Annotated in this window: 50 protein-coding genes and 1 pseudogene; 27 read left to right on the top strand and 24 right to left on the bottom strand. The window is 72.5% G+C overall.

Features of this window, described 5'->3' with window-relative positions:
- Positions 1-191: 191 nt before the first annotated feature.
- Both ppdK and CW362_RS22600 read right to left on the bottom strand, forming a co-directional pair.
- Positions 192-2933: a pyruvate, phosphate dikinase gene (ppdK, locus tag CW362_RS22605; protein ID WP_103551342.1), complete on the bottom strand. Its 2742-nt coding sequence runs from the start codon at positions 2931-2933 to the stop codon at positions 192-194.
- Between the two features lie 473 nt (positions 2934-3406).
- Positions 3407-4609 carry an ROK family transcriptional regulator gene (locus tag CW362_RS22600; protein WP_206301021.1) on the bottom strand — a complete coding sequence of 401 codons (1203 nt, stop codon included), beginning with the start codon at positions 4607-4609 and terminating at the stop codon, positions 3407-3409.
- Between the two features lie 143 nt (positions 4610-4752).
- Here CW362_RS22600 and CW362_RS22595 point away from each other — a divergent pair, with 143 nt between their 5' ends.
- Positions 4753-6414: an MGH1-like glycoside hydrolase domain-containing protein gene (locus CW362_RS22595; RefSeq protein ID WP_240657973.1), complete on the top strand. Its 1662-nt coding sequence runs from the start codon at positions 4753-4755 to the stop codon at positions 6412-6414.
- Positions 6411-8348 (top strand): amylo-alpha-1,6-glucosidase, encoded by a 1938-nt coding sequence (locus CW362_RS22590; protein ID WP_103551340.1) that lies wholly within the window; start codon positions 6411-6413, stop codon positions 8346-8348. The genes CW362_RS22595 and CW362_RS22590 overlap by 4 nt, the downstream gene beginning before the upstream one ends.
- 149 nt (positions 8349-8497) lie before the next feature.
- Here the strand turns inward: CW362_RS22590 and dusB are convergent, their stop codons facing one another.
- Positions 8498-9652, bottom strand: a complete 1155-nt coding sequence (gene dusB / locus CW362_RS22585) for a tRNA dihydrouridine synthase DusB (RefSeq protein ID WP_103551339.1) — start codon at positions 9650-9652, stop codon at positions 8498-8500.
- A 97-nt stretch (positions 9653-9749) separates the two neighbouring features.
- On the opposite strand from dusB, the gene CW362_RS22580 reads away from it, so the two are divergent.
- Positions 9750-11213 carry an MFS transporter gene (locus tag CW362_RS22580; protein ID WP_103551338.1) on the top strand — a complete coding sequence of 488 codons (1464 nt, stop codon included), beginning with the start codon at positions 9750-9752 and terminating at the stop codon, positions 11211-11213.
- Between the two features lie 81 nt (positions 11214-11294).
- Here the strand turns inward: CW362_RS22580 and CW362_RS22575 are convergent, their stop codons facing one another.
- Positions 11295-12287, bottom strand: coding sequence for a helix-turn-helix transcriptional regulator (locus CW362_RS22575; protein WP_103551337.1), 993 nt, complete (start codon positions 12285-12287; stop codon positions 11295-11297).
- Positions 12288-12387: 100 nt separating this feature from the next.
- Between CW362_RS22575 and CW362_RS22570 the strand changes: the two genes are divergently transcribed.
- The 4 genes from CW362_RS22570 (at position 12388) to CW362_RS44095 (ending at position 15904) form a co-directional block, all read left to right on the top strand.
- The gene (locus CW362_RS22570; RefSeq protein WP_103551336.1) at positions 12388-13818 is read left to right on the top strand and encodes an MFS transporter; all 1431 of its coding nucleotides are present in this window, start codon (positions 12388-12390) and stop codon (positions 13816-13818) included.
- A gap of 403 nt (positions 13819-14221) precedes the next feature.
- Entirely contained in the window at positions 14222-14428 is a 207-nt protein-coding gene (locus CW362_RS22565) for a hypothetical protein (protein ID WP_103551335.1), read from the top strand.
- 41 nt (positions 14429-14469) lie between these two features.
- Positions 14470-15288: a hypothetical protein gene (locus CW362_RS22560; protein WP_240657972.1), complete on the top strand. Its 819-nt coding sequence runs from the start codon at positions 14470-14472 to the stop codon at positions 15286-15288.
- Positions 15272-15904, top strand: a complete 633-nt coding sequence (locus CW362_RS44095) for a Fic family protein (RefSeq protein WP_206301020.1) — start codon at positions 15272-15274, stop codon at positions 15902-15904. The genes CW362_RS22560 and CW362_RS44095 overlap by 17 nt, the downstream gene beginning before the upstream one ends.
- Before the next feature lie 100 nt (positions 15905-16004).
- Here the strand turns inward: CW362_RS44095 and CW362_RS22550 are convergent, their stop codons facing one another.
- Positions 16005-17387 carry a glycine--tRNA ligase gene (locus CW362_RS22550; protein ID WP_103551334.1) on the bottom strand — a complete coding sequence of 461 codons (1383 nt, stop codon included), beginning with the start codon at positions 17385-17387 and terminating at the stop codon, positions 16005-16007.
- A 198-nt stretch (positions 17388-17585) separates the two neighbouring features.
- Between CW362_RS22550 and CW362_RS22545 the strand changes: the two genes are divergently transcribed.
- Genes CW362_RS22545 through CW362_RS22530 form a run of 4 tightly spaced genes read left to right on the top strand, consistent with a single transcriptional unit; the run spans position 17586 to position 20710 of the window.
- Entirely contained in the window at positions 17586-18548 is a 963-nt protein-coding gene (locus CW362_RS22545; protein WP_103551333.1) for a metal ABC transporter substrate-binding protein, read from the top strand.
- Positions 18548-19333 carry a metal ABC transporter ATP-binding protein gene (locus CW362_RS22540; protein ID WP_162684183.1) on the top strand — a complete coding sequence of 262 codons (786 nt, stop codon included), beginning with the start codon at positions 18548-18550 and terminating at the stop codon, positions 19331-19333. Before CW362_RS22545 ends, CW362_RS22540 begins: the two co-directional genes overlap by 1 nt.
- Entirely contained in the window at positions 19333-20235 is a 903-nt protein-coding gene (locus CW362_RS22535) for a metal ABC transporter permease (protein WP_103551331.1), read from the top strand. Before CW362_RS22540 ends, CW362_RS22535 begins: the two co-directional genes overlap by 1 nt.
- A 58-nt stretch (positions 20236-20293) precedes the next feature.
- Positions 20294-20710, top strand: coding sequence for a Fur family transcriptional regulator (locus tag CW362_RS22530; protein ID WP_103551330.1), 417 nt, complete (start codon positions 20294-20296; stop codon positions 20708-20710).
- 22 nt (positions 20711-20732) lie between these two features.
- On the opposite strand, the gene CW362_RS22525 is transcribed toward CW362_RS22530, so the two are convergent.
- From CW362_RS22525 to CW362_RS43815, 5 genes are all read right to left on the bottom strand, one after another.
- Entirely contained in the window at positions 20733-21302 is a 570-nt protein-coding gene (locus CW362_RS22525) for a YcxB family protein (protein WP_103551329.1), read from the bottom strand.
- A 74-nt stretch (positions 21303-21376) separates the two neighbouring features.
- The gene (locus CW362_RS22520; RefSeq protein ID WP_103551328.1) at positions 21377-22222 is read right to left on the bottom strand and encodes an isoprenyl transferase; all 846 of its coding nucleotides are present in this window, start codon (positions 22220-22222) and stop codon (positions 21377-21379) included.
- A 134-nt stretch (positions 22223-22356) separates the two neighbouring features.
- A complete protein-coding gene (recO, locus tag CW362_RS22515) occupies positions 22357-23103 on the bottom strand; it encodes a DNA repair protein RecO (protein ID WP_103551327.1) in 747 nt (248 codons plus the stop codon).
- 114 nt (positions 23104-23217) lie between these two features.
- Positions 23218-23442, bottom strand: coding sequence for a hypothetical protein (locus CW362_RS22510; protein ID WP_103551326.1), 225 nt, complete (start codon positions 23440-23442; stop codon positions 23218-23220).
- On the bottom strand, positions 23439-23597 hold the full coding sequence (locus tag CW362_RS43815; RefSeq protein ID WP_167455632.1) for a hypothetical protein: 159 nt from the start codon (positions 23595-23597) through the stop codon (positions 23439-23441). The genes CW362_RS22510 and CW362_RS43815 overlap by 4 nt, the downstream gene beginning before the upstream one ends.
- Positions 23598-23826: 229 nt before the next feature.
- Here CW362_RS43815 and CW362_RS22505 point away from each other — a divergent pair, with 229 nt between their 5' ends.
- Entirely contained in the window at positions 23827-24660 is an 834-nt protein-coding gene (locus CW362_RS22505) for a helix-turn-helix domain-containing protein (protein ID WP_103551325.1), read from the top strand.
- Positions 24642-24836: a DUF397 domain-containing protein gene (locus tag CW362_RS22500; RefSeq protein ID WP_103551324.1), complete on the top strand. Its 195-nt coding sequence runs from the start codon at positions 24642-24644 to the stop codon at positions 24834-24836. Before CW362_RS22505 ends, CW362_RS22500 begins: the two co-directional genes overlap by 19 nt.
- A gap of 9 nt (positions 24837-24845) precedes the next feature.
- On the opposite strand, the gene CW362_RS22495 is transcribed toward CW362_RS22500, so the two are convergent.
- From CW362_RS22495 to CW362_RS22485, 3 genes are all read right to left on the bottom strand, one after another.
- Positions 24846-25544: a response regulator transcription factor gene (locus CW362_RS22495; RefSeq protein WP_103551323.1), complete on the bottom strand. Its 699-nt coding sequence runs from the start codon at positions 25542-25544 to the stop codon at positions 24846-24848.
- Complete coding sequence (locus CW362_RS22490) at positions 25541-26887, bottom strand: sensor histidine kinase (protein WP_103551322.1); 1347 nt, start codon at positions 26885-26887, stop codon at positions 25541-25543. Before CW362_RS22490 ends, CW362_RS22495 begins: the two co-directional genes overlap by 4 nt.
- 125 nt (positions 26888-27012) lie before the next feature.
- Positions 27013-27771, bottom strand: a complete 759-nt coding sequence (locus tag CW362_RS22485) for an AraC family transcriptional regulator (protein ID WP_103551321.1) — start codon at positions 27769-27771, stop codon at positions 27013-27015.
- A gap of 56 nt (positions 27772-27827) precedes the next feature.
- Here CW362_RS22485 and CW362_RS22480 point away from each other — a divergent pair, with 56 nt between their 5' ends.
- A complete protein-coding gene (locus CW362_RS22480) occupies positions 27828-28400 on the top strand; it encodes a class I SAM-dependent methyltransferase (protein ID WP_103551320.1) in 573 nt (190 codons plus the stop codon).
- A 16-nt stretch (positions 28401-28416) separates the two neighbouring features.
- Here CW362_RS22480 and CW362_RS22475 read toward each other — a convergent pair whose 3' ends face one another.
- Both CW362_RS22475 and CW362_RS22470 read right to left on the bottom strand, forming a co-directional pair.
- On the bottom strand, positions 28417-28902 hold the full coding sequence (locus tag CW362_RS22475; protein WP_103551319.1) for a protein-tyrosine phosphatase family protein: 486 nt from the start codon (positions 28900-28902) through the stop codon (positions 28417-28419).
- 62 nt (positions 28903-28964) lie between these two features.
- Positions 28965-29705, bottom strand: a complete 741-nt coding sequence (locus CW362_RS22470; RefSeq protein ID WP_206301022.1) for a FadR/GntR family transcriptional regulator — start codon at positions 29703-29705, stop codon at positions 28965-28967.
- 270 nt (positions 29706-29975) lie between these two features.
- Here CW362_RS22470 and CW362_RS22465 point away from each other — a divergent pair, with 270 nt between their 5' ends.
- The 5 genes from CW362_RS22465 to CW362_RS22445 are packed head-to-tail and all read left to right on the top strand — an operon-like array spanning position 29976 to position 36582.
- Complete coding sequence (locus CW362_RS22465) at positions 29976-31604, top strand: ABC transporter substrate-binding protein (protein ID WP_103551318.1); 1629 nt, start codon at positions 29976-29978, stop codon at positions 31602-31604.
- A 19-nt stretch (positions 31605-31623) separates the two neighbouring features.
- Positions 31624-32586, top strand: a complete 963-nt coding sequence (locus tag CW362_RS22460) for an ABC transporter permease (protein ID WP_103551317.1) — start codon at positions 31624-31626, stop codon at positions 32584-32586.
- The gene (locus tag CW362_RS22455; RefSeq protein WP_103551316.1) at positions 32583-34559 is read left to right on the top strand and encodes a dipeptide/oligopeptide/nickel ABC transporter permease/ATP-binding protein; all 1977 of its coding nucleotides are present in this window, start codon (positions 32583-32585) and stop codon (positions 34557-34559) included. Before CW362_RS22460 ends, CW362_RS22455 begins: the two co-directional genes overlap by 4 nt.
- Positions 34556-35650, top strand: a complete 1095-nt coding sequence (locus CW362_RS22450) for an oligopeptide/dipeptide ABC transporter ATP-binding protein (protein WP_103551315.1) — start codon at positions 34556-34558, stop codon at positions 35648-35650. The genes CW362_RS22455 and CW362_RS22450 overlap by 4 nt, the downstream gene beginning before the upstream one ends.
- Positions 35647-36582: a dihydrodipicolinate synthase family protein gene (locus CW362_RS22445; RefSeq protein ID WP_103551314.1), complete on the top strand. Its 936-nt coding sequence runs from the start codon at positions 35647-35649 to the stop codon at positions 36580-36582. The genes CW362_RS22450 and CW362_RS22445 overlap by 4 nt, the downstream gene beginning before the upstream one ends.
- Before the next feature lies 1 nt (position 36583).
- On the opposite strand, the gene CW362_RS22440 is transcribed toward CW362_RS22445, so the two are convergent.
- The 6 genes and pseudogenes from CW362_RS22440 to leuA all read right to left on the bottom strand — a co-directional run bounded on the left by CW362_RS22440 (position 36584) and on the right by leuA (position 45166).
- On the bottom strand, positions 36584-37795 hold the full coding sequence (locus tag CW362_RS22440) for a sialidase family protein (protein ID WP_103551313.1): 1212 nt from the start codon (positions 37793-37795) through the stop codon (positions 36584-36586).
- Positions 37796-37982: 187 nt separating this feature from the next.
- Positions 37983-38660: a response regulator transcription factor gene (locus CW362_RS22435; RefSeq protein ID WP_103551312.1), complete on the bottom strand. Its 678-nt coding sequence runs from the start codon at positions 38658-38660 to the stop codon at positions 37983-37985.
- Between the two features lie 311 nt (positions 38661-38971).
- Positions 38972-40156: pseudogene (locus CW362_RS22430) on the bottom strand (sensor histidine kinase); the annotation flags it as partial.
- Positions 40157-40250: 94 nt separating this feature from the next.
- Entirely contained in the window at positions 40251-42332 is a 2082-nt protein-coding gene (locus CW362_RS22425) for an MMPL family transporter (protein ID WP_103551311.1), read from the bottom strand.
- Positions 42333-42501: 169 nt separating this feature from the next.
- Entirely contained in the window at positions 42502-43197 is a 696-nt protein-coding gene (locus tag CW362_RS22420; RefSeq protein ID WP_103551351.1) for a tellurite resistance TerB family protein, read from the bottom strand.
- Positions 43198-43414: 217 nt separating this feature from the next.
- Positions 43415-45166, bottom strand: coding sequence for a 2-isopropylmalate synthase (gene leuA, locus CW362_RS22415; protein ID WP_103551310.1), 1752 nt, complete (start codon positions 45164-45166; stop codon positions 43415-43417).
- Between the two features lie 319 nt (positions 45167-45485).
- On the opposite strand from leuA, the gene CW362_RS22405 reads away from it, so the two are divergent.
- The 4 genes from CW362_RS22405 to CW362_RS22390 all read left to right on the top strand — a co-directional run bounded on the left by CW362_RS22405 (position 45486) and on the right by CW362_RS22390 (position 49524).
- Positions 45486-46556, top strand: coding sequence for a M4 family metallopeptidase (locus CW362_RS22405; RefSeq protein WP_103551309.1), 1071 nt, complete (start codon positions 45486-45488; stop codon positions 46554-46556).
- Positions 46557-46588: 32 nt separating this feature from the next.
- On the top strand, positions 46589-46855 hold the full coding sequence (locus CW362_RS22400; RefSeq protein WP_103551308.1) for a protealysin inhibitor emfourin: 267 nt from the start codon (positions 46589-46591) through the stop codon (positions 46853-46855).
- Positions 46856-46954: 99 nt separating this feature from the next.
- Positions 46955-48259, top strand: coding sequence for a GH1 family beta-glucosidase (locus CW362_RS22395; RefSeq protein ID WP_103551307.1), 1305 nt, complete (start codon positions 46955-46957; stop codon positions 48257-48259).
- Entirely contained in the window at positions 48256-49524 is a 1269-nt protein-coding gene (locus CW362_RS22390) for an MFS transporter (protein ID WP_103551306.1), read from the top strand. The genes CW362_RS22395 and CW362_RS22390 overlap by 4 nt, the downstream gene beginning before the upstream one ends.
- Before the next feature lie 60 nt (positions 49525-49584).
- Here CW362_RS22390 and CW362_RS22385 read toward each other — a convergent pair whose 3' ends face one another.
- Entirely contained in the window at positions 49585-50463 is an 879-nt protein-coding gene (locus CW362_RS22385) for an NAD-dependent epimerase/dehydratase family protein (RefSeq protein ID WP_103551305.1), read from the bottom strand.
- A 119-nt stretch (positions 50464-50582) separates the two neighbouring features.
- Here CW362_RS22385 and CW362_RS22380 point away from each other — a divergent pair, with 119 nt between their 5' ends.
- The 4 genes from CW362_RS22380 (at position 50583) to CW362_RS22365 (ending at position 54962) form a co-directional block, all read left to right on the top strand.
- On the top strand, positions 50583-51425 hold the full coding sequence (locus tag CW362_RS22380) for a helix-turn-helix transcriptional regulator (protein WP_103551304.1): 843 nt from the start codon (positions 50583-50585) through the stop codon (positions 51423-51425).
- 324 nt (positions 51426-51749) lie between these two features.
- Positions 51750-52226, top strand: coding sequence for a hypothetical protein (locus CW362_RS22375; RefSeq protein WP_103551303.1), 477 nt, complete (start codon positions 51750-51752; stop codon positions 52224-52226).
- 261 nt (positions 52227-52487) lie between these two features.
- Complete coding sequence (locus CW362_RS22370) at positions 52488-53813, top strand: beta-xylosidase (RefSeq protein WP_103551302.1); 1326 nt, start codon at positions 52488-52490, stop codon at positions 53811-53813.
- A gap of 123 nt (positions 53814-53936) precedes the next feature.
- Positions 53937-54962 carry a WxL protein peptidoglycan domain-containing protein gene (locus CW362_RS22365; RefSeq protein WP_103551301.1) on the top strand — a complete coding sequence of 342 codons (1026 nt, stop codon included), beginning with the start codon at positions 53937-53939 and terminating at the stop codon, positions 54960-54962.
- Here CW362_RS22365 and CW362_RS22360 read toward each other — a convergent pair.
- Both CW362_RS22360 and CW362_RS22355 read right to left on the bottom strand, forming a co-directional pair.
- Positions 54856-55194, bottom strand: coding sequence for a P-II family nitrogen regulator (locus CW362_RS22360; RefSeq protein ID WP_103551300.1), 339 nt, complete (start codon positions 55192-55194; stop codon positions 54856-54858). The genes CW362_RS22365 and CW362_RS22360 overlap by 107 nt on opposite strands.
- Positions 55191-56498 (bottom strand): ammonium transporter, encoded by a 1308-nt coding sequence (locus CW362_RS22355; protein WP_103551299.1) that lies wholly within the window; start codon positions 56496-56498, stop codon positions 55191-55193. Before CW362_RS22355 ends, CW362_RS22360 begins: the two co-directional genes overlap by 4 nt.
- Positions 56499-56683 lie beyond the last annotated feature (185 nt).

Raw genomic sequence — 56683 nt, 5'->3', positions numbered from 1 at the left:
CACGCGGGCTCAACGTCAGCAAACGCCATTCGACCTGCTCGGCGCCGTACCTCGACAGTCGCCGCGGAGAACGCACGAAGGGGCGGCACCCCCGCACAGGGTGCCGCCCCTTCTCGTGGACCGGAGCCGCCGCCCATCGGTGTTGAGGGTCGGGGACGGACGGCGGCTCCGGGGTCTTGCAGCCGTTCGGGCTAGCGGTGGTCGCTGCCCTTCGAGCTGGAGGCCGCGCGACCCGCTTCCAGGCGCGCGACCGGGATGCGGAACGGGGAGCAGGAGACGTAGTCCAGACCCACCTCGTGGAAGAAGTGGACCGACTCCGGGTCGCCGCCGTGCTCGCCGCAGACGCCGAGCTTGATGTCGGGACGGGTCTCGCGGCCCGCCTTCGCCGCCGCCGCGACCAGCGCGCCGACGCCGTCCTTGTCGATGGTCTCGAACGGGCTGACGCCGAAGATGCCCTTCTCCAGGTACGCCGTGAAGAACGAGGCCTCCACGTCGTCGCGGGAGAAGCCCCACACCGTCTGGGTCAGGTCGTTGGTGCCGAAGGAGAAGAACTCGGCGGCCTCGGCGATCTGGCCCGCGGTCACCGCGGCGCGCGGCAGCTCGATCATCGTGCCGATCGACAGCTTGAGCTCGGTGCCGGTGGCGGCCGCGACCTCGGCGATGACCTGGTCGGCCTCCTCGCGGACGAACTCCAGCTCCTGGACGGTGCCGACGAGCGGGATCATGATCTCCGCGCGCGGGTCGCCCTTGGCGTTCTTGCGCTCGGCGGCCGCCTCCGCGATGGCCCGTACCTGCATGGTGAACAGACCGGGGATGACCAGACCGAGGCGCACACCGCGCAGGCCCAGCATCGGGTTCTGCTCGTGCAGCCGGTGCACGGCCTGGAGCAGCCGCAGCTCGTTCTCGTGCGGCTCCTGGCGGGACTCGGCGAGGGCGACGCGGACCGACAGCTCGGTGATGTCGGGCAGGAACTCGTGCAGGGGCGGGTCGAGCAGGCGGACGGTGACGGGCAGGCCGTCCATCGCGGAGAACAGCTCCACGAAGTCCTTCTTCTGAAGCGGCAGCAGCTGGCGGAGGGACTCCTCGCGCTCCTCCTCGGTGTCGGCGAGGATCAGCCGCTCGACCAGCTCGCGCCGGTCACCGAGGAACATGTGCTCGGTGCGGCACAGGCCGATGCCCTGGGCGCCGAACCGGCGGGCGCGCAGCGCGTCCTCGGCGTTGTCGGCGTTGGCGCGTACGCGCAGGCTGCGCTTGCGATCGGCGAAGGCCATGATCCGGTGGACGGCCTCGACCAGCTCGTCGGCGTCGTCGGCGCCGGCGTGCATCCGGCCCTCGAAGTACTCCACGACCGGGGAGGGGACCACCGGGACCTCGCCCAGGTAGACCTTGCCGGAGGAGCCGTCGATGGAGATCAGGTCGCCCTCCTCGACGACGTGACCGCCCGGCACCGTCATCCGGCGGCGCTTGGTGTCGACCTCCAGCTCCTCGGCGCCGCAGACACAGGTCTTGCCCATGCCGCGCGCGACGACGGCCGCGTGGGAGGTCTTGCCGCCGCGGGAGGTCAGGATGCCCTCGGCCGCGATCATGCCGTCGAGGTCGTCGGGGTTGGTCTCCCGGCGGACCAGGATGACCTTCTCGCCGGAGCGGGACCACTTCACGGCGGTGTAGGAGTCGAAGACCGCCTTGCCGACCGCGGCGCCCGGGGAGGCCGCGATGCCGCGGCCGACCTGCTCCACCTTCGCCTTCTCGTCGAAGCGGGGGAACATCAGCTGGGCGAGCTGGGCGCCGGTGACGCGCTGGAGCGCCTCGGCCTCGTCGATCAGGCCCTGGTCCACCAGCTGCGTGGCGATGCGGAAGGCCGCGCCCGCCGTGCGCTTGCCGACGCGGGTCTGGAGCATCCAGAGCTGGCCGCGCTCGATGGTGAACTCGATGTCGCAGAGATCCTTGTAGTGGTTCTCCAGGGTCTCCATGATCCCCATGAGCTGGTCGTACGACTTCTTGTCGATCGACTCCAGCTCCGCGAGCGGGACCGTGTTGCGGATACCGGCGACGACGTCCTCGCCCTGGGCGTTCTGGAGGTAGTCGCCGTAGACGCCCTGGTGGCCGGAGGCGGGGTCGCGGGTGAAGGCGACGCCGGTGCCGGAGTCGGGGCCGAGGTTGCCGAAGACCATCGAACAGATGTTGACGGCCGTGCCGAGGTCGTGCGGGATGCGCTCCTGGCGGCGGTACAGCTTGGCGCGGTCGCCGTTCCAGGAGTCGAAGACCGCCTTGATGGCGAGGTCCATCTGCTCGCGCGGGTCCTGCGGGAAGTCCCGGCCGGCCTCGGTCTTGACGATCTTCTTGAACTTGGTGACGAGCTTCTTGAGGTCGGCCGCCTCGAGGTCCGTGTCGACGGTGACCTTCTTGAGGTCCTTCGCCGCGTCCAGGGCCTCCTCGAAGAGCTCGCCGTCCACGCCGAGGACCGTCTTGCCGAACATCTGGATGAGACGGCGGTAGGAGTCCCACGCGAAGCGGTCGTCGCCCGACTGCTTGGAGAGCCCGAGGACGGACTTGTCGGAGAGCCCGATGTTCAGGACGGTGTCCATCATGCCGGGCATGGAGAACTTCGCCCCGGAACGGACGGAGACGAGCAGGGGGTCGTCGGCCTGGCCGAGCTTCTTGCCCATCTTGGCCTCGAGGGCCTCGAGGTGCGCACTCACCTCGTCACGCAGTGCCGCCGGCTCCTCGCCGCTGTCGAGGTAGGTCTTGCACGCCTCGGTGGTGATGGTGAAGCCGGGCGGGACGGGAAGACCCAGGTTGGTCATTTCGGCGAGGTTGGCACCCTTGCCCCCGAGCAGGTCCTTGAGGTCCCTGTTGCCCTCGGTGAAGTCATAAACGAACTTCGCTCCACCAACGCCGCTTTCGGCTACATGGGGATCTTTGTTTTCCGACACGAGTCTCGACTCCTCGACGTCGCGGTGGCTGCCCTGACGACGGGGAACATACCCAGATCGAAGGCGTCTGGGTACGTCCACTCGCGCGTCATGCGCCTGTAACCGTTCGTCCGCCACCAGATCCAAAGTCAAGGCTTGGCAAGCCATCGGGGGGTGATGTTTTCACTTCTTGAACGAATCAGCGCGGACAGATCGCCCTAGGCGCTCAAACGAGCACGCTTTAACACGTCTGAGTTTAATCGATGAACGATCAGGCGGTGGCACTGAGTGCCACCCCTTAGGGAAGTGCAACCGCGCAAGATCCGCTCATCTGAGCGTGACCCCTATCAAGGGTGGCGAGAATCACGCCACCGGGAGGAGCCAGATTTCACCATGCGGACCGCGATCCGGGCACGACACACGGGGATACGGGCACGACACACGGATGTCTCACACGGATGCCGCACCGCGCCGCCGCGCGCGAGCCCCGCCCGTCACACCCCGAGCGCCGCCAGCCGTTCCTCGGCCCGCTCCGGCGCGTACAGGTGCTCCACGACCAGCGCCCCCGCGCCCACGAGCCCGGCGCGCTCGCCGAGCCGGGAGGTCACCACGTCCAGATGGGCGGTGGAACGGGGCAGCGCCCGCTGGTACAGCAGCTCCCGGACGCCCGTGAGGAAGGGGGTTCCGGCCAGATCCCCGGCGATCATCAGCACGCCCGGGTTGAGCAGGGTCACCACGGTGGCCAGGACGTCCCCCACCTGCCGGCCCGCCTCCCGCGCGAGGGCCGTCGCCTCCGGGTGCCCGGCCGCCAGCAGCTCGCGCACGTCCGAGCCGGACGCGGCCGGGACCCCGGACTCCGCGAGCCGGCGCGCCACCGCGCCACCACTGGCGACGGCGGCCAGACAGCCGTACGAGCCGCACCGGCACAGCGCGTCGGCGCCCACCCGGATGTGCCCGATGTCGCCGGCACCGCCGTCGACGCCCCGGTAGACGCTGCCGCCGACGACCATCCCCGCGCCGATACCGGTGGAGACCTTGACCAGCGCGAACGCCGAGCAGTCCGGATAGCCGGCGCGCTGCTCCCCGTACGCCATCAGGTTCGCGTCGTTGTCGACGAGCACGGGGACCCGGGCGGCTCCGGCGCCCGCGTGCTCGGCGAAGGCCCGGCCCAGCCGGCCCCTTATGTCGTAGCCGTCCCAGCCCGGCATGATCGGCGGCTGGACCACGCGGCCGGTCTCGCTGTCGACCGGGCCCGGCACCGCGAGCCCGATGCCGCAGACGGCGTCGGCGCTCCGCCCGGACTTGGCGACCAGCTCGGCGAACCAGCGTCCGAGCTCACCGAGGACCGCCTCGGGGCCGTCGTCGACGACCAAGGGGCCCGCGTGCTCGGCGAGGATCTCGCCGGTCAGGGTGAGGACGGCGGCCCGGCCGTGCCGGGTGTCCAGGTCGGCGGCGAGGACGACGGCGTGCTCGTCGTCGAACTCCAGGGTGATGGAGGGCCGTCCGCCGAGCGGCGAGCCGACGGGTCCGCCCGCCCCCTCGCGGAGCCAGCCCGCACGGAACAGCCGGTCCAGGCGCTGGCCGACCGTGGCCCGCGACAGACCGGTGGCCCGCTGGAGCGCGCCGCGCGTGGTGGCCCGGCCGCTGCGCACCAGTTCGAGCAGTTCTCCCGCGCTTGCCTGGTTCCCGGTCCTCACGGTCACTCCCCGCCTTTCCGTCGCGCACACCCTCTTGCGTTCCCCAACTCTGCATTACATATTGAGTTTTGCGTGTTAAATAGACGTAACCCTACGGCAGATGCTGCCGAACCGGTCGGCCGGACGTCTTCGGGGAGACCTGAGTGGACAGCACAACCCAGCTCACCGCCCTGCACACGGAGCCCGTGACCCCCGTGCGCACCACCGGCGCTCCCGCGCACGCCTCCGGCCCGCCCCGCCCACCCGCTCGGGACGGATCCGTCCCGAGCGGACCACCCGTATACGATCCCGTCGGACCCTCGGGGTCGCTGCACCTCAGGGCCTCCCGGGTGCTGGACGACAACTGGACCGGGACCTCCACGGTTCCCTCGCGCGGCCTGTACCCGCACCAGTGGTCCTGGGACTCCGCGTTCATCGCGATCGGCCTGCGCCATCTGTCCCCGCTGCGGGCGCAGACGGAGCTGGAGACCCTGCTCGGCGCGCAGTGGGCCGACGGGCGTGTGCCGCACATCGTGTTCAACCCCTCCGTCCCGCTCGACGCGTACTTCCCGAGCCCCGACTTCTGGCGCTCCTCGACCGCCGGGCGCTCCGCGGGCGCCCCGCGCACGGTACAGACGTCCGGCATCGTGCAGCCACCGGTGCACGCGCTCGCGGTGTGGCTGGTGCACCGGGCGGACCCGGGGCTGTCCAGGGCCCGTTCGTTCCTCTCCCGGATGTATCCCCGCCTGGCGGCCTGGCACCGCTACCTCCTGCACCGCCGGGACCTGGGCGGCGGCGGCCTGGCCAGCGTGGTCCACCCCTGGGAGCAGGGCATGGACAACAGCCCGTGCTGGGACGCCCCGCTCGGCCGCGTCACCCCGGCTCCCGCCCGCTCCTTCCGGCGCGCCGACCTCGACCACGGCGCCCCCGAGGACCGGCCGACGGACCTCGACTACGGGCGGTACGTACGGCTGGCCGCGGACTACCGGGACCGGGGATACGCCGACGGCGGCGGCGAGTTCGCCGTCGAGGACCCCTTGTTCAACGCCCTGCTGATCGCCTCGGAACACGCGCTGGCCCGTATCGCGCGGGAGCTGGGCGCGACGGGGACGGCCCGTCACGCGCGCGCGGAGCGGCTGACGGCGGCGCTGGTGGAGCGGCTGTGGGATCCGGCCGAGGGCATGTTCTTCTGCCGTGACGGGCGAAGTGACGGGGACGGCGGGAACAGCCGGACCGGCGGGGACCGCGGAAGCGGCCGGACCGGCGGGCCCGGCGCGCTGATCCCCGAGCGCAGTGTCGCCGGGCTGCTGCCCCTCGTCCTGCCCGCGCTGCCGCGCGACATCGCGGCGGCGCTCGTACGGACCGCGTGCGGGCCGCACTTCGGGCTGGGCGGAGCGGCCCGCCTCGCGCCCAGTTACGACCTGACCGGCGAGGCCTTCGATCCGCACCGCTACTGGCGGGGGCCCGCCTGGTTCAACACCAACTGGCTGCTGGAGCGCGGACTGCGGCTGCACGGCGAGCACGGACGGGCGGACGCGCTGCGGGCCGCCCTGCTGGACGCCGCCGGGGAGTCCGGGTTCGCGGAGTACGTGGACCCGTTCACCGGCGAGGCCTGCGGAGCACTCGGTTTCAGCTGGACGGCGGCGCTGACGCTCGATCTGCTGCACGGGTCCCCCGGGGCGGCACCGGTCGTGTCCCCGCAGGGGCACGACGCGTTGACCGACACGGCACCCGGCGCCGACGCCGGGGCCTGTGCCGGCACCGGCGGTACGGAACGGCGCTTGTTCGGATTCGGGACGGAAGCCAAGGGAGGGGACCGGGGATGACGGACCGGCATCATCTGCTCGTGCACGGTGGGACGTTCGCCGCCGTGGGCGACGGCGGGGACATCAGCGGAGTGCGGGGCGGCGGCTCTCCGGACGGATTGTTCGTCCGGGACGCCCGGCACCTCAGCCGCTGGCAGCTGACGGTGGACGGCGCGGTGCCCGAGGCGCTGACACCGGTCACGGCCGGTGACACGGCACGCTGCGTGCTGGTGCCGCGCGGCGGCCGCAACGAACCGCCCGCCTACACGCTCTTCCGTGAACAGGCCGTCTCCGAGGGCTCGTTCGTGGAGGAGCTGCGCGTCACCAGCAACCGCCCGACGGCCACCACGGTCCGGATCGCGGTCACCGCGGACGCCGACTTCACCGACCAGTTCGAACTGCGCTCCGACCACCGCACGTACGCCAAGACGGGTGTCGTGCGCCAACGCCAGGTCCTGGACGACGGGGTGGAGTTCAGCTACCGGCGCGGGGAGTGGAGGTCCCGTACGACGGTCACCTCCGAGCCCGCGCCGGACGGGGTGGAGGAGACGGGCACGGGCGCGCGCCGCCTGGTGTGGACCCTCGACCTCGAACCGCACGGCTCCGCGGAGCTGGCGCTGCGCGTCGCGGCACGTCCGCACGGCGCCGCGCACGAACCGCGGGTCCCCGCCTCGCCCGCCGCGGCCGGCGAACGGCTCCTCGCCCTGGAGGACGAGTTCGCGCAGGGCGTGCCCTTCCCGACCGGCTGGCCCGAACTGGCCGCCGCCTGCGCGCGCGGCCTGTCCGACCTGGCGGTCCTCCAGGTGCCGGCGACGGGCCCGGACGGCGAGGAGCTGCGGGTGCCCGCGGCCGGAGTCCCCTGGTTCCTCACCCTGCTGGGCCGCGACGCGCTGCTCACCTCGCTCTTCGCGCTGCCCTACCGGCCCCAGCTCGCCGCCGCCACCCTGCCCGCGCTGGCCGCCACCCAGGCGGCCGAGGTGGGGGCGGGCGCGGTCGCCCAGCCCGGCAAGATCGTGCACGAGGTGCGGCACGGCGAGCTGGCCCACTTCGGGCAGGTGCCGTACGGGCGTTACTACGGCTCGGTGGACGCGACGCCGCTGTTCCTGGTGCTGCTCGGCGCCTACACCGAGCGGACCGGCGACACGGCCCTGGCCCGCAGGCTGGAACCCAACGCCCGGGCGGCGGTCGGCTGGATGCTGGACCACGGCGGGCTGACCTCGCGCGGCTATCTCGTCTACCGCGCGGACGGCGGCGGCCTCGCGAACCAGAACTGGAAGGACTCCCCCGGCGCCATCTGTTCGGCCGACGGCAGCCGCCCCACCGGCCCGGTGATGGCGGCGGGCGCACAGGGATACGCGTACGACGCGCTGCGCCGCACCGCCCAGCTCGCCCGCGCGGTCTGGGACGACGAGGTCTACGCGGCGCTCCTCGAACAGGCCGCCGCCGACCTGCGCGACCGTTTCCAGCGGGACTTCTGGATGAGCGAACAGGCCTTCCCCGCGCTGGCGCTCGACGGCGACGGCCGGCATGTCGACGCGCTCGCCTCGGACGCGGGCCATCTGCTGTGGTCCGGGCTGCTGGACAAGGAGTACGGCGAGCTGGTCGGCCGCCGCCTCCTCGAACCGGACTTCTTCTCCGGCTGGGGTGTGCGCACGCTCGCCGCGGGCCAGCCCGCGTACCACCCGCTGTCGTACCACCGCGGTTCGGTCTGGCCCCACGACAACGCGCTGATCACCCTGGGGCTGGCGCGGTACGGACTGCACGACGAGGCCCGTACGGTGGCGCACGCGCTCGTGGACGCGGCCACGGCCACGGGTCACCGCCTCCCCGAGGTCATCGCGGGCTACGGCCGTGACACCCACGCCCAGCCGGTGCCCTACCCGCACGCCTGTGTGCGGGAGTCCCGTTCGGCGGCCGCGCCGCTGGCCCTGCTCGCGGCGGTGGGCGGCGCCTGAACACCGGGGCCGCGGCACCGTGCGGGTGCGCGGCCCGTGGTCCGGTGCGCGCGGGCGGCGCGCACCGGCCGCCCGGCGGGCCGGCGGCTCCGCGGGCCGGCAGCCCCGCCGGGCTGGTCAGCCGGTCAGCCGGTCAGCCGGTCAGCCGGTCAGCCGCCGGAGGTGTCCAGCTCCGCGTCCTCGGACACGCCCGCGCAGTCGTAGGGGTCCTTCAGCCAGCCGTCCGGCAGGACGACCCGGTTGTTGCCGGAGGTACGGCCGCGGGGGCCGTCGGCGCCCGCCGGCCAGGGCTGGTCCTGGTCCAGCTCGGCCAGCCCGTCGGAGAGTTCGGCGAGCGAGGAGGTGATCGCGAGCCGCTTGCGCATCTCGGAACCCACCGCGAAGCCCTTGAGGTACCAGGCGACGTGCTTGCGGAAGTCGATGACGCCCCGCGTCTCGTCGCCGATCCACTCCCCGAGGAGCGTGGCGTGGCGGACCATGACGGCCGCGACCTCGCGCAGCGTCGGCCGCGCGTAGTCCTCGGGGCGGCCCTCGAAGGCGGCCACCAGGTCGCCGAACAGCCACGGCCGGCCGAGGCAGCCGCGTCCGACGACCACCCCGTCGCACCCGGTCTCGCGCACCATCCGCAGCGCGTCGTCCGCCGACCAGATGTCGCCGTTGCCGAGGACGGGGATCTCCGGCACGTGTTCCTTGAGCCGGGCGATGGAGTCCCAGTCGGCGGTGCCGCCGTAGTGCTGGGCGGCGGTCCGGCCGTGCAGCGCGATGGCCGTCACGCCCTCCTCGACCGCGATCCGTCCCGCGTCGAGGAAGGTGATGTGGTCGTCGTCGATGCCCTTGCGCATCTTCATGGTGACGGGCAGGTCCCCCGCGCCGCTGACGGCCTCGCGCAGGATCGCGCGCAGCAGGTTGCGCTTGTAGGGGAGGGCGGAGCCGCCGCCCTTGCGGGTGACCTTGGGGACCGGGCAGCCGAAGTTGAGGTCGATGTGGTCGGCCAGGTCCTCTTCCGCGATCATGCGGACGGCCTTGCCGACGGTGGCGGGGTCGACCCCGTAGAGCTGGATCGAGCGCGGCTTCTCGGTCGCGTCGAAGTGGATCAGCTGCATGGTCTTCTCGTTGCGCTCGACCAGCGCCCGCGTGGTGATCATCTCGCTGACGAACAGGCCCTTGCCGCCGCTGAACTCGCGGCACAGCGTGCGGAACGGCGCGTTCGTGATCCCGGCCATGGGGGCCAGGACGACGGGCGGCTGCGCCGTGTGGGGGCCGATCGAGAGCGAGGAGTTCACGGTGGACGTGGGCGTGGGCATTCCCCCATTGTGGCGTACGGCGCCGGGTGCTCGCGCGGAAGATCGTGTAGCGGTCATTAGTTAGACACACTATCGAAAGCGACGTAGGCTGAGGAACATGCCTGAGCTCAGCCCCCGGCACCGGATGCTGGTGCTCGCGATCTGCTGCATGAGTCTGCTGATCGTGAGCCTCGACATCACGGTCCTGAACGTCGCCCTGCCCTCCGTGCAGCAGGAACTGCACGCGAGCGTCGCGGGCATGCAGTGGACCATCGACGCGTACACCCTGGTACTGGCCTCCCTGCTGATGCTCGCGGGCTCCACCGCGGACCGCGTCGGCCGGCGCAGGGTGTTCATGGCCGGCCTGGTGCTGTTCACCATCGGCTCGGTGCTCTGCTCCCTCGCCCCGAACCTCGACACCCTCATCGCGTTCCGGATGGTCCAGGCCGTCGGCGGCTCGATGCTGAACCCGGTGGCGATGTCGATCATCACCAACACCTTCACGGACCCGCGCGAGCGGGCCCGCGCGATCGGCGTCTGGGGTGCCGTGGTCGGCATCTCCATGGCCGCGGGACCGCTGGTGGGCGGACTGCTCGTGGACACCGTGGGCTGGCGGTCGATCTTCTGGATCAACCTCCCCGTCGGCCTCGCCGCGCTCCTGCTGACCCTGCGCTTCGTCCCCGAGTCCCGTGCCCCGAAGGCCCGCCGCCCCGACCCGGTCGGCCAGCTCCTCGTCATCGTCCTGCTCGGCTCCCTGACGTACGCGATCATCGAGGCGCCCACCTCCGGGACCGCCCACACCCTCACCTTCGGCGCGATCGCGCTCGCCGCGCTGCTCGGCCTGCTGTGGTACGAGCCCCGGCGCGACGAGCCCCTCGTCGACCTGCGCTTCTTCCGCTCGATACCGTTCAGCGGGGCCACCGTGATCGCGGTGAGCGCGTTCGCCGCCCTCAACGGCTTCCTGTTCCTGTCGACGCTGTACCTACAGAACGTGCGCGGTCTGAACGCCCTGCACGCGGGCCTGTGGATGCTGCCCATGGCGTTCCTGTGCTTCGTCTGCGCGCCCGTGTCGGGGCGTCTGGTCGGCAGCCGCGGTCCCCGGCCGTCGCTGCTGATCGCCGGTGCCGCGATGACCGTGAGCGGTGTGCTGTTCGCCGCGTTCGAGGCGGAGACCTCGAACGTCACGCTCGTCGTCGGCTACGTCTTCTTCGGCCTCGGCTTCGGCTTCGTGAACGCGCCCATCACCAACACCGCCGTCTCCGGCATGCCCCGCGCCCAGGCGGGCGTCGCCGCCGCCGTCGCCTCGACCAGTCGGCAGATCGGCGGCACCCTCGGGGTCGCCGTCATCGGCGCGGCCCTCGCCTCGGGCATCCGGGCCGACGCCTACCGCGACACCTTCGTCGCGGCGTCCCGCCCCGGCTGGTGGATCATCACCGCCTGCGGTGTCGCCGTCCTCGTCCTCGGCCTGCTCAGCAGCGGACGCCGGGCCCGGGCGTCGGCCGACCGCACGGCCCTCCTGCTGGAGTCCCCGGAGATCCGGGACGCGGCGGGCGTACGGGCCCAGGGCGCCTCGGCCGCCTGACGGCACCGGCGAGCGGCCGACCGGCTGCCCCGGGGCCCGGACCGGACCGGGGCCGCCGACGGACGCCGGTCCGTCCCCGGGTCAGACCGCCCCCACCGGCTCCGCGTCCGCCCCGGTCCCGGCCTCCAGCGCGATCGCGTACAGCTTCTCCAACCGTTTCCGGCTCTCCTCGTCGTGGGGCGGGTACGTCACCATGCGGGCGCCCAGCTCGGGGACGAGCCACAGGTCGGTGTGGTCGACGGTGACGAGACCGACGTACGGGTTCACGAACTGCTTGGTCTTGCCGCGGGTGACGGCCACCTCGTAGCGGTCCCAGTTCTCGCGGAACTCCGCCGACTCGGCCCGCAGCCGCTTCAGCAGCGTCTTCCAGGCGGGCTCCCCCAGGTGCCCGGCCATCGACGCGCGCAGCTTCGCGGCCATCAGCCGCGTGGTCTCGTCGAGCAGGACGATCGACTCGCGCCACTCCGGGTGGGTGTAGGCGAGCAGCACGCAGTTGCGGTCGGCGGGCGGGACCGCGTCGAGGTCGCGCATCATCAGCCGCGCGTAGGTGCGGTTGTACGCCAGGATGTCGTACCGGCTGTTCTGGATGCAGGCCGGAACCGGCTCCAGCTGCGTCAGGATCCGGCGCAGCGCCGGGGTGATCACCGGGCACTGCGCGGCGGGCGTGGGGTCGACCGCCCCGGCCAGCTGGAAGAGGTGGGCCCGCTCGCCGGTGTCCAGCAGCAGGGTGCGGGCCAGCGCGTCGAGGACCTGTTCGGAGACCTGGATGTCGCGGGCCTGCTCCAGCCAGGTGTACCAAGTGACCCCCACGGCGGAGAGCTGGGCGACCTCCTCGCGGCGCAGCCCCGGTGTGCGCCGCCGGCGGCCGCGGGGGAGCTGGACCTGTTCGGGCGTGATGCGCTCGCGGCGGCTGCGCAGGAAGGCGGCCAGCTCCTGCCGCCGGATCTCCCCCGCACCGGACGCCGCGCCGGCCCCCGCCCCGGGCCCGGCCGGGGTTCCCGTCGGTTCCGGGCCGGCCGCCGCCGGTCGCACGGGGTCTGTACCGGTGGTCGTCTGCCGTGCCATCGTCGTCATGCCTCCAGCCTGCCGCCTGCCGCAGCCTGTTTCCAGGTAGTGGTGATACCAGGATAAGAAGACTCTGGTACCCGTTTGAGTACGGGAGAATTCTAGGGGCGTGACCGAAACCGCAACTCTCACGACCACCGTCCGTGCCCCCACGGCGCCACCCGCGCTCAGCGGCCTCGGACTCTTCACCGTGCTGCTCGGCGCGGCACTGCCCCTGATCGACTTCTTCATCGTCAACGTCGCCCTGCCCACCATCGGGCAGGACCTGCACGCGAGCGAGGCCGTCCTCGAACTCGTCGTCGCCGGTTACGGGGTCGCGTACGCCGTCCTGCTCGTCCTCGGCGGACGCCTCGGCGACCTGTTCGGGCGCCGCCGGCTCTTCCTCGGCGGGATGGCGGCCTTCGGCCTGACCTCGCTCGCCTGCGGTCTCGCGCCCACCGCGTGGACCCTGGTGGCGGCGCGCGTCGCCCAGGGCGCGGCGTCCGCGGCGATGCTGCCGCAGGTCCTCGCCACCATCCAGGCGACGACCTCCGGACCCCGCCGCGCCAAGGCGATGGGCCTCTACGGCGCCACGGCCGGCCTGTCCATGGTGGCCGGGCAGATCCTCGGCGGCCTCCTGGTCGCGGCCGACGTCGCGGGCACCGGCTGGCGCTCGGTGTTCCTCGTGAACGTGCCCGTCGTCGTGCTCGGCCTGGTCCTGGCCCGCCGTGCCGTCCCCGAGACCCGCTCCCAGCGTCCGGAGCCGGTCGACGCCCCCGGCACGATCCTGCTCGCGGTCTCCCTGCTGGCGCTGCTCGCCCCGCTCACCGAGGGCCGGGCGGCGGGCTGGCCGCTGTGGACCTGGGTGTCCCTCGCCCTGTTCCCGCTCGCGGCCACCGCCTTCTACCGGGTCGAACGCCGGGCGGACCGCTCCGGCCGCACTCCCCTGGTCCCGCCGAGCCTGTTCGAGCTGACCTCGCTGCGCCGGGGTCTGATCATGATCGTGCCGTTCTCCATCGGGTTCAGCGGCTTCATGTTCGTGATCGCGGTGGCCCTCCAGCGCGGCGAGGGCCTCGGTCCCGTCCCGGCGGGGCTGGCCCTCGCGCCCATGGCGGTCGTCTTCTTCGTCACCTCCCTGTGCGGGCCCCGGCTGATCGCCCGCTTCGGCACCCGGGTCGTCACCGCGGGCGGGCTGATCCAGGCCGTGGGTCTGACCCTCATCGCGCTGGCCGCCTGGCGCTCCTGGCCGGACCTCGGGGTGGTGGAACTGCTGCCCGGAGCGGCCGTGGCCGGCGCGGGCCAGGCGCTCCAGCTTCCCGTCCTGATCCGGATCATCCTCTCCGAGGTGCCGGCCGCGCGGGCCGGCGTGGGCAGCGGCGTGATGGCCACCACCCAGCAGGCGGCGCTCGCCGTCGGGGTGGCCACCCTCGGCACCCTGTTCCTGTCCCTGGTCCCGGCCCACGGCATGCGGGACGCCCTGGTGACGACCCTCCTGGTCCAGTTGGCCGGGGTGGCCCTGACCGCCGCGCTGAGCCTGCGGCTGCCGCGCACGATCCGCTGACGGTCCCGCCCGCGGCCGGCCCCGGCCGGCGGGCTTCGCCGGTGTTCTCCGGGCCCCGCCCGTCCCCGCCGGCGTCCGCCGGTCCGCGTCGGGCGGGCCCGCTCCGCCCGGGGCGGGTCCCGGCGCGCCGGACCGTAAGCCCTCGTCGCACGCCGGTGCGCCGTCCGCCGGGCGCGTGCCGCGGCGGCCGCGGTACCGGCGAACGGGCGGACCGGCGGACCGGCGGATGGACAGAACACCAGGTCAGCGCCGCCAGGACCGCCGCCGGGGCCACGGGGACACCCGGCCCCGTCCCGACCGCGAGCGCGCCCGCGCCCAACTCGCCTCCGAAGAACCCCCGTTGATCTTCGCCATGCTGCACACTCCTTGCTGCGCAGACGAAGCGGGAGAACCAGGAGGTGTCATGCTTCAGATCAACACGAGCAAAGTGAGCCGCTGGGACCAGCACGGCCGCGAGCACACCGTCCACGTGCAACGGGCGGGCGTCCAGCGCACCATCCGGTGCGAGACGTGCGGCTGGCGCAAGAACACCCAGTTCCTTCCCTGGCTGAAGGCGGAGGAACACCTGGCCGAGGAGCACCAGGCGACGGTCGACCCCAAGGACACCTGACACCGGCCCGGGGCACGGAAAACCGTTCGACCGCTCCGGCCGTGCGGAGCGAGACTGGGGGCTTTGTCGCGACGGACGAAAGACGGGCCCGGACACTGACGTACGACCGAGACACCCTGCCCTTCCCCGGCAACCTCGTGCCCCCTGTCTCCTTCGAGGCCACGCAGGACTGGAACAACCTCGACCCGGCCCGGCACCCCTTCGTCTGGGACGACGAGGAGGAGGCCCGCCTCCACGCGCTGATCCGCCCCTGGGTGCCGCCCGTGCTCTCCGGGTCGGCGGGCCGGTGGCAGTGCGAGTGGTGGTGCGAGGAGCAGGTGGACGCCGTCGTGCGGGAGCGCTACGGCAGTTGGGCCTTCGCGTGGCGGTGGGACCTCGGGTTCGGCGGGCACGTGAACGGCTGGGGCCACGTGTCCACCGCGGTCACGACCCCCGAAGCGACCGCGGCCCGCGCGTCGGCCGCGCTGCTGAACTGGCGGAGGTCGCTGGAGTGGCTCGCCCGGCGCTTCGCGGAACTGGCGCCGCCGCCGGACGCCTCCCCCGAGGACCGGAGCTGGTATCTGGAACGGGCGTGCGTACGGCTGGTGACCGTGGCGCTGGACTCGGGCACGGACTCCTGGCCCGGGCAGTCCGCCCGGCTCCTGCGCTGGTTCCTCACCAGCACCGGAATGGACCAGGACGAGGCCGGCCGGGTGGTGGAGGCCACGATCGGCGGCCGGTTCGAGAGCTGGGTCGCCCCCGCGCGCCCACTGCTCGACTCCGTCGGGGAGGACTTCGCCGTCGAGCTCACCGGCCACCTCCCCTACCGGGACCACCGCGAGCGGGCCGACCTGGAGGACTTCCATGACAACCGCCGCTGACAGCCTCGCGGTCTGGCTGCGGGTGCGCCGCGAGGCCGACTGGCACGGGGCCCCGGAGCTGCGGCGGAATCCGTCCGCGCCCGACGGCTTCCGGGCCTGGTGCGCGGGGCCCGTCCACCGGCGCGACCCCGTCCGCGCCGAACGTCTGCTGCGCGCCCACGGCCTGGCCCTCGCCGACGCCGGGCGCCGCGCCCCGCTCGGCTTCGCCCTGCTGGCCGGCTGGCAGCGCGAGGTCCTCGGGGTGCCGGACGTGCCGTTCCGCACGGGGGACGCCCACGCGAAGGGCGGACGCGAGCGCTACGGTCTGACCCCGCGGACCCGGGCCGACTTCGCCGCCTGTCTGCGCGAGGCGGCCGACCCGGACGTGCCGCTCGCGGGCCGTGCCGCGCGCGCGTATCTCGACGTGGCGTTCTTCCACCCCTTCGACGACGGCAACGCCCGCGCGGCCCTGCTGACCCTGGTGCACGTCCTGGCCCGTGAGGGCGTCGTCCTCCCGGAGGTCGGCCCACTCCAGACGACCCGTTACGCCGACGACCCCGGGGGCGCCGCCGATCTGGCCGCGCTCATCGGCGTGCTCGACCGCCGCCGCCCCGCACCGGCGTCCGGCCACCGGTGAACGGCGGTCCGCCGGGACCCGCACGCACGCGCCACGGCCCTGAACGGCGCGAAGCCCCCGGCTCCCTGCGCGGGAACCGGGGGCTTCGTGGACGCGTGGGTCAGCAGCCGACGAGACGGGCGGCCAGGTAGCCCTCGATCTGGTCGAGCGAGACGCGCTCCTGCTTCATCGAGTCGCGCTCGCGCACCGTGACGGCGTTGTCGTCGAGGGTGTCGAAGTCGACGGTGACGCAGAACGGCGTGCCGATCTCGTCCTGACGGCGGTAGCGGCGGCCGATGGCGCCGGCGTCGTCGAACTCGATGTTCCAGTGCTGGCGCAGCGCCGCGGCGAGACCCTTGGCCTTCGGGGACAGGTCCGCGTTGCGGGACAGCGGCAGGACCGCGACCTTCACCGGGGCGAGGCGGTGGTCGAGGCGCAGCACCGTGCGCTTCTCCAGCTTGCCCTTGGCGTTCGGGGCCTCGTCCTCGACGTAGGCGTCGAGGAGGAAGGCGAGCATGGCGCGGCCGACACCGGCGGCGGGCTCGATGACGTACGGGGTCCAGCGCTCTCCGGCTTCCTGGTCGAAGAAGGAGAGGTCCTGGCCGGAGGCCTTGGAGTGCGCGCCGAGGTCGTAGTCGGTGCGGTTGGCGACGCCCTCCAGCTCACCCCACTCGTTGCCGCCGAACTGGAAGCGGTACTCGATGTCGGCGGTGCGCTTGGAGTAGTGGGAGAGCTTCTCCTTCGGGTGCTCGTACCACCGCATGTTCTCCTCGCGCAGGCCGAGACCGGTGTACCAGTTCCAGCGCTGCTGCATCCAGTACTCCTGCCACTGCTCGTCCTCGCCCGGCTTGACGAAGAACTCCATCTCCATCTGCTCGAACTCGCGGGTGCGGAAGATGAAGTTGCCGGGCGTGATCTCGTTGCGGAAGGACTTGCCCATCTGGGCGATGCCGAACGGCGGCTTCTTGCGCGAGGCGACCTGCACCTGGGCGAAGTTGGTGAAGATGCCCTGGGCGGTCTCGGGGCGCAGGTAGGCGACGGAGCCGCTGTCCTGGGTCGGGCCGAGGTGGGTGGAGAGCAGGCCCGAGAACTGCTTGGGCTCGGTGAAGGTGCCCTTGTTGCCACAGTGCGGGCAGTTGAGGTCGGCGAGGCCGTTCTCCGGGAGGCGGCCGTGCTTGGCCTCGTACTGCTCCTCCAGGTGGTCGGCGCGGAACCGCTTGTGGCACGAGGTGCACTCGGTCAGCGGGTCCGTGAAGGTGGCGACGTGACCGGAGGCGACCCACACCTCGGGGGCCAGGATCACGGACGAGTCGAGACCGACCACGTCCTCGCGCGACGTGACCATGTAGCGCCACCACTGGCGCTTCAGGTTCTCCTTGAGCTCGACGCCGAGCGGGCCGTAGTCCCAGGCGGCACGCTGTCCGCCGTAGATCTCACTACAGGGGAAAACGAAGCCACGGCGCTTGCTCAGGCTGACGATGGAATCGATCTTGTCGGCGGCCACGGTGCTCTCTTCATTACGAACGGACGGCAGCGAATGATTCAGGTTACCGGCGTCGGCCACCCCCGCATCAAATCGGTTCCCGCCGTGGCCCGCTTCCTGCCGATTGAATCCGCTTGATACCCGTTGCCGGGGGGTCTGCGGGCACCCCGCACGAGGGCTTGTTGACAATCGTTTCCAAGTTTGTTGAAAATGACTGTCATGAACGTACGACGACGCCTCATACCCGGGGTCGCGGCCGTGGCTGCCTGCGCCCTCGGCCTCGGCACCCTCACGGCCTGCTCGGGCTCCGCCGCGGCCGACGCCCGCGGCCACGGCGGACTCGACGTGGTCGCGTCGTTCTACCCGCTCCAGTACCTCGTCGAGGAGATCGGCGGGACGCACGTGAGCGTCACGAACCTGACCCGGCCCGGCCAGGAGCCGCACGACCTGGAGATCAGCGCCCGCCAGACCGCGCGGCTCCAGGAGGCCGACGCGGTGTTCTACATCAAGAACCTCCAGCCGGCCGTCGACGACGCGGTCGCCCAGTCCGGGGTGCGGACCAAGGTCGACGCGGCCTCGCTGACGACGCTGGAGAAGCACGGCAACGAGGTCGGCGGACACGCGGCCGCGCACGACCACGACCACGGCGAGGAGGCCGGCGCCGCCGACCCGCACGTCTGGCTCGACCCCGTGCGCTTCGCCCAGGTGGCCGAGGGCGTGTCGGCCGCGCTGAAGAAGGCCGACCCGAAGCACGCCGCGGACTACGGCAGGAACACGGCGGCGCTGCTGAAGAAGTTCACCGCGCTGGACGAGGACTTCCGCGAGGGTCTGGCGAACACGAGGACCAAGACCTTCATCACCACCCACGCCGCGTTCGGCTACCTCGCCGAGCGCTACGGGCTCACCGAGGAGGCCGTCAACGGCCTCGACCCCGAGTCGGAACCCAGCGTCAACCGGGTGAGGGCCCTGGAGAACCTGGCGAAGGCCGACGGTGTCACGACGGTGTTCTACGAGACGCTCGTCAGCGACCGGACCGCCGGCACCATCGCCCGGGACGTGGGGCTGCGGACGGACGTCCTCGACCCCCTCGAGGGCATCACCGACAAGTCCAGGGGCGACGACTACATGCAGGTCATGCGGTCGAACCTGAAGGCCCTCCGGACCGCTCTGGGAACGAAGTGATCACTGTGGAGGACGTCGTGAACGAGTCGGTCGTGTCCCTGCGCGGTGTCCGGGCGGAGCTGGGTTCGCGCCCGGTCCTGCGCGGCGTGGACCTCACGGTGCGCCGCGGGGAGGTCGTCGCGCTGCTCGGGGCCAACGGCTCCGGCAAGTCGACCGCCGTGCGGGGCATCATCGGCCAGGTGGCCGTCAGCGCCGGCGAGATCGAGATCTTCGGCGTCCCGCGCCGCCGCTTCCGCGACTGGCACCGGGTCGGCTACGTCCCGCAGCGGACCACGGCCGCGGGCGGTGTGCCGGCGACGGTCACCGAGATCGTCGCCTCGGGACGGCTGTCCCGCGCCCGCTTCGGCATCCTGCGCAAGGCCGACCACGCGGCCGTACGACGGGCCCTGGAGCTCGTCGGGATGGCCGACCGCGCCAAGGACTCCGTGAACGCCCTGTCGGGCGGACAGCACCAGCGGGTCCTCATCGCCCGCGCGCTGGCCTCCGAACCCGAACTGCTGATCATGGACGAACCGATGGCGGGCGTGGACCTGGCCAGCCAGGAGGTGCTGGCCGAGACCCTGCGCGGCCAGGTCGCCCAGGGCACGTCCGTGCTGCTCGTCCTGCACGAACTGGGCCCCCTGGAGCCGCTGATCGACCGCGCGGTCGTCCTGCGGGACGGCTGCGTCCTGCACGACGGCCCGCCCCCGAGAGCGGTCGGCCAGCACGCGCTGCCCGGCCACGACCACGTACACCCGCACGCGGCGCACGACGCCGAACCCCTCCGGACGGGACTGCTCAGCTGATGGACATCCTCGACTACGCCTTCATGCAGCGGGCCCTGCTCGCCGCCGTCCTGGTGGGCGTCATCGCGCCCTCCGTCGGCGTCTACCTGGTCCAGCGCCGTCAGGCCCTGATGGGCGACGGCATCGGCCACGTGGCGATGACGGGCGTCGGCCTCGGCTTCCTGCTGTCCACCTCACCGGTGTGGATGGCGACGGCCGTGTCCGTGCTGGGCGCCGTGCTCATGGAGCTGATCCGCTGGTACGGGAAGACCCGCGGCGACATCGCGCTGGCCATGCTCTTCTACGGGGGCATGGCGGGCGGCGTGATGTTCATCAACCTCGCGCCGGGCGGCTCGAACGCCAACCTGACCTCGTACCTCTTCGGCTCGCTGTCGACGGTGAGCGAGTCCGACGTGACGGCGATCTCCCTGCTGGCCGCCTTCGTCATGGCGGTCACCCTGGGGCTGCGCCGGCAGTTGTTCGCGGTCAGCCAGGACGAGGAGTTCGCCCGGGTGACCGGTCTGCCGGTGCGGGCCCTGAACCTGCTGACGGCGGTCACGGCGGCGGTCACGGTCACCGTCGCGATGCGGGTGGTCGGCCTGCTGCTGGTGAGCGCGCTGATGGTGGTGCCGGTGGCGGCGGCCCAGCAGCTCACCCGGAGCTTCGCGGCGACCTTCGCCGTCGCGGTGGCGATCGGCGTGAGCGTGACGATCGGCGGCACGGTGACGTCGTTCTACCAGGACGTGCCGCCCGGCTCGACGATCGTGCTGCTGACGATCGGCGCGTTCATCGCGCTGACGGCGCTGGCCTCGCCGCTGGCCCGGCGCCGGGCACGGGCGCTGGCCGCGGCACAGGCCGCCGGGGATCCCGCGGAGTGCGCGATTCCGGCCACCCGCGGCCCGGAGAGCACCGTCGGCGTCTGACCGCGCACCGCCCGGACTGGCACAATGGCCGGGCAAGGGCAGACGCGAGGAGGCAACGGTGACAACCGCTGGATCGCCCGTCCGGGGCCGCTCCACCCGGCAGCGTGCCGCCGTGGCGGCGGCACTCGACGAGGTGACCGAGTTCCGCAGCGCGCAGGAGCTGCACGACATGCTCAAGCACAAGGGCGACTCGGTCGGGCTCACCACCGTCTACCGCACGCTCCAGTCCCTCGCCGACGCGGGCGAGGTCGACGTCCTGCGCACCTCGGAGGGCGAGTCCGTCTACCGGCGCTGCTCCAGCGGCGAGCACCACCACCACCTCGTCTGCCGCGTCTGCGGCAAGGCCGTGGAGGTGGAGGGCCCCGCGGTGGAGAAGTGGGCGGAGGCCATCGCGGCCGAGCACGGCTACGTGAACGTGGCCCACACCGTGGAGATCTTCGGCACGTGCGCGGAGTGCGCGGCGGCGAACGACTGATCCCCCGCGCGGGCGGGGACGCTCAGACGCGGGTCAGGTTGCGGTCGAGGATCGCCCGCAGCCTGTCGACGTCCCCGGGGGTGCGCACGGCGCGCTTGGGCAGCATGGTGAACCCGACGGCGTTCTTGTCGGGGCTGATCATGACGAAGGCGTCCTTCGTCTCCCGGTAGCGGGGCTGCGCCACCCAGTTGAGCGCCGTGGTGGAGTTGTCCGTGGCCACCGTCAGCCCGGCCTCCGTGACGGTCACCCGGAACGTGCCCTGGCGCTCCGCGAGGCGCTGGAACTGGCGGGCCTGAAGCCACGGCGACAGCACGAGGAGCGCCCCGAAGACGACGAGCCAGATCACGGGAAGCGTGGACGCGTCCTGGCCGGCCAGCTTCAGCGCGGCCTCCAGGGCGACCAGGACCGCCGCGCCCCCCAGTACCCAGAACTGTCTTCTGCCCGCCTTGCTGACGCCTCGACGCGCTCTCAGCGCCGATGACAGATCCGCGACGGTCGGCCGGTACTCCAGCTCGACGACGTCCGCTCCGGGCCCCTGCGGCTGCTCCCCGGACAATTCCTGCTGCTGCGCAGCGCCCTGGTCCTCGACCACGGCCCCTCCCCAGTTCGGTGGTGATGAGCCGTGATCGTAACGCCGGATTCGAACAACCCTGCGGGCGGCGGGTGTTAGGAGCCGTCGCCCCGCATGGCCTTCTCCATCGCGAGCAGTTGCTCGTTCGGGACGGCACCGCCGAAGCGGCGGTCGCGCTGGGCGTACTCGACGCAGGCCCGCCACAGGTCACGCCGGTCGAAGTCGGGCCACAGCACGTCCTGGAAGACCATCTCGGCGTACGCGCTCTGCCAGATCAGGTAGTTCGAGGTGCGCTGCTCGCCGCTCGGGCGCAGGAACAGGTCCACGTCCGGCATGTCCGGGTAGTACATGTACTTCGAGAGGGTCTTCTCGTTGACCTTCGACGGGTCGAGCCGGCCCGCCTTCACGTCCTCGGCCATGGCCTGGGCCGCGTCGGCGATCTCGGCGCGGCCGCCGTAGTTCATGCAGAAGTACAGCGTGAGCGCGTCGTTGCCCTTGGTCTGCTCCTGGGCGATCTGGAGCTCCTTGGCGACCGACTTCCACAGCTTGGGCATCCGGCCCACCCAGCGCACCCGGATGCCGAGTTCGTCGAGGGTGTCGCGGGTCTTGCGGATGAAGTCGCGGTTGAAGTTCATGAGGAAGCGCACCTCGTCGGGCGAGCGCTTCCAGTTCTCCGTGGAGAAGGCGTACAGGGAGATGCTGCCGACGCCGATCTCGACCGCGCCCTGGAGCACGTCGAGCACGCGCTCGGCACCGACCTTGTGCCCCTCGGTGCGCGGCAGCCCGCGCTCCTTGGCCCAGCGGCCGTTCCCGTCCATGACGATCGCCACGTGGTCCGGGACGAGCTCGCCGGGGAGTTTGGGCGCGCGGGCACCGGAGGGGTGCGGCTCCGGCGCCTTGTACTCACGGCGCCGGCCGCCCAGGATCCCGCGTACCACCATGTGCTTCTCGTCTCCCTCATTGCGTGCTCGCGTGCGCCGGGCGCTCGTCTCGCTCTGCTTGCTGTTCTTTGCTGTTCTCGCGCGCTCGTGCCGCGCGCGTGCGCTCCCGCCGCCCGGACCCGCCCGGACGGCGCCTACTTCTCCACGTACCGCAGGGAACGCAGTCCGCGCTCCAGGTGCCAGTGCAGATAGGCCGACACCAGCCCGCTGCCCTCCCGGACGTGCCGCGGCTCGCACGCGTCCGCGGTCTCCCAGTCTCCCGTGAGCAGCGCGCCGAGGAGTTCGAGGGCCTGAGGCGAGGGTACGACGCTGCCGGGCACCCGGCAGTCGGCGCATACGGTTCCTCCCGCTCCGACCGAGAAGAAGCGGTTGGGTCCCGGCATGCCGCATTTGGCACAGTCGCTGAAGCTCGGCGCGTAGCCGTTGACCGCGAGGGAACGCAGCAGGAAGGCGTCGAGGACCAGGTGCGGTTCGTGCTCGCCGCGGGCGAGGGTGCGCAGCCCGCCGACCAGCAGCAGGTACTGCTGGACCGCCGGCTCCCCCTCGTGGTCGGTGAACCGCTCGGCGGTCTCCAGCATCGCGGTGCCCGCGGTGTAGCGGGCGTAGTCGGTGACGATCCCGCCACCGTACGGAGCGATCGTCTCGCTCTGGGTGCACAGGGGCAGCCCGCGGCCGATCAGCTCGCCGCCCCGCGCGAAGAACTGCACGTCCACGTGGGAGAAGGGTTCGAGGCGGGCCCCGAACTTCGACTTCGTCCGGCGGACCCCGCGCGCCACCGCCCGTACGCGGCCGTGACCGCGCGTGAGCAGCGTGATGATCCGGTCCGCCTCACCCAGCTTCTGGGTGCGCAGCACGATGCCGTCGTCGCGGAACAGACTCATACGGCCCATTCTCGCCTACCGCGCGCGCACCCCGGCCCGGGACGGGTCACATCGCGTCCGGGGGCCGCCTTCGGGGCACCCGCGCCCACCGCGCCCCGAGGGCGCCCCGGCGCCTCACAGCACCTCGCCGCGGCTGCGCGCGTTGACGTACGCGGTCGCCGCGCCGATCCGCTCCGCCGTGGTGGCCTGCCGGACGGCTTCCGGCAGGCAGTCCCACTCCCTGCCGCCGCCGAGCGGCCTCAGCTGCACGTACGGCCCCTCGTGTCCCATGACCACACCGATCCTGCCCGTGCGGGTGTCGACCGCGCAGGAGCCGGTCGGCGGCGCCGCCGCCCTCATCGCAGGGCCGCCGCGAGCCGGGCGGCGACCTCGACGGAGCAGCCGCCCAGGACGATCAGCGGACAAGGTGTGTCGCGTGCCACGCTCGCCAGGTCGATCCGCAGGGACGGCAACGTGATTCCGGCCCGCGCGAGCGCCGTCCGTAAATCCTGCACAGCTTCCTCCGCCTCTTCGACGCGGTGCGCCGAGTCCCGCCGCCCGCCGGGCGGCGCGTGTACGTGGGATCGTCCTTGCGCCGGTACGTGTGCTCGTGCGTGTTCTTCCTTCACCCTGCCCCACCGATCCGCCGATTTCACGCTTCGCATCTTCATGGTGACGCTCCGCATCTAAAATCGGCAGGGTCCCGTCCGCTACAAGCGTGGTGCAGCGCAGGAGGGTTGGCCCATGGCCAACGGTTCGCGGCAGGCAGCCTGGGAGTTTTTCGGTTCAGAACTGAAACGACGTAGGGAGGATGCAGGTTTCACGCAAGTGGAACTGGGGGCTCGGGTTTTCGTCTCCGGGGGCTACATCGGCCAGTTCGAACAGGCCATCCGAAAGCCCCAGTTGGACGTGGCGCAGCGCATCGACGCACTGCTGCGGAGCGACGGTTTCTTCGAGCGGATGTGGCACAAACTCATCGACGACAAGCGGTACGCGGGGTATTTCGCGGCGGTCGTCGAACTGGAGCGGACGGCGACGAAGATCGCGGAGTTCGCGCCCGCGCTGGTACCGGGTCTTTTGCAGACGGCGGGGTACGCGCGGGCGGTGACGCTGGCCGCCAATCCCTTCGCGACGGACGAGTACGTGGAGGAGAAGGTGGCCGCCCGGCTGGAGCGGGCCCATGTCCTCGCCGACGCTACAAGACCCCTGTACTGGGCGGTGCTGCACGAGAACGTGCTGCGCATCCCGGTCGGCGGGGCGGCGACGATGTCCGGGCAGCTCGGCCACCTCGCGGGTGTGGTGCGGGAGCGGAAGGCCGCCGTGCAGGTGATCCCGTACTCGGCCGGGGCACACGCGCTCATGACCGGGGACCTCCGGCTCATGGAGTTCGAGGACGCTCCGCCGACCGCCTATACGGAGACGTCCTTCTCGGGAACGCTCGTCGACGATCCGGCTGTGGTGAAGCGTGCGCAGCACACCTACGATCTGCTCAGGGCCGTCGCGCTGTCGCCCGAGGCGTCCCTTGCCCTGATCGAGGCGGCGGCGGAGGACTTCAGACGATGCGCGCCCATGACCTGAGCAACGCCCGCTGGCGCAAGAGCAGTCACAGCAACGGCGAGGGCGGCAACTGCCTCGAAGTCGCCGACGGAGTCCCCGGCGCCGTCCCCGTCCGGGACAGCAAGCTGCCGGACGGCCCCGTGCTCCTGATCGGCGCGGACGCCTGGACCGCGTTCGTCGCCGGCGTCACGGGCTGAACCTCCGCGTCACCGGGCCGCGTCACGGGTCCGCGCGGCCCGGTTCACCGACACCAGCCCCGCCTCGTAGGCGATGATCACCAACTGGACCCGGTCCCTGGCGTCCAGCTTCGAGAGCAGCCGGGTGAGGTACGTCTTCGCCGTGGCCACGCTGATGAAGAGCCGCTCGGCGATCTCCGTGTTGGACAGCCCGCTGCCGACCAGCGTCAGGACCTCGCGCTCGCGGTCCGTGACGCCCTTCAACCCGGACCGTGTGCCCACCGGTTCGGGGCGGGCGGCGGTGAAGTCCTGGATGAGCCGACGGGTGATGCCGGGGGCGATGAGGGCGTCCCCGGCCGCCACCACGCGCACCGCCGTGATGATGTCGTCCAGGCCCGTGTCCTTGACCAGGAACCCGGAGGCGCCGGCACGCAGCGCCCCGTACACGTAATCGTCGTCGTCGAAAGTGGTGAGGACGAGGATCCGCGTCGGGCTCGTCGGCGCGGAGGTGTCCGCCGTGATCCGGCGGGTCGCCTCGATGCCGTTCATGCCGGGCATGCGGATGTCCATGACGACGACGTCGGGGCGCAGTTCCCCGGCGAGCGCCACCGCCTCCTCGCCGTTCTCCGCCTCGCCCACCACCTCGATGTCCTCGATGTCGGCGATGACCATGCGCAGGGCCGTGCGGATGAGCTGCTGGTCGTCGGCGAGGACCACGCGCACCGTCATCGGGCGCCCGCCCCGCCCGTGGCCGGGAGCGGGAGGCGGGCGCTCACCCGGAACCCGCCCTCGGGGCGCGGGCCCGCGGTGAACTCGCCGTGCAGCAGGGCGGCCCGCTCACGCATGCCGATGAGACCGAACCCCGTGTCCGTGCCACTGCCCCTGCCCCTGCCGTCGTCGGTGATCTCGACCGCGACCTCCGTGTCACGGTGGTCGACGGTCACCCGGCAGACGGTCGTCGCCGCGTGCCGCAGGACGTTGGTGACGGACTCCTGCACGATCCGGAACGCGGACAGGTCGATGTCCGGCGGGAGCCGGCGCCGTTCGCCGGTCCAGTGGATGTCCACGCGGACCCCGGCCGCGGTCGCCGCGGCGGCCAGCCGGTCGAGGTCGGCCAGCCCCTCGGCCGGGCTCGGCGGAACGGCCCGCGCGGCGCCTGCCCCGCCCTCGCCGGGCACGGCGGGAAGGGCCGTCCCCGCGGAGCCGTGTTCCCGGGACCGGTCCCGCGGGTCCACGTCACCGCCGTCACCGCCGTCACCCGGGCCGTCCGTCCGGGCCTCCTGGTCCCCGTGGTCCGCCTCACGCAGCGCGACGAGCATGCGGCGCAGCCCGGCGAGGGTCTCGCGGCCGGCCGTCTCGACCGCCGTCATCGCCTCGCGGGCGGCGTCCGGCTGGGTGTGCACGACCCGGGCCGCCGCGCCCGCCTGGAGGGCGATGATGCCGATGCTGTGGGCGACCATGTCGTGCATCTCGCGGGCGATGCGCAGACGTTCGTCGATGACGGCCTGGCCCGCCGCCCGGGTCCGCAGTTGCTCGGCGTGGACACGGGTGCGGTGGGTGGCGTCGCCGAGGAGCCAGGAGACGACGACGGTCAGCGCCACGGTCAGCTCGACGAGGGTGTCGATGCCCCAGCCCCGCAGGAGCCGTACCGACAGCCAGGCGACCAGGACGGCGAGCGCCATGGCGAGTCCGACGGCTCCGGTGCGGCGGGGGCGGGTGGCCGCGATGAAGTAGAGGGCGACGTCGACGGCCAGGTACTGGGCGAGCTGGATCGCTCCGACGGCGAGGTTGGTGGTGAGCAGGGCGCCCGCCGCGAGCAACAGGGCCAGGGCGGTGCGGGGCCGACGTCCGAGCCAGGCGCTGCCGGCCAGGGCCAGGACGCACGCCACGGTCAGGAACAGCATCCCGTCCCAGCGGTAGAACTGGGCGGCGGCCAGTTCGTTCGGCCCGTTCTGGCCGGGCAGCCGGATCCGCGCGAGGAACGTGAACACGGTGCTGGCGCACCAGGCCAGGGCCACCCAGGCACCGGGCGGAACACGTCTGAGCGAGGGCAGCGACGGCGTGACATGCATGTGCCCGATCGTAGGCAGGCGGCGCGGCCGGGGCATCGGACCGGGGACGTACGACCGTGGTCGACACACCTGCGTCAACTCACGTCGATCACAACACTGGTGAGGGATCTTCAGGTGATGGGTGTTCAGCTCCGGGCCGGGAAGTACTGGCGGGGCGTGACGCCCACCACGCGGTGGAAGGCGGCCACGAAGGAGCTGGCGGAGGCGTATCCGGTGCGGCGGGCGACGGCCTCCAGGGCCAGGCCGTCGGCGAGGAGCGGCATCGCGGCCTGCATGCGCAGCCGTTCGCGCCACTGGCCGAAGGGCAGGCCCGTCTCGGCCACGAAGATCCGCGCCAACGTCCTTTCCCCGGCGCCGACTTCGGCACCCCAGGCGGACATCGGGCGACTGTCGGCCGGATCGGCGCTCAGCGCGTCGGCGACGGCCCGGGCCCGGGGGTCCCGGGGCGCGCGCACGGCGACGCTCGTGACGGGGACGGGGGTCAGGACGTCCAGGAGCACGGCCTCGGCCCGGGAGCGGTGTTCGTCGGGGAGGCCGAGTCCCGCCAAGTGTTCGACGAGGGCGGCCTGGAGGGGGCCGACCGCCACGGCCGTCGGCTCCGTCCAGGTGATCCGCGGGCAGCGCGCGGGGTCGATGTAGGCACTGTGCATGAACGCGTCGCCCGCGGCCTCCGTGAGGTGCGGCAGCCCGGCCGGGATCCACAGGGCGAGGGACGGCGGCAGCAGCCAGGACCCCCGTTCGCTGCTCACCCGCAGCAATCCCCTTACGGGTACTGCCAGTTGGTGGACGGGATGGGTGTGCGTGGCGAAGGCGGTGCCCCGGGGCATGGTGAAGTGCCCCACGAAGACGGCCGTGCCGGCTGGGCTCTGTCCGTTTCGCGACATGGGTCGGCAGCGTAGCCCGTGGCGGACGGCCGGGCCCCGCCCCTAGCGTCGACGGCATGCCGATGAACCGAGCACACCGCAGACTCTGTAGCTCAGAAGGCTGGGCGCGCACCACCAGGGACCGCATCCTGCCCTGGGCCCTGAGGAACGTGGACCTGGGCGACGACGTGCTGGAGATCGGGCCCGGCTACGGCGCCAACCTGCGCGTCCTGGTCGAGTCCGTGGAGCGTCTGACCGTCGCCGAGATCGACGCGGACACCGCGCGGCTCCTGACCGGGCGGTGGGGCGGGCGGGCCCGCGTCCTGCACGCGGACGGCGCGGAGCTGCCGCTGCCGGACGCCTCGTTCGACTCCGTCGTCTGCTTCACGATGCTGCACCACGTGCCCACCGCCGACCGGCAGGACCGTATCTTCGCGGAGGCGTCGAGGGTGCTGCGGCCGGGCGGCGTCTTCGCGGGCAGCGACAGCCTGCCGAGCCTGGGCTTCCGGCTGCTGCACGTGCGCGACACGATGAACACCGTCGACCCGGTGGAACTCCCCGGGCGGCTGGGCGCGGCCGGCTTCACGGACGTCTCCGTCGACGTGCACCCGAAGGGAAACATCCTCCGCTTCCGGGCGACGCGCCCCTAGGGGCGCGCCATCCGGATCAGCCCGGTGCGCCGAAGCGTCGTACGTACGCGCGCTGCCAGGGCGTCTCCACCGCGTGCCGGTCGTAGTGCTCGCGTACGTACGCCACCGCCTCCCCGGGCGGTACGCCGTCGAGGACGGCGACGCAGGCCAGGGCCGTGCCGGTGCGGCCCCGCCCGCCGTAGCAGGCGATCTCGACGCGTTCGCCCGCGGCCCGTCGCCAGGCTTCCGTGAGCACGGCGCAGGCCCTCGCCCGGTCGGCGGGCAGCCGGAAGTCCGGCCAGCGCAGCCAGTGGGCCTCCCAGGGGACCGGGGGCGGCTCCTTGCCGAGGAGGTGGACGGCGTACGTGGGCTCGGGGCCCCCGCCCGCCGGAAGCGGCCGGCGCAGCGCCCTGCCCCGGATCAGCCGACCGGAGGGCAGTGACAGCACCCCGGCACCGTCCGCGTCCCAGGTGCCGCCGTCGGCCCGGGAGCCGGGCGGGGAGTCGGGTCGTGTGTCGGCCATGGGTCCAGCCTAGGGCGCGGGGGCGGACCCCGGAGGAGAGCGGGCCCGGGAAGGGGGCCGCTTCAGCTCACGCCGTGGGCGCCCTGGGCGGCGCGTGCCTCGATGCCCCGGAAGTGGTCGGCCATCGCGCGCCGGGCGCCCTCGACGTCCCGGACCCGCAGGGCGGTGAGGATGTCGCGGTGGCGGCGGGCCGTCACCTCCGGAGTGACGTCGTCGGTCCAGCCGCGCACCGCGGCGACCCGCCTGAAGACGGTCCAGAACGCGCCGAGGAGCTGGGGAACGAGCGGGTTGCCGAGCGAGGCGTACAGCAACTCGTGGAACTGGATGTCGAGTTCGGGGAAGGGGCGGCCGTCGTCGCCTGCCTCCTCCATCTCCGTGACGACCGCTTCCAGCCGGTCCAGCTCCTCCTCGGTCAGCACCTCGGCCACCCGGCTTATCAGGCCCTCCTCCAGCACCTCGCGGACCTGGAGGATCTCGGCCAGTGCCCCGGTCGGGTCGTCCGGACGGGCGAGCGTGCGGAAGGTCAGCCCGTCGACGAACGGGGTCATCGACGCCTCACCCACATAGGTGCCGTAGCCGTGCCGGATCTCGACTATGTCGAGCGCCTGGAGTGCCTTGAGCGCCTCGCGGACCGAATTGCGGCTCACCCCGAGATCGTTCATCAGCTCGGTCTCGGTGGGCAGCGGCGCACCGGCCGGGAGCCCCTGGTCGAGGATCAGCTGCATGACCTCGCGCTGGATCTGACTGCTCACCCGGCGCTCGGGCCGGCGCCGGTTCCCGGTCTCCTCAGGCATGCGCCGCATCGTACGCTCGCTGGACATCGGACGTCCCACCTCCGGGCTGATTAAACGCCAAGTTCGGCCAACTACCCCTGTTTCATACCGTCATTGGTCGCACCTGTGGAAGATACGCCATTCGTGTGCGGGCCCTTGACCCCCTCCGCGCCCTTTCCTATGGTCGCGCTGCCCCCCATGACGTAGGACGTCGTATCTCCTGCTTCCCGGGCCGGCCGCACCGACCGCTCCACCGCCTCACCGGACCGTTCAACTGGACCACTCCTTGCTGGAGGAACCGTGCGCGACGTGAACCCCGCTCCGGCGCCGCACCGCCGGTCGTTCCTGAAGTACACCGGGGCCCTGGGCGCGGCCGCCGCCCTCTCCTCGACGCTCGGCGCCTGCTCGTCCGGGCCGGAGTCGACCAACGACACCGGTGGTTCGGGCAGCGGTGCGAACGCCACGCTGACCGCCGTGATCGGCTACGGGAACGACGGCAGCTGGGACCCGACCCAGACCGCGTCCGCCTTCTGCATGGCCGCCAACAACCACATCTACGAGGGTCTGCTCGACACCGACCCGATCTCCCGCGAGCCCTACGCGGCGCTCGCCACCCAGGTGCCCGCCGACCTCACCGGCACGTCCTGGAAGTTCACCCTGCGCGCCGGTGCCACGTTCCACGACGGGAAGCCGGTCACCGCCGACGACGTGGTCTTCGTCTTCGACCGCATCCTCGGCCCGAAGACCCAGACGCTCGCCAAGGGCTTCTTCGCCCCCTGGCTGAAAGAAGTACGCAAGATCGACGCGCGGAACGTCGAGCTGGTCCTCAAGTTCCCCTTCCCCGAAGGGGTCTCCCGGCTCACCCTGGCGAAGATCATGCCCAAGCACGTCTTCTCGCAGCCGGGTGCCTGGGACGACGCGATCAAGGGCAAGGCGATCGGTTCGGGCCCCTACCGGCAGACCGCGCACCACCCGAAGTCCAACACGACGTTCGAGGCGTTCACCGCCTACAACGGGCCGCGCAGGGCCGCCTTCAAGAAGATGAACTGGCTGACCATAGTGGACGCCGCGCCCCGCGTCGCGAAGATCTCCGGGGCGAGCGCCGGGGCCCAGATCGCCGACAACATCCCGTACGCCAACATCGCGCGGCTCCGCGAGGGCGGCATGACCGTCCAGGGCGGGGCGGGCATGAACAACCTGTTCCTGATGTTCAACACCAAGCACAAGCCGTTCGACGACGTCCGCGTCCGGCAGGCGCTGCACTACGCCATCGACACCGACAAGATGGTCGAGGTCGCGCTCAAGGGACACGGGAAGCCGTCGGCCTCCTTCCTCAACGAGGCCAACCCCACCTACCGGCCCGCGAAGACCGTCTACTCCTACGACCCGGAGAAGGCGAAGAAGCTCCTGAAGGCCGCCGGGGTCGAGAAGCTGAGCATCGAGATCCTGTCGGTGAACGTGAGCTGGATCGTCGACTGCCTGCCGACGATCAAGGCGTCCTGGGACGCGATCGGCGTGGAGACGACCCTGTCCCCGCAGGAGACCACGGCCGTGTTCACCAAGATGGACCAGAAGCAGGACTACCAGGTCGTCGCCGCCGCCTCGAACCCCAACCAGTTCGGCCTCGACGCCGACCTGATCATGCACTACAACTACGGCCCCCAGAACCTCTGGATGGGCTACGCCCGCTGGGCCGACAGCTCCGTCGCCAAGCAGCTCTTCAAGGACATGGACCGGGCGACGCGGGAACCGGACGCCGACAAGAAGAAGACGATGATCCAGGACTACATCGACGTCGTCGCCGAACAGGCCGTGCTCTACCCGGTCGTGCACAACGAGCTGATGACGGCGTGGAACCCGCGCCGGCTCGCGGGGATAAGGCCCCAGCCCTATCCGGGCATCAACCTGCTCCAGGCCAAGTGGGTCTAGGCGACGGGAGAGTCCGTACGTGGTCACCGTCGTCAGGATCCTGCTGCGCCGCGTCGCGCTGCTCGTACCGCTGATGCTCGGGATCGTCCTGTTCGTGTTCCTGGTGATGCGGTTCTCGGACGTCGACCCGGCGTCCGCGTTCTTCCAGGGCGCCAACCCGACTCCCGGGCAGCTGCACGACTTCAGGGAGCGCAACGGACTGCTCGATCCGCTGCCCGTGCGCTACTTCCACTTCGTGGCCGACCTGCTGCACGGCGACATGGGAACCAGCGCGCTCACCCGGGCGCCGGTCGTCGAACAGGTCACCACCGCACTGCCGCTCACCCTCCAGCTCACCTTCCTGGGGCTCGGCATCGCGGTGGTGCTGGCGCTCGTCGGCGGGGTCACCGCCGCGATCCACCGCGACCGGCTGCCCGACCAGATCATCCGGGTGGTGTCCCTGACCGGGGTCGCCGCACCGGGCTTCTGGCTGGCCCTGCTGATGATCCAGTACCTGGCCGTCGACCGCGGCTGGTTCCCGACCGGCGGCTACGTCAACCCGGCGGACTCGCCGTCCGGCTGGCTGAAGACCATGGCGCTGCCCGCGCTCGCGCTCTCCCTGCCGGTCGCGGCCCAGCTCACCCGGATCGTGCGGACCTCCGTGGTCGAGGAGCTCGACAAGGACTACGTGCGCACGGCGATCGGCAGCGGGCTGCCGCCCCGGGTGGTCGTCGGCCGCAACGTCCTGCGCAACGCCCTGATGAACCCGCTCACCGTGCTGGGCCTGCGCGTGGGCTATCTGCTGGGCGGGGCGGTCGTCATCGAGACGATCTTCTCGCTGCCCGGCATGGGCAAGCTGATGATCGACGCCGTGCAGAACGGGGATCCGGCCGTCGTGCAGGGCGTCGTCCTGACCACCGCCTTCGGCTTCGTGGTCGTGAACCTCGTCATCGACATCCTGTACCTGCTGGTCAACCCACGACTGAGGGAAGCGACCCGATGATCACGCGGAAGGGTCTGGCCGGTGCCCTCGCCCGGCCCGGTGTCCGGCTGCGCGGCTGGCGCAGGCTGCCGTCGCTGTCGAGGATCGCGGTCTGCTTCCTGGCCGTGGTCCTGGTGACGGCGCTGTTCGCCCCGCTGCTCGCCCCGCACGACCCGCTCGACCAGCAGCCGCAGACGGACGGCACCGGACACCCGTCGGCGGACCACTGGATGGGGCAGGACAGCCTCGGCCGGGACATCCTCAGCCGGCTGATGTACGGGGCGCGCTGGTCCCTGGCCATCGGTCTCGGCGCCACCGCCCTCGCGCTGGTCGTGGGCGCGCTGCTCGGCGCGATCGCCGCGACCTCGCGCAAGGCGGTCGACGAGACGCTGATGCGCGCTCTCGACGTGGTGATGGCGTTCCCCGGCATCGCGCTCGCCGCCGTGCTCGTCGCCGTGTTCGGCGGCGGGATCACCGTCCTGATCTGCGCGATCGCGTTCCTGTTCACCCCGCCCGTCGCCCGGGTCGTCCGGGCGAACGTCCTCTCCCAGTACGGCGAGGACTACGTCACCGCCGAGCAGGTGATCGGCGCCCGCACCCCGCACATCGTGCTGCGGCACGTGGCCGTCAACTGCGCGGCCCCGGTGCTGGTGTTCTGCACCGTGCAGGTCGCCGAGGCGATCGTGTTCGAGGCCTCGCTGTCCTTCATCGGCGCGGGCGTACGGCCCCCGGACCCGTCCTGGGGCAGCGTCATCGCCGACGGCAAGAACATGGTGCTGACCGGCGGCTGGTGGGCCACCGTCTTCCCGGGCCTGCTGATGCTGCTCACCGTGCTGTCGCTGAACGTCCTCTCCGAGGGCGTCTCCGACGCCTGGGCCGCGCCGGCCGCCCGCGAGGTGTCCGTGCCGCCCGCCGGGGACCGGCTCGAAGCCCCGGAGCCGGGCAGCGGCACGGTGGTCGAACTGCCCGGTCTGGCGCGGGCCGCGGCCCGGCTGCGCGCACGGGCCCGGCCGCCGGTCACGGGCGGGCAGCCGGTGCTCGCCGTCGAGCGGCTGGCCATCGGCTTCGACGACCGGCACGGCGGGGTGGACATCGTCGACGGCATCAGCTTCGAGGTCTACCCCGGCGAGGTGCTCGGCCTGGTGGGCGAGTCGGGCTGCGGGAAGTCGCTGACGGCCCTGACGGTGATGGGCCTGGAGCCGAAGGGCGCCCGGGTGCGCGGCCAGGTCCGGTTCCGGCAGCGGCAGCTGGTGGGCGAGCCGATGCGCGTACGGCGCCGGCTGCTGGGCCACGAGATGGCGATGGTCTACCAGGACGCGCTGTCGTCCCTGAACCCGGCGATGACGATCAGGGCGCAGCTGGGGCAGGTGACACGGCGCGGCGGAAAGCGTACGGCGGCCGAACTCCTCTCCCTGGTCGGCCTCGATCCCGAGCGGACCCTGCGCAGCTACCCCCACGAGCTGTCCGGGGGCCAGCGCCAGCGCGTCCTGATCGCGATGGCGCTGTCGCGCGAACCCGCGCTGATCGTCGCGGACGAACCGACGACGGCCCTGGACGTGACGGTCCAGGCGCAGGTCATGGAGCTGCTGCTGCGGCTGCGGGCGGAACTGGACTTCGCCCTGGTCCTGGTCTCGCACGACCTGGCGCTGGTCTCGGCGGTCACCGACCGGGTGGTCGTGATGTACGGCGGGCAGATCGTCGAGACGGGGGTGACGGCGGACCTGGTGGAGTCCCCGGCGCACCACTACACGCGCGGGCTGCTGGGCAGCGTCCTGTCCCTGGAGTCGGCGGCGGAGCGCATGACACAGATCAGGGGCGTCGTCCCCTCCCCCGCCGACTTCCCGGCCGGCTGCCGGTTCGCCGACCGGTGCCCGATGGCCGACGAGGTGTGCCGGACGACGGCACCGGACCTCCTCGGCACACCCACGCACACGGCGGCCTGCCACCACCCGGCCCTCGACCTGGTGACCACGGAGAGCGAGGCCGTGACATGAGCACATCCTCGGCGGAGGCGCTCGTGCGGCTCTCCGACGCGCACGTCGTCCACAAGGCGCGCAGCGGCGGGGTGTTCACCCGGGACCGGGTGTACGCCCTGACCGGCGCCGACCTCGCCGTCGCGCCCGGCGAGACGATCGGGGTCGTCGGCGAGTCGGGCTGCGGAAAGTCGACCCTCGCGAAGGTGCTGGTGGGGGTGGAGCGGCCGACGTCCGGCACGGTGGTCTTCGGCGGCCGTGACCTGTGGTCCCTGAGCCCGGACGAGCGGCGCACGGCCGTCGGCTCCGGCACGGGCATGATCTTCCAGGACCCGTCGACGGCCCTGAACCGCCGGCTGCCCGTGCGCCGGATCCTGCGCGACCCGCTGGACGTGCACCGGCGCGGCAGCGCGGCGGAACGCGCCGACCGGGTGCGGGAGCTGATGTCGCTGGTCGGCCTGCCCCGGGCGCTCGCGGACGCGCTGCCCGGACAGCTCTCCGGCGGCCAGCGCCAGCGGGTGGCGATCGCCCGCGCCCTGGCCCTGGACCCCGGCCTGGTGGTGGCCGACGAGCCGACGAGCGCGCTGGACGTGTCGGTGCGCGCCCAGATCCTCAATCTCCTGCTCGACCTGAAGGAACGCCTCGGCCTGGCCCTGGTGTTCGTGTCCCACGACATCCAGACGGTGCGCCGGATGAGCGACCGGGTGATCACGATGTACCTCGGGCGGATCGTCGAGGAGTCCCCGGCCGGCGAGGTCACCGACCGTTCCCGTCACCCGTACACCCGGGCGCTGTTCTCGGCGACCCCGAGCCTGCTGGACCCGGTCGAGCCGATCCCGCTGACCGGGCCCGTCCCCTCGGCGACGCGCCCGCCGAGCGGCTGCCCCTTCCGCACCCGGTGCTGGCGGGCGGACGAGGAGTGCGCGACCCGGATGCCGGAGTTCACGGCCGCGTCGGCGCCCGGCCACCGCTTCCGGTGCCACCATCCTGTCGAGGAGGGCCGGTCGACGCGCGCCCTCGTCGCGCAGGCCGAGTCCGCCACCGAGTCCGCCGCCGGGGCCGCCGCCCCGGCCGACGTTCCGCCCCAGCAGCACATCAGGGAGCCTTCATGACCTTCCCCGCCCCGCTGACCGGTGTCGTACCGCCCGTCTGCACGCCCCTGACACCGGACCGCGAGGTGGACGTCCCGTCGCTCACCCGGCTGATCGACCACCTGGTGGACGCCGGGGTGCACGGCCTGTTCGTCCTCGGCTCGACGTCCGAGGTGGCCTATCTGACGGACGCGCAGCGCGGGCTCGTGGTGGAGACGACGGTGGCGCACGTCGCCGGCCGGCTCCCCGTCCTGGCCGGCACGATCGACATGACGACGCCCCGCGTGCTGGACCACGCGCACACCGCCCGGGCCGCGGGCGCCGACGCGATCGTCGTCACGGCCCCCTTCTACACCCGCACCCATCCCGCCGAGATCGCCCGCCACTTCCGTCTCGTCGCCGCCCGCGCCGGGCTCCCCGTGTTCGCCTACGACCTGCCCGACTCCGTCCACAGCAAGCTGGGCCCCGAACTGGTCCTGGAACTCGCCGCCGACGGTGTGCTCGCGGGCCTCAAGGACTCCAGCGGCGACCTCGGCTCCTTCCGGACGGTCGTCACCGGCGCCCGCACCCGCCCCGGGGTCCGCGGTTTCACCGCGCTCACCGGCTCCGAGGTGGTCGTCGACGCGGCGCTGGCGCTCGGCGCCGACGGCGTGGTCCCCGGTCTGGCCAACGTGGACCCGGTGGGCTACGTCCGGCTGTACGAGCTGTGCGCGGCGGGCGACTGGCGGCGGGCTCGGGCCGAACAGGAGCGGCTGTGCGAGCTGTTCGGCCTGGTGGGCGTCGGCGATCCGGCCCGGATGGGCGGCAGTTCCTCGGCGCTCGGCGCCTTCAAGGCCGCGCTGCACCTGCGGGGCGTCATCGACTGCCCCGCGACGGCGGAACCCCAGGTGCCGCTGTCGCCGGGCGAGGTCGAACGCGTGGGCAAGTACCTGGCGTCGGCGGGACTGCTCTGAACTACTCCAGGAGTCCGCCGACCGGCAGCCGCCGGAACTCGATGGTCTCGTACGGTCCCGCGTCGCCGGTCTCGTAGAGGACGCCGACGCGGGAGGCGCCGAGCTGGACGAGGTCCGAGTAGGCGGCCCGCCGCGTGGACAGGGTGGCCGCCTTCGTGAAGTCCGCTCCGGCGGTCGTGCTGCGCCAGACGGCCATGGACCGACGGACGGTGGGGACGGAGGGGCCCGAGAAGAGGAGCGGGGCGGAGCGGCCGGTGAGCTGGAGGACGCTGCCCTGGACGACGGGGACGTCGTCCAGGGTGGGCTGGACGGCGAAGGGGCGGTCCAGGGTCTCGGCACCGTCGCTGGAGTAGGAGTCGAGGCGGTTGCCGGTGCTCGTGCCGTTCTGGTCCCGGGAGGAGAAGTAGAGCCGCCCGTCCGGGAGTTCGGCCACCGAGCTCTCGTTGGCGTTGTCGGTCCCGTCGTAGGAGTCGTCGACGAAGCCGATCCGCCAGGTGCGCCCGCCGTCGTCGCTGTAGAGCGCGTGCGCTCCGTAGTACCTGGCCTCCTGGCCGGTGTCGGCGGATCCGGCGGGCGGGGCGGCGGAGTGGTTGGCGGGCACGACCAGACGGCCCGCGTGCGGTCCGTGGCGCAGCGCGATCGCGTGGCCGGGGCCGGTGGCGTACCAGCGCCAGCCCGGCAGCTTCGTACGGTCCGTGATGTCCCGCGGGGCGGTGAAGTGCCGCCCGTCGTCCCGGCTGGTCTGGACGAAGACGCGCCGGCTCTGCTCGGCCGTGACCTCGCCCCGCATGATCTGCGCCTCGGTCACCGCACCGCTGTTGTAGGACGTGAGCAGGACGATCCGGCCGGACTTCGGGTCCACCACCGGCGCCGGGTTGCCCCGGGTGTCGCCGTCCCCGGACGCCACGACCGTGAGCGGGCCCCAGGTGCAGCCGCCGTCGGAGGAGCGTCTGAGGACGACGTCGATGTCGCCGGTGTCACCCGCGCCGCTGTGCCGCCCCTCGGCGAAGGCGAGCAGCGTGCCGGCCGCGGTCATGACGGTCGCCGGGATGCGGTAGGTGTCGTAGCCGTCCTCGCCCGCGGTGTACGGGACGGAGGAGGCGCAGCCCCCGCCGCCCCGGGGCGCGGCCGAGGCGGCGGGGCCGGTGACGGCGAGGGCGGTGAGGAGTCCGGTGGCGGCGGCGAACGCGAGCGTGCGGCTCGTGCTGGTCATGGCACTCCCTGGACTGCGTCGACTGTGCCGGACACGGAACGACATGGGACGTGGGATGTCCCGGTGAACCTAATGTGCCCCGGGTGCCGCGGCGATACCCGTGCTCCCACGGTGCGGTGACGTGGCGTCAGCGCGTTTCGGCCGCGCTCCGGGCGTGCTCCGGCCGTGTTCCGGGCGGGCCGCCGGGTCAGGCCCGGCCCGCGTCCCCCGGTGTCACCAGGCCCGACTCGTACGCCACGATGACCAGCTGGGTCCGGTCGCGGGCGCCCAGCTTGCCCATGATGCGGCTGACGTGGGTCTTCGCGGTGAGCGGGCTGAGTCCCAGGGCCGCCGCGATCTCGGTGTTGTTCAGGCCGCGCGCGACCAGGGTGAGCACCTCGCGCTCGCGCCCGGAGAGCCCCTCGGGGCCGCCCACCGTGAGCGCGGGGACGGCCGGGGCGCTCAGGAAACGGGCGACCAGACGGGCGGTGGGCCCCGGCGAGAGCAGCGCGTCCCCGGCGGCCACCGTGCGGATCGCGTCGAGGAGTTCGGCGGGCCGGGTGTCCTTCACCAGGAAGCCGGAGGCGCCCGCGCGCAGCGCCTCCACGATGTGCTCGTCGGTGTCGTACGTGGTGAGCACGAGCACCCTGACCCCGGCGAGGTCCTCGTCGGCCGCGATGAGCCGGGTGGCCTCGATGCCGTCCAGGTCGGGCATGCGGATGTCCATCACGACCAGGTCGGCGCGCCCGGTGCGGGCCAGTTCCACGGCCTCCCGGCCGGTGGCCGCCTGTCCGACCACCTCCATGTCCCGCGCCGACTCCACGAGCATGGCGAACGCGGCCCGCACGAGGTTCTGGTCGTCGGCGAGAACCACCCGGATGGTCATCGCGTACCGCCCCGTCCAGGCTCGGCCCCGGCCACCGGACCGGCAGCACGTACGCCGCCGACGTCCCCGGGCTCCCGTACGGGACCGCTGCCGCGCACGCCCCCGGAATCCCGCCCGGACCAGGAGGTGCCTGGTACGGCTGGCGCAGCCGGCACTCCGGAGGGAGCCGGTAGGCCGGAGGAGACCGGCGCTCCAGAGGCGGCCGGTACGCCGGACGGGGCCGGGCCGTCCGCCCGTGCCCGTCGGTCTGGCTCCGGCCGCTGCTCCGGCATCCGGTCGGACTCCGGCTCCGTCCGCCGACCAGGCTCCGGTTCCGTCGTGCCCAGGGGCAGTACCGCCACCACCGCGAAACCGCCCTCCCGCCGTGTCCCGGTCTCCACCGTGCCGCCCACGCTGCGGGCCCGCTCCCGCATCCCCACCAGGCCGAAGCCGGGCGGGCCGCCCGCGTCGCCGATGCCGTCGTCCGTGACCCTCACGCGCAGGACCCGGCCGTCCGCGCTCAGGTCCACGCGGACGCCCGCCCCGGGGCCCGCGTGCCGTACCGCGTTGGTCAGTGCCTCCTGGACGATGCGGTAGGCGGCGGCGCCCACGGCGGAGGGAACGCCGTCGGCCCCCGTCAGGGCCTGCGCCTCCACCTTCGTGCCCGCCGCGCGGGCCGCCGCCACCAGGTCGGGGACCCCGTCGAGGCCGGGCAGCGGGCCCCGGCCCTCGCCGCCGTGCTCCCCGTCGCGCAGCACCTCCAGCGTGGTCCGCAGTTCGCCGCGCGCGGTCCGGCAGGTCTCGGCGATGTCGTCGAGGGCCCCGGCGACGGCCGCACGGTCCAGGCGGTCGGGGTCGGCGGCCAGGACGTGCGCGGCGACGGAGGTCTGCACCCCGATCAGGGTGATGCTGTGGGCGAGCAGATCGTGCAGGTCCCGGGCGATGCGCAGCCGCTCCTCGGCGACCCTGCGGCGGGCCTCCTCCTCGCGGGTGCGCTCGGCGCGCTCGGCGCGTTCGACGACCGAGGCGAAGTACTGCCCGTGCACCCGGACGTACACGCCGAGCACGATGAACGCGACGATCCAGCCGGCGGCGCGCAGCGCCTGGGTGCCCTCGGTGGCGCCCTGACCGAACTTCACCGTGAGCACGATGCCGATGACGCCGCCGCCGATGAGCAGCGACCGCAGGGGGCGCCCGGTGACGGCGACGGTGAACAGCATGGTCATCGAGACGAGCACCGTCGCGCTGTGGTCGAAGTCGAGCGCGTGGTACGGGGCGACGCAGACGACGAGCGCGAGGAACGCGGCGAGCGGGGCACTCCGGCGGAGGACCGCCGGGACGTGCGCGGCGATCAGCAGGGTCCAGCCGAGCGCGTCCGGTCGCCGGCCGTCCGTGTGCAGGGTGAGCGCCACGGCGGTGTCGAGGACCAGCAGCACGCCCGCGAGCAGCGCGTCCTGGCGCAGGACCCGCGCCGGGTCCACGTTGCCCCGGTGCCCGAATCCGGTGAGGTGCAGCATGCTCTTGACGTCCACCGCTTCATCTTCCGTGAGGGGGCGCCCCCCGGGGGAGGCGGGGCGCCCGTCGTCCGTCGTCCTTCGTCCCGCGTGCGGGTCAGCCCACGGGGACGGGGTCCTTCCGTCCGGCCGTCTCCGGGTCCGGTTCGCGGGAGAGGCCGCCCGGCCACCACACCTTCCGTCCCAGGGCCACGCTCGCGCTGGTCACCAGGTACGTACGGACGAGGAAGGTGTCGAGCAGCACCCCGACCGAGATGACGAAGCCGAGTTCGACGAGCTGGAGGAGCCCCATGTTCGTGAGCACCGCGAAGGTGGCCGCGAGGACGAGGCCGGCCGAGGCGATCACGCCCCCGGTGGTGCGCAGCGCGGTGAGCGCCGCGGCGGCCGGTTCGGCTCCGGAGAGGGACTCCTCCCGCATCCGGTGCATGAGGAAGATGCCGTAGTCGACGCCGAGGGCGACCAGGAACACGAAGGACAGCAGGCCGAGGCCGGGATCGGTGCCTTCGAACCCGAACAGCGGGCCGAAGACGAGGCCGCCGATGCCGAGGGCCGCTCCCCACACCGCGACGACGGCGGCGACGAGCAGCAGCGGCGCCACGAGCGAGCGCAGCAGCAGGACCAGGATCAGCAGCACCGAGAGGAGGACGATCGGGACGACGACGAGCCGGTCGCGGGCGTTGGTGTCCTGGAGGTCGATCTGCTGGGCGCTCGGGCCGCCGACGTACGATCCGTGGAGGTCGGTCCGCAGGGACTTGATGGTGGCGGTCTCGGCCGCCGACTGCGGGGCGCCGCGCGCGATGACGGAGATCTCCGTCCAGCCGCCGCCGCTGCGTCCGCGCTCCGCGCTCGTGACCCCGGTGTGGCCGCGCACGGCGGACAGGGTGGCGTCCGCCCGTCCGGTGGGGGTGATCACGGTGATCGGCCGGGTGCCCCGTCCGGGGTAGGCGCGGGCGAGTGTCTCCATCGCGACGACGGAGTCGGGCCGGTGGACGAAGGCGTCCTCCTGCTTGAGCGCGCCCGGCAGGTTCAGGGTGCCGAGGGCGAGCGCCCCGAGCAGGGCGGCTCCGCTCGCCAGGACGACGAGCGGCCGGCGGCCCGCCGAGGATCCCATCGCGGCGAACAGGCTCCGGCGCCGCACGGGCTCGCTGCCGTGGGCGGGGACGAGGGGCCAGAACACCCGCCGTCCGAGCAGGACGAGTACGGCGGGCAGCAGGGTCAGCATGGCGACGAGGGCGCAGAGCACACCGATCGTGCCGGCCGGGCCCATGCCCCGGCTGCTGTTGAGGTCGGCGGCGAGCAGGCAGAGCAGTCCGGCCGCGACGGTCCCGGAGGAGGCGAGCACGGCGGGCCCGCAGCCGCGCAGGGCCTCCTTCATGGCGTCGTAGGGCCGCTCCACGCGCCGCAGTTCCTCCCGGTAGCGGGAGATGATCAGCAGGGCGTAGTCGGTTCCGGCGCCGAAGACGAGGATCGTCATCATGCCCGAGCTCTGGCCGGAGACGCTCGTGCCGAACGCCTGGTGCAGCCCGTAGGCGACGCCCGTCGACAGGTAGTCCGCGACACCCGCGACGGCGAGCGGGACGAGCCACAGCAGCGGGCTGCGGTAGATGAGGATCAGCAGGACGGCGACGACGGCGACGGTGGTGTAGAGCAGGGGCCCGCCGAGCGAGTCGTAGACCTCGCCCGCGTCGGTCGCCAGGGCGCCGGGTCCGCCGACGACGACGCTCATCCCGTCCGTCCCCCGGGCGACGTCGCGGACGTCGTGCACGAACGCGTCGCGCTTCTCCTCGTCGGTGCCGGGCGCGGTGCTGGCCAGGGGATACATCAGGGTGCTGCCGTCGGGGGACGGCACGGCCCGCGGGGTGCCGGTGAGCCGGTTCGCCCGGGTGATCGCGGCGACCTGACGGGCCGCGGTGTCCCGGTCGGCCGGGCGGAGGCCCCCGTCGCGGTGGTAGACGAGCACCAGCTCGGTGGCCTCCCCTCCGGGCAGCCGGTCCTCGATCTTCGCGACCCGGGTGGAATCGGCGCTCGACGGCAGATAGTCGACGGCACGGTCGTGCTGCACGTCGGACAGCTTCGCCGCGAACGGGCCCACGACGGCCAGCAGCCCGATCCACAGCGCGAGCACCGCCCACGGCACGGCCCGCCGGCGCGAGCGCGCCCTTGTCTCTCCGGCCCCCATGGACAGGGCCTCCCTTCGGTCCGGATGTCTGGTTACCGGGTTCCAGACTTCCGGGCCGCGGGGCCCCTTTCGTCGCCCGTGGGAGCGAGCCGGCCTCTACTGCGCCGGGTGTCCCGGGGTGGCCGTTACTCCCCGGGGAGTACTGCGGCGCCGATGTCGGTGGGGTGCCCTAGGACGGTGTGCGGGCCGTGGCCAGGAGGCGGGTCACGTCGTCCGAACAGATCGTCAGGGCCGCGCCCACGGTGGCGAGGGCGTCCCGTTCGGCGGGGGTGTACGGGCCGTCGGCGAGGGCGATGCGGGCGCCCTGGAGGAGGATCGCCTCACGGCCCGTCGGGGCGAGGTGCGGGGCCAGCGGGTCCAGGGCCTCGTGGAGCTCTATGGCCAGGCTCGCTCCGCAGGGCTCGCCGAAGAAGCGGCCGGTGTCGGCGGCGAGGGCCTCGACGAGGGCGCCCAGCTGGTCCTCCGTGCAGTCGTCGAAGCCCGCGGAGCGGACGGTGGCGGCGGCGGTCTCCAGGGACGCGCGGGCGCAGCAGCCGCCCGCCGCGAGGACCGCGAGGGCGACGGTGTGGACGGCGTCGCGGAGCATCGCGGAGAAGCGGGTGGTGGTGGGGTGGTCCAGGACGTCGGCGCCGTAGTGGGTGCGGCAGGCCGCGCATTCGACGACGGGTCCCGTCTCGCCGCGCGGGAGGACGGGAACACCCAGAAGAGTGAAGCGGCGTCGGCCGGTCAGCCGCTGGTAGTTCCGGTCGCCGCCGCAGCCGGGGCAGAAGAACTCCCCGTCGCCGACGGTGCTCCACGCCGTACGGGTGCCCAGGACACGGGGAACCTGAACTGCACGACCGTTTCGTCCCCATCCTGGCAGCACGTCGCACACCTCCGTAACTCCCCCACAGCCTTAAAGGCGTGGGAGGTACCCCCACGGCAACATCGCCGCGCTGGCGTGATGTTAGCCACATTGTCGAGGTGTAGTCAGTACCTCGGACGAGACATGCTTGTGACCTGCACACGAATTGGCCGGGACACGACCGGGCCCCGCCCTCCTCGAAAGGCGGACGGGGCCGGAAAGAACCAGGTGAACGAGGTCAGCGGGCGGCGCGGTTGACGGCGGAGACGACGGCCTTCAGCGAGGCACGTGTCGTATTCGCGTCGATGCCGATTCCCCACAGGACCTTGTCGCCGATCGCGCACTCGATGTACGACGCGGCCTGCGCGGAGGCGCCCTCGCTCATCGTGTGCTCCTGGTAGTCGAGCAGGCGTACGTCGACGCCGATGGACTGCAGGGCGTCGAAGAAGGCGGAGATCGGTCCGTTGCCGCTGCCGCTCAGGACGGTGTCGGTGCCGTCGACCGTCGCCTCGACGGTCAGGGTGTCCACGCCGTCCTTGTCCGTGGTGGACTGGCCGGCCCTGACCTGGATACGGCCCCACGGGTTGCCGGGGTTGGGCAGGTACTCGTCCTGGAAGGTCGCCCAGATGTCCTTCGGCGTGACCTCGCCGCCCTCGGCGTCGGTCTTCGCCTGGATGATCTTCGAGAACTCGATCTGCATCCGGCGCGGCAGGTCCAGCTTGTGGTCGTTCTTCAGGACGTAGGCGATGCCGCCCTTGCCCGACTGCGAGTTGACGCGGATGACGGCCTCGTAGGAGCGGCCGACGTCCTTCGGGTCGATCGGCAGGTACGGGACGGCCCACTCGATGTCGTCGACGGTGACGCCCTTCGCGGCCGCCTCGGCCTCCATGGCGTCGAAGCCCTTCTTGATGGCGTCCTGGTGGGAGCCGGAGAAGGACGTGTAGACCAGGTCGCCCACGTACGGGTGGCGCGCGTGGACCTCCATCTGGTTGCAGTACTCCCACGTACGACGGATCTCGTCGATGTCGGAGAAGTCGATCTGCGGGTCGACGCCCTGGGAGAACAGGTTCATGCCCAGGGTGACCAGGTCGACGTTGCCGGTGCGCTCGCCCTGGCCGAACAGGCAGCCCTCGACCCGGTCGGCGCCGGCCATCAGCGCCAGCTCGGCGGCGGCGACGGCGGTGCCGCGGTCGTTGTGGGGGTGGATCGACAGGCAGACGTACTCGCGGCGGGACAGGTTGCGGTGCATCCACTCGAAGCGGTCCGCGTGCGTGGACGGGGTCGAACGCTCCACCGTGGCGGGCAGGTTGAGGATGATCTCGCGGCCCGGACCGGGCTGCCAGACGTCCATGACGGCCTCGCAGACCTCCAGGGCGAAGTCCAGCTCGGTGTCGGTGAAGATCTCGGGGCTGTACTGGTAGCCGAACTCGGTCTCGGGGCCCAGCAGTTTCTCCGCGTACTCGACGACCAGCCGCGTGCCGTCGACGGCGATCTGCTTGATGTCGTCCTTGGAACCGCGGAAGACGACGCGGCGGAAGACCGGCGCGGTGGCGTTGTACAGGTGGACGGTGGCCCGCTTGGCGCCCTTCAGGGACTCCACGGTCCGCTCGATCAGGTCCTCGCGGGCCTGGGTCAGTACGGAGATCGTGACGTCGTCCGGGATCGCGGTCTCGTCCTCGATGATCGAGCGGACGAAGTCGAAGTCCGTCTGGCCCGAGGCCGGGAAGCCGACCTCGATCTCCTTGTAGCCCATCTTGACCAGCAGGTCGAACATCTCGCGCTTGCGCGCGGGCGACATGGGGTCGATCAGGGCCTGGTTGCCGTCGCGCAGATCCGTGGAGAGCCAGCGGGGGGCGACGGTGATCCGCTTGTCGGGCCAGGTCCGGTCGGGGATGTCGACCTGGTCGTACCGGCCGTACTTGTGGACCGGCATCGAGGTGGGGCGCTGGCGGTTGACTCGGGTCTGCTCGCTGCTGTGGCTGTTCGCCATGTGCGTGGGCTCCTCAGGATGTCCGAAAGGACGGCCGACGGCGCAACGCCAGACTCCGCGGGGAGGGGGTCGGCCTCGACTACAGGCCCTCGCCGCGGCAGCTAAGAAGAAGCAGCCCGAAACGCATGATGCTCAGCAGCGTAGCGGAGCCGCGCTCCGTACGGAGGGCTGTATCAGTATGCGGGATCGCGCGCCCCGAAAGGGACAAAAAGTGCGCCATACCACTTCCAGGCGGAATCTCCGGCTCCTTATCACCCCGTTTCACCAATCATGGTTGCACGTAGTGACATCCACATCACGCAGTGCAAGGGTGCCGGGCATGACGACCAACGGGGGCTTCGAGCCCGTCCACTGCACCATCGTCCCGCCCCACGTCCTCGACAGGATCGCCCGGCACGAGGACCCCGCGCTCGCCGGTCCCGCACGCCGGACCCTGGAGCGCGACGCGTACGAGCGCACCCACCGCCGGCTGACCACCGTCGTCGGCGCGCCCGCCGTCGCCGCGCCCGAGGAGGCCGACGGCCGCACGCCCCACCGCACGATCTACGACGCCCGCCACCATCAGGACCTGCCCGGCAGGAAGGTCCGCGGCGAGGGCGACAAGCCGGGCAAGGACGCCACCGTCAACCGCGCGTACGCGGGCCTCGGCGCGACCTTCGACCTGTACCTGAACGCCTTCCGGCGCACCTCGATCGACGGCGAGGGCCTGCGGCTCGACGCCACCGTGCACTACGACACCCACTACAACAACGCCTTCTGGAACGGCGAGCAGATGGTGTTCGGGGACGGCGACGGCGAGATCTTCCTCGACTTCACCATCCCGGTCGACGTCATCGGCCACGAACTGACGCACGGCGTCACCCAGTACACGGCGAACCTCACCTACTTCGGCCAGCCGGGCGCCCTGAACGAGTCCATGTCGGACGTCTTCGGCTCGCTGATCAAGCAGTACACGCTCGGCCAGACCGCCGCCGAGGCCGACTGGCTGATCGGCGCCGGCCTGCTCGCCCCGCGGGTCACCGGCACCGCCCTGCGCTCCATGAAGGCGCCGGGCACCGCGTACGACGACGACGTGCTCGGCAAGGACCCGCAGCCCGGGACGATGGACGGCTACGTCCGCACCGGCCGGGACAACGGCGGCGTCCACATCAACTCCGGCATCCCCAACCACGCCTTCTACCTCGTCGCCCAGGCCCTCGGCGGCCACGCGTGGGAGCGGGCCGGACAGATCTGGTACGACGTCCTGACCGGCGGGGAACTGCCGCAGCAGGCACTGTTCTCCGACTTCGCGCGGCTCACGCTCGCCGCGGCGCGGACCCGGTACAACGAGGGGGAGGAATTGCAGGCCGTGTCGAAGGCCTGGGAAGAGGTGGGAGTGACGCCCGTGTGACCCGGGCGCCCGAGTCGCACGAGAGGGGACCCATGCGGATCGAGGTACGGCGTACGGGCGGGTTCGCGGGCATCGAGCGCCGTGCCGAGGTGGACACCTCGGCACGGCCCGACGCCGCCGAGTGGCACGCCCTGGCCGAGCGGGTGCTCGCCGCCGGACGGGACACGCCCCCGGCCGGTGTCCCGGACGGCTTCCACTACGAGATCACGGTGGACGGCAGAACGGTCCGCGCGGCCGACCCGCACCTCACGGAGGCCCAGCGCGAACTGGTCTCCCGGGTCCTGAAGGAGGGGGCGTAGCGGAGGGCGGCCGGAGGAAGGGGACGCGGCGGGGCGCGGGCGGCCACGGGTTCGCGCCGAACCGTTGACTTCCGTTACCGCGGGTACAGATGATCGCGCATGGCGACGAACCCACTCCCCCAGTTCCCCTCCGGCTTCCTCTGGGGCGTGTCCACCTCGGCCCATCAGATCGAGGGGGCCGTCGACCTGCGCGGCCCCTCGGTGTGGGACGCGTTCACGGCCGTGCCCGGGCACGTCAAGGACGGCTCCACGGCGGCGGTGGCCTGCGACCACTACCACCGCTACCCCGAGGACGTGGCGCTCCTCGCCGACCTCGGGGTGGACGCGTACCGCTTCTCCATCTCCTGGCCCCGGGTGGACTCCCCCGGCGGCCTGGACTTCTACGACCGCCTCGTCGACGCCCTGTGCGCGGCCGGCGTACGGCCCGTGCCGACCCTCTTCCACTGGGACCTGCCGGCGGAACTGGACTGGACGGACCGGGACACCGCCGAGCGGTTCGCGGAGTACGCCTCGGTCGTCGCCGGGCGCCTCGGCGACCGCGTCAAGAAGTGGATCACCCTCAACGAGCCCGCCGAGCACACCCTGCTCGGGCACGCGCTCGGCGCGCACGCCCCCGGGAAACAGCTCATGTTCGACGCCCTGCCGGTGGCCCACCACCAGCTCCTCGCCCACGGTCTGGCCGTACGGGCGCTGCGCGCGGCCGGGGCGGGCGACATCGGGATCGCCAACTCGCACGGCCCCACCTGGGCCGCCTCGGAGCGCACCGAGGACGTGGCGGCGGCCGACTTCTACGACCTCCTGCTCAACCGGCTCTTCGCCGACCCCGTCCTGCTGGGCCGCTACCCCGACGGCATCGCCGAGCTGATGCCCGGTGACGTCGAGGCGGACCTGAAGGTCATCGGCGAGCCGGTCGACTGGTACGGGATCAACTACTACCAGCCGACCAGGGTGGGCGCCCCCGAGGGCGCGGAGATCGAGTTCGGCGGACTGACCCTGCCCGCCGAACTGCCCTTCACGGTCAAGGAACTGGAGGGCTACCCGGTCACCGACTTCGGCTGGGCGGTGGTGCCCGAGGGGCTCACCGAGCTGCTCACCGGCTTCCGCGAGCGCTACGGCGACCGGCTCCCGCCCGTGGTGATCACCGAGAACGGCTGTAGTTACGAGGGTGTCGACGACCAGGAGCGGATCGCCTTCCTCGACGGCCATGTCCGGGCCCTGCACCGGGCGTCGGAGCAGGGCGTCGACGTGCGCGGCTACTTCGTGTGGTCGCTGATGGACAACTTCGAGTGGGCGGAGGGCTATCAGCGCCGCTTCGGGCTCGTGCACGTCGACTACGACACCCTGGAGCGGACCCCGAAGGCCTCGTACCACTGGCTGCGGGACGCCCTGCGGGCGCAGAGATGACCGCGGCCGACCCGGCCGTGCCGCTGCCCGTCTCCGCCCTCGCCGAGCCGGTCGAGCGGGTCGGCCGGGGCTGGACCTCGGCGCTCTGTCTCGCCAACGGGGCGATCTGGGTGGGCTGGTACGGCCCGCTCCAGATCCTCCTCGCCTCCCAGGCGGAGGACTTCGCGCCCGGCTCCGGCATGTCCAAGGAGACGATGCTGGCCTGGGTGACGGGCGCGGGCGCGGTCGTCTCGCTGGTCGCCAACCCTCTCTTCGGCGCGCTGTCCGACCGGACGACCGCGCGGTGGGGCCGCCGTACGCCGTGGATCGTGGCCGGGGCGGCCGGCGGCGCGCTGTCCCTGCTGCTCCTCGCGGGCGCGGGCGGGGTGTGGACGATGGCGGCGGGCTGGTGTCTGGTCCAGCTCACCCTCAACGCCGCGTTCGCCGCGGTCACCGCGGCCGTGCCCGACCGGGTGCCGCGGCTCCAGCGCGGCAGCGTGGGCGGCTGGCTGGGAGCGGCGCAGATCCTCGGCGTGGTCGGCGGCACCGGGCTCGCGACGGTGGTCGGGGGCACCGGCGGCGGGTACGCGGCGTGCGCGGTGTTCACCCTGGCGGGCGTCCTGCCGTACGTCCTGCGCCACGAGGACCTGCGGCTTCCGGTGTCGGCCCGGCCGCCCTGGTCGGGGCGGGAGTTCCTCGCCTCCTTCCGGCTGAGTCCGCGCGAGCACCCGGACCTGGCCTGGGCCTGGCTGACCCGGTTCCTGATCAACCTCAGCAACGCGCTCGTGCTGCTGTACCTGCTCTACTACCTGCGCGACCGGCTGCACCTGGACGACCCCGAACAGGGGGTCCTCGTCCTCACCGCGGTGAACGGGATCACGCTGCTCGCCACGGTCGTGGTGGGCGGGGTGTGGTCGGACCGGCTGGGCCGCCGCAAACCGTTCGTGATCTGGTCCGGCGTCCTGATGGCGGTGGCCACGGCGGCGCTGGCCTCCTGGCAGACCTGGCCCGGCGCGATCGCCGCCGCGGCCGTCCTCGGCATCGGCTTCGGCGTCTTCACCTCCGTCGACTTCGCCCTGATGACCGACGTCCTGCCGAAGGCCCTCGACCGCGGCAAGGACCTGGGCGTCATCAACATCGCCAACGCCCTCCCCCAGGTCGCGGCCCCGGTGCTGGCGGCGCCGGTCGTGACGTACCTGGGCGGCTACCGGGTCCTGTACCTGCTCGCGGCGGTGATCGGCCTCGCGGGGGCGGTGCTGGTGGGACGGATCAAGGGAGTGGACTGAGCGGGCGGCCCTCCCGGGGCCGCCCGCTCGGACGGTCCCGGGCCGGGTCCTCCGGCCCGGTCACAGGGCCCCGGCGTCGCGTGCCGTCCACAGGGACGGGTACACCGGCCGGAAGCCCAGGTCGTGGCGGATGCGGTCGGTGGACACGATGCCGTGCCAGGGGTCGGGGTCGGCGCGCTCGTACAGCGCGGGCGGTACGTCGACGCCGTTGATCCGGTGGAGGTCGACGGCGGTGACGGGGGCGTCGTCGGCGATGTTGTAGATGCCGGTGCCACCCGCGCCCGGGGCGTACAGCAGGCGCAGCAGTCCCTGTGCCACGTCCACGTGGTGGACCATTTGCAGCCGCTGGATCGCGGCCCACTGCCCGGCCCACCTGAGCGAGGCGGCGAGATGCGGGTCGCCCTCCCCGTAGACGAAGGCGAGGCGGCCGATCCGGACGTCCATGGCGCCCTCCAGGGCGAGCAGACCGCGCTCCGCCTCCGCCTTGGACTGCGGGTAGGCGCCCCACATCGCGCCGCCGGGCACGCTCGGGTCGTCCTCGGTGAGCGGGCGGCCCCGGCCCGTCCCGTACACCAGATTGGTGCTGACCTGCACGAACCGGCGCACCCCGGAGGCGAGCGCGGCACGGCCCAGCTCCAGCGCGGCGTCGCGGTTGACCGCCCGCGCCTCCTCGTCCGGCACCCCCCGGAAGGCCGCCGCGATGTTCACCACCGCGTCGGCGCCCGCGAGCGCCTTGCCCAGCGCCTCGGCGTCGCGCAGGTCCCCCACCGCGATCTCCGGCCCGAGGCCGGCCGGGCCGGTGAGCCCGGCCAGGTCCGCCGCCCGGGACTCGTCGCGGACCAGGACCCGCACCCGGTCGCCGGGGGGTGCCTGTTGCAGCAGGCGGGGCACGAAGCGGCGTCCGACCTCGCCGGTGGTTCCGGTCACCAGTGTCAGCATGTTCTGCTCCTCTCGTCGGCCCCCACCGTCCTCCCGTGCCGGGCGGGGCGGGAGAGACCTCCTGATCCAGGGACCGGCGGTGCCTGGATAAGAGCGGCGGCCGGCGTCACCCTGGAGGGGTGGACCGAACCGAACTGGCCGACTTCCTCCGCCGCGGCCGCGCCCGGCTGGAGCCCTCCGACGTGGGGCTCGCGGCCGGTTCCCGGCGCCGCACCCCCGGACTGCGCCGCGAGGAGGTGGCGGCGCTCGCGGGCATGTCCGTGGACTACTACACCCGGCTCGAACAGTCCCGCGGGCCGCGCCCCTCGCGCCAGATGCTCGGCGCGCTGGCGCGGGCGCTGCGGCTCACCGGTGACGAGCGGGACCACCTGTTCCACCTGACCGGCGAGGAACCGCCGCGGGCCACGAGCGCCTCGCCGCACGTCCGCCCCGGACTGCTGCTGATCCTCGACCGGCTGCACGACGCGCCCGCCCAGGTCATGACCGACTACGGCGAGGTGCTCGCGCAGAACGCGATGGCGGCGGCGCTCACGGGCGAGGCGGGCCCGGGGCGCAATGTCGTGCGGCGGTTCTTCACCGACCCGTCCTCCCGGGCCCTCTTCCCGCCCGAGGACCGTCCCGGGCACGCCCGCTCCCACGTCGCCAATCTGCGCGCGGTCACCGCGGCCCGCCCCACCGACCCGGCCCCGGCCGCCCTGGTGGCCGAACTGCGTTCCACGAGCCGGGAGTTCGCGGACCTGTGGAAGTCCCACGAGGTGGCCGTGCGGCGCTCGGCCACGAAGCGGTTCCTGCACCCCGCGGTCGGCCTGCTGGAGCTGGACTGCGAGTTCCTGACCGGCTCGGGCGACCACCAGCTCCTCGTCGTCCACACCGCGCGGCCGGGCACCGAGTCCCACGAGCGCCTCCGGCTGCTGCGGGTGATCGGCTTGCAGGACATGGCACCGGCCGCCGGTCACGGGTGACCCCCGGGGCCCGGGAGCCGCGCCGCCGGTGGCCTTCCGCGCCGAGGAGCCAACTTCGGCCACTTTTCACGACCGTTGAAGGAAAGGGTCCCCTTCCCTTGCAATCGCGAGGCGCCCGCGCCTCAATGGAACCGCACATTCCGACGGACCGTCAGAAACGCCTCCGCACGGCGTTCCGCACCCCACGAGCGAACGGTCCGCGTACACGTCTCCCCGCACCCTCGCCGAGCACAGAGGTGAGGAGTCCGTGTGCCCGGATCCGGGCGGACGGCTCCGTCCCGACCATCCCCACATGGCAATTCCCCCACAAGGGAAGGGATTTCGATGAGAGGCAAGCGAATCGCGACGCTCTCGGCGTTGACCGCCGGGACCCTCGCGGCGACCGGTCTGGCCTTCGCGCCGACCGCCGCGGCCGTCACTCCCCAGACGGCCACCATCACCGCGACCTGCACCATCGGCGGCGGCGGTGCGGCCACCCTCACGGCCACGCAGGACGGCACGGCCGCGACCGTCACCCTCAGCTCCACCGCCATCACGGCCCCGATCCCGATCGCCGCGAACTCGGTCACCTCGACCCTGTCCATGGTGAACGCGAACGGCGGGACCACCGCGTTCAGCGGCAAGAAGAACCCCGCGATGGCCACCGGCAGCGGAGTGTCGGTGGGCCCCCTCGACGGCACCGTCGCCCCCGGCGACAGCCTGGAGTTCTACGGCGGCTCCCTGAAGATGACCATCTTCGGCATCACGATCACCTGTACGGCGGACGCGCCGCAGTCCCCGGGCCCGTTCGTCTTCGACTGAACCGCCGCGCCATGACGTGAAGAGGGCCGGCGCCGCCCGCGCGCAGCGGCGCCGGCCCGGCTCCCGCGCATCCCGCGGGATCCCGCGCGATCCGCCGCCCCTGCGGCCGGGGCGGCGAGCCGGTGACCATGACAGGAACTGATGGCCCATCAGTCAGTGCGCCGGGACTCCATTGACTTCTCGCACCGCCCGCTCATCAATGTCCCCCTGGCGGCGCAGACGAGCCGCTGCGCCCGCATCCCTCAGGAGGGGGCACCAACCATGTCAACCAAGGGTCCGACAACCCGAAGACGCCGCGTCGCGGCCCTGCTCGGGGCGACCGTGCTCGCGCTCACCGTCGGAGGGGCGCTGGCCGCCCCTGCCGGAGCCGCACCCGTGAACGTGGACTTCGCCACGCACTGCATCCCGCCGGCGATCGCGGGCCTCCCGCCGATCGACGGCACCACCACCGCGAAGATCACGGTGGACAACGCGAGCCCCAAGGTCGGCGACACGGTCACCGTGACCTACACGGTGGTCAAACCCGCCGCCAGCAACCCCGTGGACCTCGCGCTGCCGGCCGACATCATGACCCCGACCGGCAAGGTCGCGCTGGGCGGGGCACAGACCGGAAGCGTCACCGTCGCCGGTCCCAAGAAGAACGACCCGGTGCCCGCCAAGGGCGCCTTCCCGTCGTTCAGCATGACCGGCACGTTCACCGTGACCGCGCCCGGCGCGATCACCCTGTCGCCCGGTGACTACAACATCCACACCAGCTACATCATGGAGCTGGACACCCCGTGCACGGTCACCAACCCGCCCGCCCCGGTGTCGGAGACGGTCACCGCGACCGGCGGACAGACCAACACCCGGGCCATCCAGCTCGGTTCGGCCTCCGGGAACCCCGGTGACAGCGTGACCGTCACCGGCAGCGGCTTCACCCCGGGCGCGAGCGTCACCCTCGCCGGACGGTCCGGGGCCACCCAGACCGCCGACACGGCGACCGTGACCGCGAACGCCCAGGGCTCCGTCAGCGGCTCGCTCGTCGTCAACGACAGGACGACGACCGGCGTGGTCGCGTACGAGGGAGGAAGCTGGGACCCGGACACCGGCGCGGGTCCCGCCGCGTACGTCGTCGTCGACGACACGCCCGTCCCCGACGGCAGTCAGAAGCTCACCACCACGGTGAGGGCGGGCACCCTGTCGATGACCCAGGCCGGGGACGCCGTCGCGCTGTCGGCGGTCGACTACGGCAAGGGCGGCGCCTCCACGGGCGCGCTGAAGACGGTGACGGTCAAGGACTTCCGCGGCGGTCCCGCGGGCTGGTCCCTGACCGGCAAGGTCACCGACTTCACCGGCCCCGGCGCGAAGATCGGCGCCGGTGCCCTGAGCTGGACCCCGGCCTGCGCGACCAAGGCCGGCAGCCCGAGCACCTGCCAGGCCGGCTCGTCCGGGACGGTGGGCACCTCGGGAGCGACCCTGGCGTCCACCCCCAACGGGACCCTCACCGGTGGCGAGTTCACCGTCGACGCCGGACTGTCGCTGAACGTACCGGAGTTCACGCCTCCCGGCTCCTACTCCGGTGTGCTCACCCTGACGCTCAGCTGACCGGTCCGCCACTCGACCGGTCTTCCGCACCCCTGTGGCCGGGCGCGCACCCGCCCGTCCACGCAGGGGCTGTCACGACGACAGCCGCCCGTCAGCCGATGCCGTCCGCGGGGGTCCGCACCCATGCGCAAGCCGTACGCCCTCCTCCTGAGCGTGTTCCTGGTCCTGCCCGCCCTCCTGGCCCTCGTGGCCACGCCCTCGTACGCGGCCGACAACGGCAGCTGGTCGGTCTATCCCGTCTCCTCGCGCATCGCCGCGCGGCCCTACTTCTACCTCTCCGCCGACCCCGGCCAGACCCTCCGGGACAAGGTGACCGTCGCCAACAAGACCGGTGGTCCGCTGACGTTCCGGCTGTACGCGGCCGACGCCTACAACACCGCCCGCGACGGCGGTTTCGCCGTCCGCACCCTCGCCGAGAAGCAGCGCGGGGTGGGGGCGTGGGCCCGGCCCGCGCGCACCCGGGTCACCGTTCCCGCGCACGGCCGGGTCACCGTGCCGTTCACCCTGCGGGTCCCCGAGCGGGCCGAACCCGGTGACCATCCGGGCGCGCTGGTGGCGCTCGACGAGCGGATCGAGACGGGCTCGGGCTCCCTGACGGTCGGGGTGCGACGGGCCGTCGCCGCCCGGGTCTACCTCCGGGTCGGCGGGCCCACGGTCCCCGCCCTCGCGGTGGAGGGGGTCCGCCTCACCCACCACCAGCCGCTGGTCCCCGGCACGGGCTCCTCCGCGGCCACCGTCTCGTACACCCTCCACAACACGGGCAACGTGACGCTGAACCCGAAGGTGCGCCTGGAGGCGGAGGGTCTCTTCGGGCGCACCCTGCTGTCCCGCGAGCTCGCGGACATCCCCTCGGAGCTGCTGCCGGGCCAGCGGGTGCGGCTCACCGCGCCCTGGCACGGGGCGCCCCAGCTCGACTGGGGGGACGTGACGCTGACGGCCAGCGCGCCGGGCACGAAGGAGTCGGCGAGCGCGTCGTTCCTCGCGCTGCCGTGGCTCGTGGCGGTGCTGACGGTCCTCGCGCTCGCCGCGGCCGTGGTCGCGCTCAGAGCGCGTCGGGCCCGCGTTCGCCCGTCCGCACCCGTACGACCGTCTCCACGGGTACGGACCACACCTTTCCGTCCCCGATCTTCCCGGTCTGCGCGGCCCTGACCACCGCGTCGATGACCGCGTCGGCCTCCTCGTCCCCGACGACGACCTCGATGCGCACCTTGGGGACCAGGTCGACCTGGTACTCGGCGCCGCGGTACACCTCGGTGTGCCCGCGCTGGCGCCCGTACCCGCTGGCCTCGGTGACGGTCATCCCGTGCACACCGAGCTCCTGCAAGGAGGTCTTGACCTCGTCGAGTCGGTAGGGCTTGACGATCGCGGTGATGAGTTTCATGCCTGGGGCCTGGCCTTCTGCGCGGCGGGAAGGGACGACGACACCGGGGCGCCGTGGCCCAGGACCCCGTGATCGTAGGCGCTCTCGGCGTGCACCGTAAGGTCCAGGCCGGTCCGCTCCTGCTCCTCGTCCGCGCGCAGCCCCATGAACCGGTCGATCAGGGTGCCGATGCCGTACGTGGCGCCGAAGGCGTACGCCCCGACGGCCACGACGGCGACGAGCTGCCGGCCGAGCTGTCCGAGCCCTCCGCCGTACAGCAGCCCCTCGGCGCCGCCGGTCATCGCGTGGTCGGCGAAGACGCCGATGAGCAGCGTGCCGATGATCCCGCCGACCAGGTGGACGCCGACGACGTCGAGGGAGTCGTCGTAGTTCAGCTTGAACTTCCAGCCCACGGCGTACGAGCAGACGACGCCGGCGGCGAGCCCGACGGCGAGCGCGCCCAGCAGGGACACCACCCCGCACGACGGGGTGATGGCCACCAGACCGGCGACCGCGCCCGAGGCGGCGCCCAGGGTCGTCGGGTGGCCGTCGCGGCGCTGCTCGACGAGGAGCCAGCCGAGCAGGCCCGTGCAGCCCGCGGCGAGGGTGTTGAGGAAGGCCGCGGCGGCCAGACCGTTCGCGCCGAGCGCGGAGCCGGCGTTGAAGCCGAACCAGCCGAACCACAGGAGACCGGCGCCGAGCACGACCATCGGGAGGTTGTGCGGCCGCATGGCGTCCTTCTTGAAGCCGAGCCGCGGTCCGAGCACCAGGCACAGCGCGAGCCCGGAGGCACCCGAGGCGATCTCGACCGGCATGCCGCCCGCGAAGTCGAGCGCGCCGAGGCCGTCGTGGATCCAGCCGCCCGGGCCCCACACCCAGTGCGCGACGGGAACGTATACGAGGAGCGCCCAGACGGGCACGAACACGAGCCAGGCCCCGAACTTCGTCCGGTCGGCGACCGCCCCGCTGATCAGCGCGGCGGTGATGATCGCGAAGGTGAGCTGGAAGGTGGCGAAGAGCAGGGTGGGGACGGACCCCTGGACGCTGTCCGGTCCGAGCCCGGCCATCCCCGCGTGCTCCAGTCCGCCCACCAGCCCGCCGAACGCGTCCGGGCCGAACGCGAGGGAGTATCCGGCGGTCAGCCACACCACCGTGACCAGGGCGATCGACACGAAGCTCATCATCAGCATGTTGAGCACGCTCTTCGCGCGGACCATCCCCCCGTAGAACAGGGCGAGGCCGGGGGTCATCAGGAGGACGAGCGCGGTGGCGGCGAGCAGCCAGGCGGTGTCGCCGGTGTCGATCCGGGAAGCGGCCAGGGTCACGGTCTCTCCAACGGAGTGGGGGGCACGGGGTGGGGGGCACGGGGTGGGGCGTCGTCAGAGCGTCGTGGGTGTCCGTTTCCGGTTGTGCACGCCCGCGTTTCCGATGTGTTTCATTGCGCCGTGATTTCCGATTCCTCACCGGGGAGGGGAGCGGCCCGTGACCCCGCGGCCTCCCGTCCACGGGA

The organism is Streptomyces populi (assembly GCF_002911015.1).
Lineage (GTDB): Bacteria > Actinomycetota > Actinomycetes > Streptomycetales > Streptomycetaceae > Streptomyces > Streptomyces populi.
Note: the sequence above shows the minus strand (reverse complement) of the source record. Positions and strands in the feature narration are given on the sequence as shown.

What these genes read in the sequence shown, in the direction of transcription:
- CW362_RS22590 (WP_103551340.1), top strand. Translation starts at nt 6,411, where the DNA reads ATGACGGACCGGCATCATCTGCTCGTGCACGGTGGGACGTTCGCCGCC.
- dusB (WP_103551339.1), bottom strand. Translation starts at nt 9,652, where the DNA reads ATGCCCACGCCCACGTCCACCGTGAACTCCTCGCTCTCGATCGGCCCC.
- CW362_RS22580 (WP_103551338.1), top strand. Translation starts at nt 9,750, where the DNA reads ATGCCTGAGCTCAGCCCCCGGCACCGGATGCTGGTGCTCGCGATCTGC.
- CW362_RS22575 (WP_103551337.1), bottom strand. Translation starts at nt 12,287, where the DNA reads ATGACGACGATGGCACGGCAGACGACCACCGGTACAGACCCCGTGCGA.
- CW362_RS22565 (WP_103551335.1), top strand. Translation starts at nt 14,222, where the DNA reads ATGCTTCAGATCAACACGAGCAAAGTGAGCCGCTGGGACCAGCACGGC.
- CW362_RS44095 (WP_206301020.1), top strand. Translation starts at nt 15,272, where the DNA reads ATGACAACCGCCGCTGACAGCCTCGCGGTCTGGCTGCGGGTGCGCCGC.
- CW362_RS22545 (WP_103551333.1), top strand. Translation starts at nt 17,586, where the DNA reads ATGAACGTACGACGACGCCTCATACCCGGGGTCGCGGCCGTGGCTGCC.
- CW362_RS22535 (WP_103551331.1), top strand. Translation starts at nt 19,333, where the DNA reads ATGGACATCCTCGACTACGCCTTCATGCAGCGGGCCCTGCTCGCCGCC.
- CW362_RS22520 (WP_103551328.1), bottom strand. Translation starts at nt 22,222, where the DNA reads ATGGTGGTACGCGGGATCCTGGGCGGCCGGCGCCGTGAGTACAAGGCG.
- recO (WP_103551327.1), bottom strand. Translation starts at nt 23,103, where the DNA reads ATGAGTCTGTTCCGCGACGACGGCATCGTGCTGCGCACCCAGAAGCTG.
- CW362_RS22510 (WP_103551326.1), bottom strand. Translation starts at nt 23,442, where the DNA reads ATGAGGGCGGCGGCGCCGCCGACCGGCTCCTGCGCGGTCGACACCCGC.
- CW362_RS22505 (WP_103551325.1), top strand. Translation starts at nt 23,827, where the DNA reads ATGGCCAACGGTTCGCGGCAGGCAGCCTGGGAGTTTTTCGGTTCAGAA.
- CW362_RS22500 (WP_103551324.1), top strand. Translation starts at nt 24,642, where the DNA reads ATGCGCGCCCATGACCTGAGCAACGCCCGCTGGCGCAAGAGCAGTCAC.
- CW362_RS22495 (WP_103551323.1), bottom strand. Translation starts at nt 25,544, where the DNA reads ATGACGGTGCGCGTGGTCCTCGCCGACGACCAGCAGCTCATCCGCACG.
- CW362_RS22490 (WP_103551322.1), bottom strand. Translation starts at nt 26,887, where the DNA reads ATGCATGTCACGCCGTCGCTGCCCTCGCTCAGACGTGTTCCGCCCGGT.
- CW362_RS22485 (WP_103551321.1), bottom strand. Translation starts at nt 27,771, where the DNA reads ATGTCGCGAAACGGACAGAGCCCAGCCGGCACGGCCGTCTTCGTGGGG.
- CW362_RS22480 (WP_103551320.1), top strand. Translation starts at nt 27,828, where the DNA reads ATGCCGATGAACCGAGCACACCGCAGACTCTGTAGCTCAGAAGGCTGG.
- CW362_RS22475 (WP_103551319.1), bottom strand. Translation starts at nt 28,902, where the DNA reads ATGGCCGACACACGACCCGACTCCCCGCCCGGCTCCCGGGCCGACGGC.
- CW362_RS22470 (WP_206301022.1), bottom strand. Translation starts at nt 29,705, where the DNA reads ATGCGGCGCATGCCTGAGGAGACCGGGAACCGGCGCCGGCCCGAGCGC.
- CW362_RS22455 (WP_103551316.1), top strand. Translation starts at nt 32,583, where the DNA reads ATGATCACGCGGAAGGGTCTGGCCGGTGCCCTCGCCCGGCCCGGTGTC.
- CW362_RS22450 (WP_103551315.1), top strand. Translation starts at nt 34,556, where the DNA reads ATGAGCACATCCTCGGCGGAGGCGCTCGTGCGGCTCTCCGACGCGCAC.
- CW362_RS22445 (WP_103551314.1), top strand. Translation starts at nt 35,647, where the DNA reads ATGACCTTCCCCGCCCCGCTGACCGGTGTCGTACCGCCCGTCTGCACG.
- CW362_RS22440 (WP_103551313.1), bottom strand. Translation starts at nt 37,795, where the DNA reads ATGACCAGCACGAGCCGCACGCTCGCGTTCGCCGCCGCCACCGGACTC.
- CW362_RS22435 (WP_103551312.1), bottom strand. Translation starts at nt 38,660, where the DNA reads ATGACCATCCGGGTGGTTCTCGCCGACGACCAGAACCTCGTGCGGGCC.
- CW362_RS22425 (WP_103551311.1), bottom strand. Translation starts at nt 42,332, where the DNA reads ATGGGGGCCGGAGAGACAAGGGCGCGCTCGCGCCGGCGGGCCGTGCCG.
- leuA (WP_103551310.1), bottom strand. Translation starts at nt 45,166, where the DNA reads ATGGCGAACAGCCACAGCAGCGAGCAGACCCGAGTCAACCGCCAGCGC.
- CW362_RS22405 (WP_103551309.1), top strand. Translation starts at nt 45,486, where the DNA reads ATGACGACCAACGGGGGCTTCGAGCCCGTCCACTGCACCATCGTCCCG.
- CW362_RS22400 (WP_103551308.1), top strand. Translation starts at nt 46,589, where the DNA reads ATGCGGATCGAGGTACGGCGTACGGGCGGGTTCGCGGGCATCGAGCGC.
- CW362_RS22395 (WP_103551307.1), top strand. Translation starts at nt 46,955, where the DNA reads ATGGCGACGAACCCACTCCCCCAGTTCCCCTCCGGCTTCCTCTGGGGC.
- CW362_RS22390 (WP_103551306.1), top strand. Translation starts at nt 48,256, where the DNA reads ATGACCGCGGCCGACCCGGCCGTGCCGCTGCCCGTCTCCGCCCTCGCC.
- CW362_RS22385 (WP_103551305.1), bottom strand. Translation starts at nt 50,463, where the DNA reads ATGCTGACACTGGTGACCGGAACCACCGGCGAGGTCGGACGCCGCTTC.
- CW362_RS22375 (WP_103551303.1), top strand. Translation starts at nt 51,750, where the DNA reads ATGAGAGGCAAGCGAATCGCGACGCTCTCGGCGTTGACCGCCGGGACC.
- CW362_RS22370 (WP_103551302.1), top strand. Translation starts at nt 52,488, where the DNA reads ATGTCAACCAAGGGTCCGACAACCCGAAGACGCCGCGTCGCGGCCCTG.
- CW362_RS22365 (WP_103551301.1), top strand. Translation starts at nt 53,937, where the DNA reads ATGCGCAAGCCGTACGCCCTCCTCCTGAGCGTGTTCCTGGTCCTGCCC.
- CW362_RS22360 (WP_103551300.1), bottom strand. Translation starts at nt 55,194, where the DNA reads ATGAAACTCATCACCGCGATCGTCAAGCCCTACCGACTCGACGAGGTC.